The 57,671-nt window shown below is 34.3% G+C and carries 42 protein-coding genes (1 of these 42 running past the window's edge); 21 read left to right on the top strand and 21 right to left on the bottom strand.

From position 1 onward, the window contains the following. On the bottom strand, window positions 1-433 hold the 5' portion of the coding sequence (locus GWR14_RS19285; RefSeq protein ID WP_163410777.1) for an SDR family oxidoreductase. 413 nt of this gene lie to the left of the window's left edge; 433 of the gene's 846 nt are visible here — the first part of the coding sequence; its start codon is at window positions 431-433; the stop codon falls past the left edge of the window. A 247-nt stretch (window positions 434-680) separates the two neighbouring features. Between GWR14_RS19285 and GWR14_RS19280 the strand changes: the two genes are divergently transcribed. Genes GWR14_RS19280 through GWR14_RS19255 form a run of 6 tightly spaced genes read left to right on the top strand, consistent with a single transcriptional unit; the run spans window position 681 to window position 8,994 of the window. Then, window positions 681-1,928, top strand: coding sequence for a hybrid sensor histidine kinase/response regulator (locus GWR14_RS19280; RefSeq protein WP_163410776.1), 1,248 nt, complete (start codon window positions 681-683; stop codon window positions 1,926-1,928). 55 nt (window positions 1,929-1,983) lie between these two features. After that, entirely contained in the window at window positions 1,984-5,481 is a 3,498-nt protein-coding gene (locus GWR14_RS19275) for a response regulator (RefSeq protein WP_246236352.1), read from the top strand. Between the two features lie 15 nt (window positions 5,482-5,496). After that, window positions 5,497-5,862: a response regulator gene (locus GWR14_RS19270; protein ID WP_163410774.1), complete on the top strand. Its 366-nt coding sequence runs from the start codon at window positions 5,497-5,499 to the stop codon at window positions 5,860-5,862. A 7-nt stretch (window positions 5,863-5,869) separates the two neighbouring features. Beyond that, window positions 5,870-6,679, top strand: a complete 810-nt coding sequence (locus GWR14_RS19265) for a CheR family methyltransferase (RefSeq protein WP_163410773.1) — start codon at window positions 5,870-5,872, stop codon at window positions 6,677-6,679. Further along, window positions 6,661-7,245 (top strand): chemotaxis protein CheB, encoded by a 585-nt coding sequence (locus GWR14_RS19260; RefSeq protein ID WP_163410772.1) that lies wholly within the window; start codon window positions 6,661-6,663, stop codon window positions 7,243-7,245. The genes GWR14_RS19265 and GWR14_RS19260 overlap by 19 nt, the downstream gene beginning before the upstream one ends. 51 nt (window positions 7,246-7,296) lie before the next feature. After that, window positions 7,297-8,994 (top strand): carbamoyltransferase family protein, encoded by a 1,698-nt coding sequence (locus GWR14_RS19255; RefSeq protein ID WP_163410771.1) that lies wholly within the window; start codon window positions 7,297-7,299, stop codon window positions 8,992-8,994. A 3-nt stretch (window positions 8,995-8,997) separates the two neighbouring features. Here the strand turns inward: GWR14_RS19255 and GWR14_RS19250 are convergent, their stop codons facing one another. The 7 genes from GWR14_RS19250 to GWR14_RS19220 all read right to left on the bottom strand — a co-directional run bounded on the left by GWR14_RS19250 (window position 8,998) and on the right by GWR14_RS19220 (window position 25,409). Continuing rightward, window positions 8,998-9,687 carry an aspartyl/asparaginyl beta-hydroxylase domain-containing protein gene (locus GWR14_RS19250; protein ID WP_163410770.1) on the bottom strand — a complete coding sequence of 230 codons (690 nt, stop codon included), beginning with the start codon at window positions 9,685-9,687 and terminating at the stop codon, window positions 8,998-9,000. A 3-nt stretch (window positions 9,688-9,690) separates the two neighbouring features. After that, window positions 9,691-10,197, bottom strand: coding sequence for an MBL fold metallo-hydrolase (locus GWR14_RS19245; protein ID WP_163410769.1), 507 nt, complete (start codon window positions 10,195-10,197; stop codon window positions 9,691-9,693). Window positions 10,198-10,439: 242 nt separating this feature from the next. Continuing rightward, window positions 10,440-12,374 (bottom strand): OmpA family protein, encoded by a 1,935-nt coding sequence (locus GWR14_RS19240; RefSeq protein ID WP_163410768.1) that lies wholly within the window; start codon window positions 12,372-12,374, stop codon window positions 10,440-10,442. Window positions 12,375-12,384: 10 nt separating this feature from the next. Continuing rightward, complete coding sequence (locus GWR14_RS19235; RefSeq protein ID WP_163410767.1) at window positions 12,385-13,302, bottom strand: PorP/SprF family type IX secretion system membrane protein; 918 nt, start codon at window positions 13,300-13,302, stop codon at window positions 12,385-12,387. Between the two features lie 148 nt (window positions 13,303-13,450). Beyond that, on the bottom strand, window positions 13,451-17,377 hold the full coding sequence (locus GWR14_RS19230) for a T9SS type B sorting domain-containing protein (RefSeq protein ID WP_163410766.1): 3,927 nt from the start codon (window positions 17,375-17,377) through the stop codon (window positions 13,451-13,453). A gap of 26 nt (window positions 17,378-17,403) precedes the next feature. Then, entirely contained in the window at window positions 17,404-21,060 is a 3,657-nt protein-coding gene (locus GWR14_RS19225; protein ID WP_163410765.1) for a DUF7507 domain-containing protein, read from the bottom strand. A gap of 119 nt (window positions 21,061-21,179) precedes the next feature. Further along, entirely contained in the window at window positions 21,180-25,409 is a 4,230-nt protein-coding gene (locus GWR14_RS19220; protein WP_163410764.1) for a GEVED domain-containing protein, read from the bottom strand. Between the two features lie 170 nt (window positions 25,410-25,579). Here GWR14_RS19220 and GWR14_RS19215 point away from each other — a divergent pair, with 170 nt between their 5' ends. Further along, complete coding sequence (locus GWR14_RS19215) at window positions 25,580-26,569, top strand: helix-turn-helix domain-containing protein (protein WP_163410763.1); 990 nt, start codon at window positions 25,580-25,582, stop codon at window positions 26,567-26,569. 1 nt (window position 26,570) lies between these two features. On the opposite strand, the gene GWR14_RS19210 is transcribed toward GWR14_RS19215, so the two are convergent. Next, window positions 26,571-27,338, bottom strand: coding sequence for a Dph6-related ATP pyrophosphatase (locus tag GWR14_RS19210; RefSeq protein ID WP_163410762.1), 768 nt, complete (start codon window positions 27,336-27,338; stop codon window positions 26,571-26,573). Between the two features lie 61 nt (window positions 27,339-27,399). Here GWR14_RS19210 and GWR14_RS19205 point away from each other — a divergent pair, with 61 nt between their 5' ends. The 3 genes from GWR14_RS19205 to GWR14_RS19195 all read left to right on the top strand — a co-directional run bounded on the left by GWR14_RS19205 (window position 27,400) and on the right by GWR14_RS19195 (window position 31,159). Continuing rightward, window positions 27,400-28,083, top strand: a complete 684-nt coding sequence (locus GWR14_RS19205; protein ID WP_163410761.1) for a transposase — start codon at window positions 27,400-27,402, stop codon at window positions 28,081-28,083. Further along, window positions 28,080-30,140 (top strand): M1 family metallopeptidase, encoded by a 2,061-nt coding sequence (locus GWR14_RS19200; protein ID WP_163410760.1) that lies wholly within the window; start codon window positions 28,080-28,082, stop codon window positions 30,138-30,140. Before GWR14_RS19205 ends, GWR14_RS19200 begins: the two co-directional genes overlap by 4 nt. 119 nt (window positions 30,141-30,259) lie before the next feature. Then, the gene (locus GWR14_RS19195; protein WP_163410759.1) at window positions 30,260-31,159 is read left to right on the top strand and encodes a patatin-like phospholipase family protein; all 900 of its coding nucleotides are present in this window, start codon (window positions 30,260-30,262) and stop codon (window positions 31,157-31,159) included. Window positions 31,160-31,241: 82 nt separating this feature from the next. Here the strand turns inward: GWR14_RS19195 and GWR14_RS19190 are convergent, their stop codons facing one another. Further along, window positions 31,242-31,763, bottom strand: a complete 522-nt coding sequence (locus GWR14_RS19190; protein WP_163410758.1) for a DUF7935 family protein — start codon at window positions 31,761-31,763, stop codon at window positions 31,242-31,244. 124 nt (window positions 31,764-31,887) lie between these two features. Between GWR14_RS19190 and GWR14_RS19185 the strand changes: the two genes are divergently transcribed. Both GWR14_RS19185 and GWR14_RS19180 read left to right on the top strand, forming a co-directional pair. Continuing rightward, a complete protein-coding gene (locus GWR14_RS19185) occupies window positions 31,888-32,655 on the top strand; it encodes a sulfite exporter TauE/SafE family protein (RefSeq protein WP_163410757.1) in 768 nt (255 codons plus the stop codon). Between the two features lie 302 nt (window positions 32,656-32,957). Beyond that, window positions 32,958-35,093, top strand: coding sequence for an InlB B-repeat-containing protein (locus tag GWR14_RS19180; protein ID WP_163410756.1), 2,136 nt, complete (start codon window positions 32,958-32,960; stop codon window positions 35,091-35,093). 130 nt (window positions 35,094-35,223) lie between these two features. Here the strand turns inward: GWR14_RS19180 and GWR14_RS19175 are convergent, their stop codons facing one another. Then, window positions 35,224-37,905, bottom strand: a complete 2,682-nt coding sequence (locus GWR14_RS19175) for a T9SS type A sorting domain-containing protein (protein ID WP_163410755.1) — start codon at window positions 37,903-37,905, stop codon at window positions 35,224-35,226. A gap of 206 nt (window positions 37,906-38,111) precedes the next feature. Here GWR14_RS19175 and GWR14_RS19170 point away from each other — a divergent pair, with 206 nt between their 5' ends. After that, window positions 38,112-40,448 (top strand): ATP-dependent helicase, encoded by a 2,337-nt coding sequence (locus GWR14_RS19170; RefSeq protein ID WP_163410754.1) that lies wholly within the window; start codon window positions 38,112-38,114, stop codon window positions 40,446-40,448. A gap of 85 nt (window positions 40,449-40,533) precedes the next feature. Continuing rightward, window positions 40,534-41,154: an L-threonylcarbamoyladenylate synthase gene (locus GWR14_RS19165; protein ID WP_163410753.1), complete on the top strand. Its 621-nt coding sequence runs from the start codon at window positions 40,534-40,536 to the stop codon at window positions 41,152-41,154. A gap of 158 nt (window positions 41,155-41,312) precedes the next feature. Here GWR14_RS19165 and GWR14_RS19160 read toward each other — a convergent pair whose 3' ends face one another. From GWR14_RS19160 to GWR14_RS19150, 3 genes are read right to left on the bottom strand one after another with little or no spacing between them, the layout of a single operon-like run. Further along, a complete protein-coding gene (locus GWR14_RS19160; RefSeq protein ID WP_163410752.1) occupies window positions 41,313-42,146 on the bottom strand; it encodes an OmpA/MotB family protein in 834 nt (277 codons plus the stop codon). A gap of 34 nt (window positions 42,147-42,180) precedes the next feature. Continuing rightward, window positions 42,181-43,200, bottom strand: coding sequence for a glycosyltransferase family 2 protein (locus tag GWR14_RS19155; RefSeq protein WP_163410751.1), 1,020 nt, complete (start codon window positions 43,198-43,200; stop codon window positions 42,181-42,183). A gap of 19 nt (window positions 43,201-43,219) precedes the next feature. Continuing rightward, entirely contained in the window at window positions 43,220-43,669 is a 450-nt protein-coding gene (locus tag GWR14_RS19150) for a type I restriction enzyme HsdR N-terminal domain-containing protein (protein WP_163410750.1), read from the bottom strand. Between the two features lie 73 nt (window positions 43,670-43,742). On the opposite strand from GWR14_RS19150, the gene holA reads away from it, so the two are divergent. The 3 genes from holA (at window position 43,743) to ettA (ending at window position 46,743) form a co-directional block, all read left to right on the top strand. Then, on the top strand, window positions 43,743-44,747 hold the full coding sequence (gene holA, locus GWR14_RS19145) for a DNA polymerase III subunit delta (protein ID WP_163410749.1): 1,005 nt from the start codon (window positions 43,743-43,745) through the stop codon (window positions 44,745-44,747). 64 nt (window positions 44,748-44,811) lie between these two features. Next, the gene (locus GWR14_RS19140) at window positions 44,812-44,994 is read left to right on the top strand and encodes a CAL67264 family membrane protein (protein WP_163410748.1); all 183 of its coding nucleotides are present in this window, start codon (window positions 44,812-44,814) and stop codon (window positions 44,992-44,994) included. 57 nt (window positions 44,995-45,051) lie between these two features. Next, the gene (ettA, locus tag GWR14_RS19135; RefSeq protein WP_163410747.1) at window positions 45,052-46,743 is read left to right on the top strand and encodes an energy-dependent translational throttle protein EttA; all 1,692 of its coding nucleotides are present in this window, start codon (window positions 45,052-45,054) and stop codon (window positions 46,741-46,743) included. A 192-nt stretch (window positions 46,744-46,935) separates the two neighbouring features. Here ettA and GWR14_RS19130 read toward each other — a convergent pair whose 3' ends face one another. The 7 genes from GWR14_RS19130 to GWR14_RS19100 form a co-directional block, all read right to left on the bottom strand. Then, window positions 46,936-47,349: a thiol-disulfide oxidoreductase DCC family protein gene (locus GWR14_RS19130; RefSeq protein ID WP_163410746.1), complete on the bottom strand. Its 414-nt coding sequence runs from the start codon at window positions 47,347-47,349 to the stop codon at window positions 46,936-46,938. Between the two features lie 131 nt (window positions 47,350-47,480). Continuing rightward, window positions 47,481-48,311, bottom strand: a complete 831-nt coding sequence (ygiD, locus tag GWR14_RS19125; RefSeq protein WP_163410745.1) for a 4,5-DOPA-extradiol-dioxygenase — start codon at window positions 48,309-48,311, stop codon at window positions 47,481-47,483. Window positions 48,312-48,574: 263 nt separating this feature from the next. Further along, a complete protein-coding gene (locus GWR14_RS19120; protein WP_163410744.1) occupies window positions 48,575-49,516 on the bottom strand; it encodes an NADP-dependent oxidoreductase in 942 nt (313 codons plus the stop codon). Between the two features lie 5 nt (window positions 49,517-49,521). Next, window positions 49,522-50,391, bottom strand: coding sequence for a nuclear transport factor 2 family protein (locus GWR14_RS23790; RefSeq protein WP_223150986.1), 870 nt, complete (start codon window positions 50,389-50,391; stop codon window positions 49,522-49,524). A gap of 5 nt (window positions 50,392-50,396) precedes the next feature. Continuing rightward, window positions 50,397-50,711, bottom strand: coding sequence for a MoaF-related domain-containing protein (locus GWR14_RS19110; protein WP_223150985.1), 315 nt, complete (start codon window positions 50,709-50,711; stop codon window positions 50,397-50,399). A gap of 85 nt (window positions 50,712-50,796) precedes the next feature. Next, a complete protein-coding gene (locus GWR14_RS19105; protein WP_163410743.1) occupies window positions 50,797-51,666 on the bottom strand; it encodes an AraC family transcriptional regulator in 870 nt (289 codons plus the stop codon). A gap of 98 nt (window positions 51,667-51,764) precedes the next feature. Further along, window positions 51,765-53,930: an endonuclease MutS2 gene (locus GWR14_RS19100; RefSeq protein WP_163410742.1), complete on the bottom strand. Its 2,166-nt coding sequence runs from the start codon at window positions 53,928-53,930 to the stop codon at window positions 51,765-51,767. 202 nt (window positions 53,931-54,132) lie between these two features. Here GWR14_RS19100 and GWR14_RS19095 point away from each other — a divergent pair, with 202 nt between their 5' ends. The 4 genes from GWR14_RS19095 (at window position 54,133) to GWR14_RS19080 (ending at window position 57,078) form a co-directional block, all read left to right on the top strand. Further along, window positions 54,133-54,798, top strand: a complete 666-nt coding sequence (locus GWR14_RS19095) for a uracil-DNA glycosylase (RefSeq protein ID WP_163410741.1) — start codon at window positions 54,133-54,135, stop codon at window positions 54,796-54,798. A 105-nt stretch (window positions 54,799-54,903) separates the two neighbouring features. After that, window positions 54,904-56,082, top strand: a complete 1,179-nt coding sequence (locus tag GWR14_RS19090; protein WP_163410740.1) for an AIR synthase related protein — start codon at window positions 54,904-54,906, stop codon at window positions 56,080-56,082. 114 nt (window positions 56,083-56,196) lie between these two features. Continuing rightward, a complete protein-coding gene (locus GWR14_RS19085) occupies window positions 56,197-56,553 on the top strand; it encodes a hypothetical protein (protein ID WP_163410739.1) in 357 nt (118 codons plus the stop codon). An 81-nt stretch (window positions 56,554-56,634) separates the two neighbouring features. Next, window positions 56,635-57,078: a hypothetical protein gene (locus tag GWR14_RS19080; RefSeq protein WP_163410738.1), complete on the top strand. Its 444-nt coding sequence runs from the start codon at window positions 56,635-56,637 to the stop codon at window positions 57,076-57,078. The last annotated feature ends 593 nt before the right edge of the window (window positions 57,079-57,671 follow it).

Raw genomic sequence — 57,671 nt, 5'->3', positions numbered from 1 at the left:
TTTTTTGAAGCTGTACGGGCGTAATTTTTTCCAGTTCATTCTGAGGAAACTGAACTGCCGCATTATTTACAATTATATTTAATTTGCTAAACGTTTTGATACATTTTTTTACAGCACTTTTACAAAATTTTTCATCCTTTAAATCACCACTTATTAAAAGGCATTGCTGTCCTTCTTTTTCAATAAGTTCTTTTGTTTTTAATGCATCCTTGTCTTCTTTTAGGTAAACAATCGCAACATTTGCACCTTCTCTTGCAAAATGTATCGCTACGCTTCTGCCAATTCCGCTGTCACCGCCTGTGATAAAAGCTGTTTTACCCAAAAGTTTTCCGCTTCCGGTATAATTTTCTTTAATGATTTGAGGTTCGGGGTTCATTAAATATTCGTTGCCGGGGATGTCCTGTTTTTGTTCCGGAAATGTTGTCTTCTTCATAACTTTTCATTTAAAAAAAAATATAATTAAAAATAGAATTCTCTTGCGGTAGCGTTTGACCTGATAGAATTAAAGATTGTCGCAAAAAGTTAAATTTCACAAGCTCGCATGGGAATTATATAATTTATTTGATCTCAAATAAAAGAAGTGTTAATTTTTTTTTAAATACATTTGAGAGTTTGTAAATCTTTTAATTCAAAAAAGAGTATAAAAAAACTTTAACCATAACGCTTAGCCCCACAAACAAATGATATTAATTGTAGACGATATAAAGGCAAATATAATTGCCTTAAAAAAGATTTTAGAGCTACACAATATCGATGTAGATACTGCTGAATCTGGTGAGGAAGCATTAAAGAAAATTTTACAGACCAATTATTGTCTTATCATCATGGACGTTCAGATGCCCGGACTCGATGGTTTTGAGGTGGTGAAAATTCTTTCGGGTAATAAAAAGACAAAAGATATTCCGGTGATTTTTCTTTCTGCCCTTAATATTGATAAAAAATACATTTTTAAGGGCTATGAAACAGGTGCTGTAGAATATATAACCAAGCCGGTTGATACTGATTTACTGATTTTAAAGGTAAAAACATTCCTTAAAATTTACGAACAGCAGAATCAGCTGAAGGAAATGAAAGACCTGCTTTCGAAAGAAATTAAAATCCGAAAAGAAGCGCAGGAGAATCTGGAGGCTAAAATTTTAGAAAGAACAAAAGAACTGGTACTGAAAAATGAAGAACTGGAACTTAAAAATCACGAGCTGCAGCAATTTTCATGGGTAGTTTCGCATGACCTAAACGAGCCGATCAGAAAGATTCAGATTTTTATTAAAATCATCAAAGATCTATACCTCACCAAAGATGACAAAGCTGTTGACTATGTAAACCGAACAATCAAATCGGCCGAAAGAATGCAGACTTTAATTACAGATTTACTTGCTTATTCAAGATTGTCATCAAAAGTATTGCCTGAGAAAACTGATTTAAATATTGTTTTACAGGAAGTTATATCGGATTTTGATTATTTGATAGAGCGTAAAAATGCAACCATAAAAACTAATGAACTTCCAACAATAGACAGTATTCCGAGTCAGTTGCGTCAGGTTTTTCAAAATCTGATCGGAAATGCACTTAAGTTTTCAAACAATACAGATCATCCCTTGATTGAAATCTCTTCTGAGTTGATTGAAAGGAAAAGTTTTGACGCAAAGTCTTCACCAAATGGAAAGTATTGCCGGATTATTGTAAAAGATAACGGAATCGGTTTTGATGAAGTTTATCTGGATAGGATTTTTGTTATTTTTCAGAGTCTTAACGATCGCCAAAGTTACGAAGGAACCGGGATCGGACTGGCAATCGCAAAAAAAATAATTGAAAAACATAACGGATTGATTACCGCTAAAAGTCAAATTGGTAAAGGGGCAAGCTTTATCATAGTTTTGCCTTTGGAATATCAGGAAACAAATAATACATATGAAGCAAAACAACTTTAAAAGGAATTTATTAATTAGTTCTTTAGTTTCGTTATTGATACTAATGATAAGCTCAATGGCTTCATTTTTAAGTATAAGAAGCCTGTTAAACAGTAATTACTGGGTAAACCATACGCAGGAAGTAATTTATAACCTGAATGAAGGAGTGTCCATAATTACAGATGCCCAAACGAGCATGCGCGGGTATTTAATAACCGGAAGCGAACAATTTCTGGATCAGTACAATGATGCTGAAAAAAGATCGGATGTGATTTTTGAAAAGCTTGATGACCTTACTGTAGACAATCCGTCCCAACAAAAAAACTTAAAAGAATTAGAATCAAGAACTGCTGTTTTTTATAAATATCTGCACAATCAGGTTGTTAAAAAGAGATTAGGCAAGCAAACTGTTACTTTTGACCTGAATGAAGGGAAAAAAATGATGGATGAATTACGTTCTTATTATAAAAATATTGAGAACACGGAACAAATACTTTTAAAAGAACGAAATGAGAATTCACAGCGATATGGCAATTATAGTTTTATTTTAATAATTGCAGCTTTTATAATTGCTTTCGTTATAACAGTTGTTTTCTTATTGCGTATTTTAAAAGATTATAATGAACGTTCATTTCTTCAGGAAGAATTAGAAAAAAAAGACAGAGAAACTGCCGAAAGAATCAATGCAATAAGTACCATTGCCGGTAATATTTCAAGAGGAAATTATGACATTAGGGTCGATGATACCAAATCTGATGCCTTGGGCAGTGTAGGAGAATCACTAAATAGTATGGGGGCTTCCTTAAAATCATCTTTCGATTTATTGTCTCAGAAAGAATGGCTGCAAACCGGAATCGCACAACTAAATAATGTAATGATCGGGGATAAAGAACTCGAAAAATTATCAAAAGACGTTATTGAATTTTTATGCCAGTATACCAAAAGCAGTGCAGGTGTAATCTATGCAATTAACGGAGATGAACTATATGCAATTTCAGGTTACAGCTATCTTCCAAATAAGAACAGAGAACATATTAAAAAAGGGCAGGGATTAATCGGGCAATGTGTGGTTTCAAGAAAAATACTGGAATTAAAATCCTTTTCAGAGAGTGATGTTCAGATTACCTATGCTTTAGGAGAAATAAAACCGAAACATATTGTTGCAGTACCATTAATAGATACTAAAATCGAAGGTGCTTTTGAGTTAGCTAGTGTAAACGAATTTACCGAAATTGATTTGGAATTTCTGCAGACGGTTTCCAATAATATTGCGATTGCTATAAAATCAACCCAAAACAGAAAAAGAGTTTTAGAGCTGTTGGAAGAAACCCAGGCACAATCCGAAGAATTAAAGATTCAGCATAGTGAACTCGAAGCAATGAATGCCGAGTTAGAAACCCAAACCGAAAAATTACAGGCATCTGAAGAAGAACTGAGAGTACAGCAGGAAGAACTGGAACAAACCAACGAAGAATTATCTGAACGCAGTGTTTTACTCGAAGAAAGAAACACTGAAATTCAGAAAAAATCAGAAGCGCTGGAGCTTACCACACGCTACAAATCAGAATTTTTGGCAAATATGTCACATGAATTAAGGACTCCCTTAAACTCTATTTTGTTATTGAGCCGATTATTATCTGAAAATAATAACAAAGGCATGAGTACTGAAGAAATTGAATTTGCAAAAGTGATTCAGAGTTCAGGAAATAGTTTGTTGGGTTTAATCGACGAAATTCTCGATTTATCTAAAATTGAAGCGGGTAAAATGGAACTGGAATTTTTAGATATTTCAACTAAGGAAATAACAGATAATTTATCTAATTTATTTTCGGTAGTTGCAAAAGAGAAAAAAATTGACTTTGAAATAATTGCCAAAGATGCACCGGTAGTTATTAAAACAGATAAAATGCGTTTGGAGCAAATACTTAAAAACTTGATTTCGAATGCCATAAAATTCACAGAAAAAGGGTCAGTAAGTGTAGAAATTAAGATCAATGAAGATGATGACAAAATAATTTGTTTTATTGTAAAAGATACGGGAATCGGAATCCCGTTGGACAAACAGCCTTTGATTTTTGAAGCTTTCCAGCAGGCAGACGGTTCAACCAAAAGAAAATATGGAGGAACAGGTTTAGGTTTATCAATTAGCAGGGAACTGGCAAAATTGCTTAAAGGCGAAATTATTCTGCATAGTAAAGTAAATGAGGGAAGTACTTTTACCTTATGTCTTCCGGTGTATGGTTCTGAGATAAAAAAAGTAACAGTAGAAAAAACACCTCCAATAGAAATTGAACAGGTTGAAACTGCTGAAACCGAAAAGCAAAAAAAGAAATATATCAGCAATATTATTCCCGATGAAATTGAAGATGACCGGAATTCAATTTCACAAAATGATAAAGTAATTTTGATTGTAGAAGACGATATCAATTTTGCCAAATCATTATTGACCTTCAGCAGGAAAAACGGTTATAAAGGAATTGTAGCAGTACGGGGCGATTATGCATTAAATTTTGCGTTGATTTATAAGCCGGTTGGTATTTTGCTGGATATTGAACTTCCGGTTAAAAGTGGCTGGGAAATTTTGGAAGAGCTTAAAGATAATTCACAAACCAAGCATATCCCGGTGCACATCATGTCATCTCATAAACTGAAACAGGAAAGTTTATTAAAAGGAGCCGTTGATTTTCTGGATAAACCGGTAACATTTGAAAAAATTCCGGAAGTTTTTATGCGGATAGAACATATTATCAGCAAAGAATCACAAAAAGTTTTGATTATTGAGGACAATCCTAAACATGCGAAGGCATTAGCTTATTTTTTAGAAACGTATAATATTAATTCTGAAATTAAAAGCGAAGTTGCAGAAGGCTTAAAAGCACTTAATAAAACCGAAGTTGATTGTGTTATTCTGGATATGGGAGTCCCGGATAAGCAGTCTTACGAAATTCTGGATGGCATCAGGAAAAATCCTGGTCTGGAAAATCTTCCTGTGATTGTTTTTACCGGTAAAAGTTTATCCATTAAAGAGGAAATAAAAATTAAAAAATATGCAGATTCAATAATCGTTAAAACGGCACATTCGTATCAGAGAATGCTCGATGAAGTATCACTTTTCCTGCATCTGGTTGAAGAAAACAAAGGACCGGAAGGGAAAAAAGAAAATTACAAAAAACTAAATTTACTCAATAATATTTTGCAGGACAAGACAGTTTTAATTGTGGACGATGATGTTCGTAATATTTATTCGCTGACAAAAGCTTTGGAAGTATTTAAAATGAATGTAATTACGGCATTTGACGGTAAAGAAGCAATAAAAATACTGGAAGAAAACCCAAGTACAGATATTGTTTTACTTGATATGATGATGCCTAATATGGACGGCTATGAAACGGCAGAAAAAATACGAAGCAATCCAAAATTTCTGACTTTACCATTAATTGCCGTTACAGCAAAAGCAATGACAGGAGATCGTGAAAAATGCATCAAAGCGGGAGCTTCAGATTATATTACCAAGCCGGTAGATATTGATCAGCTGCTTTCATTACTGCGCGTGTGGCTGTATGATAAAGTTTAATTTAACAAGGCTGAAATGGACAAAAAACGACTTTTGATTATAGATGACGATTCCAGGAATATTTTTGCTTTGGAAAATACACTGCGTGCCAAATCATTCGATTGTGTATCGTGCTTAAGTGCAGAAGAAGCTTTAAAAATATTAAATGCTGATGCAAATATAGATGGAATTTTAATTGACATGATGATGCCTGAAATGGACGGTTATGAAGCAATTCCGTTAATCAAAAAAATTCCGTTATACAAATCAACTTTTATTATAGCAGTAACGGCTCAGGCAATGACTGGGGATAAGGAAAAATGTTTGGAGGCAGGTGCAGATGATTATATTTCTAAACCAATTGATGTAGATAAATTGCTTGCATTGTTAAGCAAAATTTGAAGTTGTTATGATTGAAGATATTGAATTGGAAACCCTAATCAATGAAGTATATGAATATTATGGTTTTGATTTTGGCAGTTATTCCAGGGCGTCCCTAAAAAGACGTGTCAACAGAATATATCAGTTGGATGGATTTACCTATTTTGAAGAGTTTTTGTCAAAAGTAAGATCTGATTCAGAGTATTATAAACGTATGGTTGACGAAATTACGGTAAATGTTACCGAAATGTTTCGCGATCCTTCTTTTTATACCGTAATCCGAAATCAGATTCTTCCGTTGTTGGGCACCAAACCTTTTATTCGTTTGTGGCACGCAGGCTGTTCTACAGGCGAGGAAGTTTATTCGGTAGCCATTTTACTGAAAGAAGCCGGATTACTGCACAAATCCCTGATTTATGCAACAGATATAAATACAACAGTTTTGGAAACGGCCAAAAAAGGGATTTTTCCATTAAGAATGATGAAAGAGTACTCTGAAAATTACAGGGATTCCGGTGGTAAAGAAGATTTTTCAAACTACTATACAGCCAATTATGGAATTGCAAAATTTAACGAAGAACTGTCAAAAAAAATGGTTTTTTCACAACATAATTTAGTTTCAGATACCTCATTCAATGAATTTGATTTGATTTTTTGCCGAAATGTCCTGATTTATTTTGATAATGATTTGCAAAAAAGAGCAATCAATTTATTTGATGAAAGCCTGTCCGTGTTAGGTTTTTTGGCTTTGGGAACAAAAGAAACCATAAAGTATTCGATATCCCAAAGCAAGTACAAACAAGTGGAGAAAGAAAAAATATGGAGGAAAATCAAATAAATCAGGATTTTAAAGTTGTCATAATTGGCGGTTCTGCCGGAAGTTTAAATGTTCTAATGCAAATTTTACCTCAATTGCCGGTAATCAAAACTTTTGCAGTTGTAATTGTATTGCATCGAAAAAGTACGGATGATCAGACTTTAGAGGAACTTATAAAATTAAAAGTACGCAGCAATGTAAAACCAATTGAGGATAAAGTACCATTTTTACCCGGTTTCATTTATATTGCGCCTTCCAATTATCATTTATTGTTTGAAAAAAATGATGTTTTATCACTCGACACTTCTGAAAAGATAAATTACAGCAGGCCAAGTATCGATGTTTCTTTTGAATCTGCTGCTGAGGTATACAAAAACAGGCTGACAGGAATCTTACTTTCTGGTTCAAATGCTGACGGTACAGAAGGATTAAAATCGGTTAAGAACGAAGGAGGAACCATAATTATCCAGGATCCCGATTCTGCCGAAATGCCTTTCATGCCCAATCATGCCATTCAAAATACAACACCTGATTATGTCTTAAATATTCAGCAAATTCTTCAGTTTATTCTTTCGATTGATAATTAAGTTTAGTTATTTTAGTAGTTTAGAAAAGTAAACTATAAAAATATTGACTTAATGAATTCACCTGTTTATGTTCTTGGTACCGGACTTTCGCACAACGGATCGGCAGTTTTATTAAAAGATGGACGTGTTTGTGTAGGCATCGAAAAAGAAAGGTTAACCCGGATCAAGCATGATGGGGGAAATGATAATCTGGCAATTAAGTATTGTCTGGATGCCGAAGGAATTCAGTTAAAAGATATTTCGCTCGTAGTGCAGTGCGCAAATTTTGATATTCCCGATCGGAATCAATTTAAAGGGAAAAGACTTTTTACAGAAGTACCGGATTTGAAAATAATTGATATTTCACATCATTTGGCTCATGCCTACAGTGCTGTTGGAACCTGTTCTTTTTCTGAATGTGCCGTAATGGTGATTGATGGCTGCGGAAGTCCGCTTGACCAGTTTCTTAAATTACATCCTGAACAAAAACAATATGTAAGTCCTGAAATTCTGAATGAAGTTCAGATGGTTTGCGAAAAAGACAGTTTTTACCATTTTGACGGGCAAAATTTAACTCCTTTAATTAAGGATTTCAGTAAAATGGCTGAAAAATCAGAGAGTTTATTTTCGCTTCCAACAACACAGCATTCTATCGGAGGTTTTTATGCTTCTGTAAGTCATTATGTTTTTGGAGACATGGATGATGTGGGGAAATTAATGGGACTTGCACCATTTGGAAAATCAGGAATCTATGATTTTGAAGCTTTTGAATTTAAATCAGGTAATCTGTTTGTAAATGAAGACTGGAAAAACCAATTTACGAATCCGTCAGAAGGGTATGAGTATTTCAAAAATAATTTTGATTATTATGCGAATGTAGCAAAATGGGCTCAGGAGCAGGTTGAAAAAGCAGTTTTAAAATGCATTCATAACCGACTGGAAAAATTTCCTCATAAAAATTTATGTTATTCCGGCGGGGTTGCGCTTAATGCTGTTGCAAATGCAAAACTTCAGGACAGCAAAATAGTCGAAAATATTTATTTTGAGCCCGCTGCCGCAGATAATGGTCTGGCACTGGGCTGTGCATTTTACGGCTGGCTTGAATATTTGAATATGCCTAAAGTTACGCATGATGGCAGTACTTGTTTCGGTAAAACGTATAGCGATCCTGAGATTGAATCAGCATTTGAAAAGCCTGAATATAAAAAATACAATCTCAAAAAGTTTTCGGATGAAAATGATATGGTAAATTATTGTGCAGAAAAACTAAATCAAGGAAAAACGATTGCATGGTTTCAGTCGGGATCAGAATTTGGTCCGCGTTCTCTGGGCCGAAGAAGCATTTTGGCACATCCAGGAATTGAGGGAATGAAAGACCATATTAATTTGGATATTAAATTCAGGGAAGATTTTCGTCCTTTTGCACCGGCAGTTTTAAAAGAAAAAGTAAATGAATATTTTTTACACGGAAGAAATAGTCCCTACATGATTTTGGTAGACAAAACCAAGCCCGAACATTTAGAAAATCTTAAAAATGTCACACACCGTGACGGATCTGCACGTGTACAGACTGTTGAAGAAAGCTGGAATCCAAAGTTTACAAAGTTGCTTGCTGCATTTTATAAACAAAGCGGAATACCTGTTTTACTCAATACTAGTTTGAATAAAAAAGGAATGCCAATTGTTGAAACTCCCCAAGAAGCACTGTATTTATTTGAAATTACAGCTTTGGATATTTTGGTTATGGAAAACTACGTAATTGAAAAATAATCGTTATTCAAAATCTCTTAAAATATCTTCTAAATTAGGTGGATTCAGGCGTTTTAATTGCGCAATTATAAGTTGTTTTTCTTTTTTAGAAGCTTCTGTGACAGGGCGTACAAATTCATTTTGGCTGGCTTCTTTAAAAAATAAATCATCGGTCCAGTCATTTCGTATTCCGTCAATAACTAAATGAATTCTGTCTTCAGTTCCGCGATTTGCAACTGAATGGGTAAAATTGGCATCAATATACCAACATTCGCCTTCGTTCATAATCAAACGGGTTCCGTCTAAAATAAATTCAACTTCGCTATTTGTAATAATCGGAATATGCAATCTGAAGCAGCCGTCTTCGTATCCCAGACAATTGTCGGTGTGCGGTTTAACTTCGGCGCCAACGTCTAGTTTCAACAATCGGACAGCGGTTTTTTCGAACAAAAAACTATCTAAAATTTCCTGAAAATAAACACAGGATTCCATAATTTCGGTAGGAACCAGTTTTTCATCCCCTATTGGGAGTGCAAAAATAGAATCTGATTTTCCGTTTTGTGACATTAAGGCAATGGAGGTCCATTTTCCGGAATAATCATTTGTGTTGTAATGATTAGTCCATTTTTTATCGATGATTTTACGAACATCCTCTTTAAGTTTTTCAGGATCAAAAAACATCGGAAATTTAATTGAGCGTACTGATTTATCCATAATTTAATCTCTTAGCCATTTTAACATTTTAGGAAAAGCTTCTTTGTTTTCTTTCGTAGCGTTTACTTTACTTAAGGTAAGTCCTGTCCATTCCAGAAAAGGCAATCCTATATAATTTTCACTGGTGAAATTTGAAATCAGCCATTCTGACTCGTTTTTGTAACCATTTGGGTGAAAGACAAATTCAATAGGTAGTTCTAAATGTTTTGCTGCGGCAAAAGACCATAAAATGGCACCCATTTCTTCACCCTGAGAAGGCCAGTCAGCAGCCATTTCATCTGTGCCTACAATATTTCTTTCGGCTGAAGTTGTTACGGCCAGATGCCCGGCTTCATGAAGAATATCTCCGGGATACAATAATTTTTCATAATCAATATAAAGACAGTTTGGTCCTAAACTTAATCCCGGGAGGAATGATGTTTCCAGTTGCTTTTCGACAATATCAATACCTATTTCGCTCAAAAACGACAGTACTTTTTCTAATTCAGCAGTTTGATTTTTTATGATCATGGTCAAAAATTATTATGTAAAAAACCGAAATATAAAAACATTAGCTGTAAAGTTGATGAAAATTCTTTAAAATATGATGGTTGTGTATTATTTAATCCGAAGAAATTTTCGATTTAGAATGTTTTTAGTACACAATAATGAAGATACCTAAAACAATTATGTGTTAAAATAAAAAATGAAGGAAAAGTTAAAAAATACAGTCCCTCCATTTTTATAAATACAGACCATTATAGTCTCAGGTTTTACATTTCGATAATAATAAATTCGCTTCGTCTGTTCATTTGATGTTCTTCTTCAGAGCATTTTACACCATCGGCGCATTTGTTTACCAATTGGGTTTCACCGTATCCTTTACCGGTTAATCGGCTTGTTGAAATACCATTATCGACTAACCATTTTAGGATTGAGTTGGCTCTTTTATCAGATAAAATCTGATTGTATTGATGCGATTGACGGCTGTCTGTATGCGAACGTATATCTAGTTTCATTGTTGGATATTGTTTTAAAACCTCTAATACTTTCTCCAGATCTAATGCAGCCTCTGGGCGAATATCAGCTTTATTCAAATCAAAATAAATCGTTTTGATACCCACATATTTGCCTAAATCATCTCCAATAGTTACTTCGGCTTTAGGACTTTCTAATGCTATTGTCAGGTTTGTGGTTCCGTTTTCTTTTGCAATAACAATGCTTTCTTCTTTAGTCGTAAAGGTTTCTTTTTCGGCCCTGATATGGTAAGCAGTACCACATTCAACAGCAAAAGTAAAATGGCCATTTGCATCAGAATTGGTTGTACTGATTAACTGATTTAGTTTTGAATCATATAAAGTCAATGTACTATTCGATAAAACTTCGCCGGAAGCCAGATTTATTATCGTTCCTTGTAATTCCTGAACGCAGGTTAATTTTTTGGTTTCAGTAAATTTATAAATGTCATCAGAACCAAATCCGCCGTTTTTGTTCGAAGTAAAAAAACCTCTTCTTGATTTTGAATCAATTAAGTAAGCAAAATCATCTTTTGTGGAATTGACATCTGCACCAATGTTTTTAATTTCGGTTATACCGTTAGGAGTTATTTTTCCAACAAAAACATCCAAACCACCCAATCCCGGATGTCCATCAGATGCAAAATAAATTTCGTTCTCATCAGTCACAAACGGGAACGTTTCTTTTCCTTCGGTATTGATTGGCTTTCCTAAATTTTCAGGAGTTCCAAACTCTCCATTCGGCTTAATTGTTACTTTAAAAATATCAGACTGACCAATAGTTCCCGGCATATCAGAGGCAAAATACAATGTTTTTTCGTCGGAACTTAAAGCAGGGTGAGCTGTACTGTAATTATTGCTGGTAAACGGAAGTTCGATAATATTGGTCCATTCATCATTTTCCAGTGTCGCGCGGTATATTTTAATCAAAGTGGTTTTTGATTCGTTTTTGCCCTTTTTTCCGTCGATATAATTGTTTCTTGTAAAATAAACTGTTTTTCCGTCTTTGGTGAAAACAGGTGTTGATTCGTGAAATTTAGAATTAATTCCCCGATTGATTTTTTTAGGTTCACTTAAATTGAAATTTTCATCAAGATCGGCTTCGTATAAATTGGTATACGAATCACCCGTCCATTTGTCTTTTCTTTGTCCAAAAATGCTTTTGTCTCTGGTTGAAGCAAAGACAATTTTGTTTTGATAAAAAGCAGTTCCGTAATCAGAATAGGTGCTGTTTACCGAAGCATTTTCAATTTTGTAACGTCCGGAATTAGCGTTAATTTCTTCGAGATAATTTTTATCCGCCTGATACAATTGGGCTCTCGAATCATTTTTTGATTTCTGATAAAACAAATCCAGTATTTCATTGGCTTTTGCTGTATTTCCGGTTGATTTCAGAGATTGTGCATAGCGATAATAATATTCGGGTTTTATTGCTGTATCCATTGCAAACAATTTACCATACCATTTTACGGCTTTTTCAAAATCAGAATTGAAGTAAAAGGAGTTGCCCAGTTTTTGAAATAAATCTTCAGATTTATAGCCTTTTTCAGCAACATGTTCGTAAATTTTAATTGCATCTACATAAGCGTGCGTATCGTATTTTTTGTCTGCCGAAGCTATCTTTTGCTGTTGTGAATAAGCATTAAACGAAAAAACGCTTAACAGTAAACAGTGAAGTATGTATTTTGTCATGATGGGTATTTTAGAAGAAACGAGGGTTTGTAATGTTGCTATTGCCTTTAAAGAATTCAAAACGTAAAAATATCTCGTGCGATCCTGAATTGAAGTTGTTTAATTTTGAGGTTTCGCGATCGTATGCATAGCCTAAATAAAGTCCGTTTGAGATTTGAAAGCCGGCCAATGCACTTACTGCCGAATCCCAGCGATAGGAAACTCCGGCTGTAAATTTATCGTAGAACATAAAATTGGCAGAAAGATCTACCTGTAGTGGTGCACCCTCAACCATTTTGGTCAATAAAGCAGGTTTGAATCTGATGTATTGATAACGATCCAGATCAAATACATAACCGGCAATCAGGTAGTAATTGATTTTCTCTTTATAAATCGCGACATCATTATCGTTGTATTGATTGGTTTCTATAAAATTAGGCACAGACAAACCGATATATGCCTTATCTGAATGCAGGTAAAGACCAGCTCCAATATTTGGCGAAAAGGTATTATTTGCATTCTGAAATCTTGGATCTCCCTGATCTTTTGGATTCAGTTTATTAATATCGAGATTGAATAAATTGGCTGTTCCTTTGATACCAAAAGAAAGTTTATAATCTGCTGAAGCCTGAATAGAGTAGGAGATATCTGCCGAGAAATTATTTTCATTTGTCGGCCCGATTTTATCGTTGATGAATGAAATTCCAACTCCTAAATTAGTGTCATTTATAGGTGTATTTATAGAAAAACTGCTGGTTTCAGGCGCTCCGTCAAGTCCAACCCATTGCGTACGATATAACCCGAAAATACTCAAAGCTTCTCTAGAACCTGCGTAGGCCGGATTGATGTTGATTGTATTGTACATATATTGCGTAAACTGTGCATCTTGTTGTGCAGTACTGACTAAACCGGCAAGGAGAAGTGCTACTGTCAAAAATTTAATTTTCATGTTTTTATCTTTAATAATTCTTCATTTTGCAATAATTCTCATTCAAACAAAGCATTGCCATTGAATTGCCATTTATATTGAAATTGATATTCTCATTGCTATTGAAATTTGCTATTGCTATTGCCATTGTCATTGAAATTGATTTTTTTTATCGTTTTAATGAAAAATGGGCTCTAAACTCTTTTTCAGTCTGGTTTTCAAAATAATTTACCTTAAACCAATAATCCGAAGCGGGCATTGTATTTCCGTTGTATCTTCCATCCCAGCCAGAATCAGAAGGTTTAATAGAGGTTAAAAGTTTTCCGTATCGGTCAAAAATGTAAATGATTGATTTTTGCTGTTCCCGCAGACTTGTAATATTCCAGGTGTCATTATAACCGTCTCCGTTTGGTGTGAAAAACTTTGGATAATCAATTACGTTTACTTCAACCGTTAAAATTCCGGCACATCCTCCGGCATCTTTTACATGTACCAAATGAGTTCCGGCATTTACATTATAGAAAGTGTTAAATTCCTGTTCGGGGCCATCGTCAAGCCAATAGACAAATTTTCCGCTGCCTGTTGCAGTAGCTACGATTATTGCATTATCCGAAAAATATTCTGAAGTTACAGAAGCTTTTAAACTTTCCGGACCATTAGAAATAACCACATTGGTACTGGCATTTTTTGCAGGACAATTGAAACTATTGGTCACTTCTACAGTATAATTTCCTGGTTGAGTAGCTGTAAAAGAAGAACTTTGTGAAGTTTGTAATTGTCCGTCTTTGTACCATTTAAAGGTATAATCGGCTGTTGAAAGTTCAGTATCTATAACTGCCGGAGCAATTAAGTTTCCGTTTGAGTCGTAACAAATCGTGTATCTTTCCAAAAGCATTATTCCGTTTACAGGAATAATGTTTAATCGCAATTCAGCAACTGCAAAACATCCTGTTGCATTTTCCACTCGAATAAAAATGGATTCTGACTTTGAATTGATAGTATAATTGTTAGGGTTTGAAATGACATTTGAATTATTATCAGCATTGGTTCTGCTTCTAAAATACCCGTAAATTGAGTTTCCGGTTTGTCCATTCAAAAATTCCTGTTCGTAAACGGTGAGATCATAAAAATCCTCCTGACAGATTGTTTTTTGCAGAAGCGAAACAGGTTCAGGTTTTTTTGTAATCTGAATTTGTAAATCGATAAAAATTTTACATCCAATAGCATTTGAAATTTCAGCAATTACGGTTTGTGAATACGGAATTGTAGTTTGAAAATTCTGAGGATTTGCAATTGGAATTTCATTTGCATAATCAGTCGAATTCAAATAGTAAGTTACCTGTAATTGTGTGTCCTGATTTGTGATTTCGGAGTTTTTGGCAGTCAGGTTTACTATTTTTAAACCATCAGCAACAGCGTCATCACATTCCGTAATTGGAGTAGGGGTTTGTACAGCAGGCGGAGTACATTCGGTATCAATATCGGTACAGCTTGTACAAGTTGGGTTTGGATCCGGAATTGTACCCGATACAGCAACAGTATTGGTAAGGTTTCCGCTAAAAGTGTCCGGAATAACAACTGTTACTTTATAACTAATTGTGGTTCCAACGGGGATATTTCCAATAATATCAGTTAGATTGCCACTACCGCTTTTTCCGTTTCCAGTCCAGTTCATTGTAGTAATCCCTGCTGGAATTGGGTCGTTTACCGTAACATTCAAAGCATTACTAGGACCATTATTGGTAATTGTAATATCGTATACGGTAGTGGTTCCGGGAACATAAATGGTTTGATTGTTGGTTTTTGAAACCAACAAATCGGCACTTAAAGTAACCGTTGTAACCGTTGCATCATTGATAGCCGTAGTTTTAGGATTATCTGAAAGTACGGTAATCGTATTTCCTGCATTTTCGCCCGTTACAGTTGCCTGATTGCTTACAAATCCCGCAACACCATCAGCTGAAGTAATGGTATGCGATGCTGAAATAGTAACACTTTCACCGGAATTCAAAGCCGAAATTAAATTGGGAGTTATACTTCCCGCATCGGCATTGGCATCAGAAATTACAATATTAGTGATGCTTGTTTGTCCGCTATTGGTTAATACTAAGTCATAAAGAATAGTTTCGCCAACATTATAATAAACGTCTTTTTGAGCTGTTTTTGTAAGTGTCAAAGCACTTATTTGAGCGATTGCCTGCGCTGTATTATTGCTAAGATCAGTATCTGTATTCGTTCCTGAAATAGTAGCAACATTGATAAAATTTCCAGTATTTAGAATAGTGGCAACAATGGTCAGAGTTTGAGAACTTCCGGCTGTTAAATTACCAATCGTCCAGATTCCGGTGGTGTTATTGTAAGCTCCGATACCTGGAGCCGCACTCACAAATTGATAACCACTCGGAAGTAAGTCTGTAACACGAACATTGGTATCATCATTTGTACTGATATTGGATGCTGTTATTTTAAACGTAGCCTGATTGCCCAAAATAGCACTTACTTCTTTTTCTACTTTTAAATCAGAACATGGAGTTAAAGTTATAAAAACAGGAGCAGAAGGAGCTGTAAGTCCGCAGTCTCTTGTAGCTACTACCGTATAGTTTCCTGTTTTTACGGCATCATAATTTTCAGCAGTAGCTTCGGGAATTGCAATTCCTTCCAGATACCATTGATATGGAGCAAGTCCGGGAGTTGTAGATAAGGTGACCGAACAGGTATTGGTTGAATTTATTTTTGCGGGAGGTTCAGGTGTATCACTAAAAGCAGAGAAAAATCCAGACATTGAGAAACCTTCTCCCTGCTGAATGATACTTGTGGTTAATCTCATGCTGGAAGTTATATTGATTACCGTTGGTTTTCCGATATTCACATCGGTAAAACGAAGCATATAAAAACCTGTATTTCCAATGGGTACACGTGGAGTTCCGGTTAAAGTTTCCAGATTTAATCCGTTTAAAAAAACGGGTTCAGTGGCACTTTCTACTATGGTGTATCCAAAATAAGGAAGGTCTGTATTGTTGTAACTAATGAATTTTCGTGTAATGATATCTTTAGAACCGGCACATCCCCCGATTGGAAGAACGGTTGAAATATCGGTTTCGCAGTCTACAGCTGTTGCAGAATATACTACGACGGGTTTGTCTGCATTGACAAAGGTTGAAGAATACATATTTTGCGCATCTCCGTGATGAATGGTTACATAGCTTCCTGCGTTGGTCAAAACTTGTGTACTGGTTCCAATTTGAGTTCCTGAGGCATCAAAATGTACCATTTGTACAGTAGTATTGGCTTCTGAAGCAATAATGGTACTTTGTTCAGGATCGTTAGCATTTGTTCCCGGAGTTCCGTTACCGCGAACTAACATATAACGTTTTCCAAGCATATTGACCGGAGCAATCTGATCAACGGTAGCGTCTTCTCCATTTCCGTTACAGGCCTGAGGCGTATCTCCATAGCTGCCTACATTGGCAACTATAGGTTTATCTGATGTTAATAAAGAACCCATTGGCGCTACAAAAAGACGACTTTGACCAGCATTCAAAAGTGCTGTCATGGTTCCGTTTAGGTAAATCGCTGTACCATTTTCGATAGCCATTACAGAATAAACAGGAGCATCGTTTGCTAATCCGGTATAACTGCTTCGATAGTAACCCAATCGAAAAGCCAGACCAACTCCTTCGTTTCCAAAACTGACAAGCGAAGCATTTCCTTTAATGTTTGCATTACTTGTTCCTGGGGTGTCTGAGGCGATATTTCTCAGATTTACAGAAACAGGTGAGGTCGCCTCCACAATCAAACCCCGATTTGAAGCAATACTGTTGATTGGGTTTCTGACAAGTGTTGTTGGGTCTCCAGCAAATCGATAAGAAACCGGAGTTGCTGAGGTTAAAGTTAGGGTTGTAATGGCTGTTCCATTGCTTCTTTTCAAATCAACGGTTACTGTTCCCGAAGCAATTGTAGAAATAACAATTTCGTTAGCATTACTCCAATATTGCCAGGGCGACGGCGCAATATAATGTTTAGTTGCATATTGCGCTGTTGCATTGACTCCAAAAAGGAAGGCAGACAGAAGGGGGATTATTATTTTTTTTAGCATTTTTTCTTGTATCTGGACATTTCAAATTATTGGCTTATATAAACCCATCCTGCAGTTGATTTTGCATCTTTGAAATGGATGATATAGTAATAAGTTCCGTCAGGGAGCCTTTCACCTTTGTCGGATTGTCCTTCCCACTGATTGCTGTAATTTTGAAGTTCGTAAACTGCACGCCCAAAACGATTGAAGATTTGTAGGTTTGAAACAGGAGGTAACGCTGTAAGATCAAAGAAATCATTCTTTCCATCTCCGTTTGGTGAAATCACATTCGGAATAGTATCACTGTATTCAGTACAAGCGGGATTTGGAGCTATACACTGCAAATCGGTATCCGTACATTCGGCACAAGCAGGATTAGGGTCTGGAGTATCGCTTGAAACTACAACAGTATTTACTAAATCTCCTTTTAAATCTTCAGGTGCTGTAAGTGTTACAGTATAAATGACAGAGGCTCCGTTTTGTAATTCGTTTATTGTAGAAGTAAGCGCACCATTTCCCGAGTTTCCTAAATTGTCTGTCCATTTCATAACTGAAATTCCAGCTGGCAGTGCATCATTTATAATTACATTTTTAGCTGAATCAGGGCCATTATTTTTAACAGAAATAGTGTATACTACTTCTTTTCCGGGTATATAATAATCCTGATTATCTGTTTTTACGGTAACCAAATCGGCTTTCGGGATATATTCGGTATCAATATCTGTACAAGTTGTACAACCCGGATTAGGGTCTGAGGTATCACTTGAAACTACAACAGTATTTACTAAATCTCCTTTTAAATTTTCAGGTGTTGTAAGCGTTACAGTATAAATGACAGAAGCTCCGTTTTGTAATTCGTTTATTGTAGAAATAAGCGCACCATTTCCCGAGTTTCCTAAATTGTCTGTCCATTTCATAACTGAAATTCCAGTTGGTAATGCATCATTTACAATTACATTTTTAGCTGAATCAGGACCATTATTTTTAACAGAAATAGTGTATACCACTTCTTTTCCGGGTATATAATAATCCTGATTATCTGTTTTTACGGTAACCAAATCGGCTTTGGGGATATATTCGGTATCAATATCTGTACAGGTTGTACAACCCGGATTAGGATCTGGGGTATCACTTGTAACAACTGCTGTATTGGTTAAATTTCCTGTAAAGTTTTGAGGAACATGAACCGTTACTTTAAAAACAGCTGAACTACCATTCTTTAATTCGCTTAAAGCGACATCAAGTTTACCACTTCCTGGGTTTCCTAAATGATCAGTCCAATTCATGATTGAGATTCCCTGCGGAATTTCATCGATAACATTTACATTATAAGCATTTCCGGGGCCATTGTTAGTAACTGTAATTGTATAGGTAACATCAGTATCAACAATATAAGATTCCAGATTGTCTGTTTTTACCGTAACTAAATCTGCTTCAGAAATTACAGACGTGATTGTAGCATCTCTTAAGGCCGTAGTCGATGGATCATCAGAATTTACTTTTAGAAAAATGTCTGTAAAACTTTCTCCAAAAACGGTCGCCTGATTGGTTACTTTTTTAGCTGTAACATCAGCTTTAGTAACTGTATGATTGGCTTTAACAGTAATGCTTTCGCCTGAATTTAAAGTCGCAATAAACGAAGGTGTAATACTTCCTGTATCAGCATTGGCATCTAAAACAGAAATATTGTGCATGGAAACATTTCCGGTATTTTTAAGCACTAAATCGTAAATGATTACATCTCCAATATTATGATAAAGTGGTAATTGTGCTTTTTTTGTTAAACTCATATTCCAGACAGGAGTAACTTCGGCAGTATTATTAGTTAGATTTGAATCAAAATTCGCACCTTCAATTTTGGCAATATTGGTATGATTTCCATTTTCGTTTACAGTCGCTGTTATTTGCAGTGTAACTTCCTGATCGACGCTTAATGCATCAATATTCCAGATTCCGTTTGATTTATTATAAGTTCCGGTAACAGTTGTGGCCGAAACAAACACATATCCGTTAGGGAGAAGATCGGTCACTTTTACACCTGTATTTTGAAATGGGCCATTGTTTTTGGCTTTAATCGTAAAAGTGATATTTCCTGTATTACCAAGATTGGTAATTTCTTTTGTAACACTCAAATCACTGCAGACCTTTACATTTAGCGGTGAGGATTGATTGGTTATACCACAGTCTAAAGTTCCGGTAACAGTATAATTTCCGGAGTTTTTTACAGTGAGAGTCTGTGATGTTTCCCCTGCAATAGCAACTCCGTCTACGTACCATTGATAGGGAGCTAAACCTGACTGTGTAGAAATTACGGTATTGCAGTTTTCACTGGATACAATTTCGGGCTTTGTTATGGTTTCATTAAATGATGAAAAGAATCCTGACATCGTAAAACCATTTCCCTGCTGTACAATACTGACAGTCATTTTTGCATTTGAAGAGATGTTGTAAACTTCAGGACTTCCGACTTCTGTATTTGTAAATCGGATAATATAATAGCCTGTTGTTCCTATTGCAATTCTTTGTTTTCCTGTTAAGGTTTCTAAGTTTGATCCGTTAATAAGTACGGGTTCTGTTGCGTTTGCCAGAACAATGTATCCAAAAGCATCCAGATCATTTCCGTTATATGAAGTAAATTTTTGCGTAACAATTTCGTTAGAACCTGTACAATCTCCTACAGGAATTACAGTTGACATATCTACTTCACATAAATCTGCAGAACCAGAGTAGATAATAACCGATTTATCAGCCTCGACAAAAGAGGAAGAGTATAGAGTTTTAGTATCTCCGTGATGAAAAGTGTATGAACCGCCTTCGGCAGCAATGGTTTGGGTAGAAGTGCCTAATAATACACCTTGCGCATTGTAATTGGTAATTTTAACAACGGTATTAGGTTGCGTAGCAATAATGGTACTCTGTTCAGGATAATTCAATTGAGTTCCAGGGGTTCCGTTTCCTCTAACGATCACATAATTTTTTCCAAGCGACTGATCCGGGATTACCTGAGTAACGATTCCGTCAGAACAGCCTCCTGGAGCATCAGAATAAGCTCCGGCATTCACAACGACCATTTTATTAGAAGTTAAATGTGCTCCTATTTTTGCACTGAATAAAAAACTCTGCCCGGCATTTAGGGTTTTAAATGTAGCATTATCCAGCAAAATATCGGTATTGTCTTCTATGGCTAAAACAGAAAAAACTGGAGCATTTCCTGAAATTCCGGTATAGTCGTTTCTGTAATATCCTAATCTAAAAGAGGTTCCTTTTCCCTTGTCTCCAAAACTTACCAGCGAGGCATTTCCTTTAATAAAATTACCTAAATCATCAGATCCGGTATTTCCTTCGTCTGAAGCAATATTTCTAACGTTTACAGCAATTGGTGAAGAACATTTTACAATTAAACCACGATCGTTGTAAACGGTATTTACTGCATTTCTTGGGGTTGACATCGGAATTCCGTCAAAACGATAAATTGCAGGAAAAGATGAGGTTAAAGCCAGAGTAACGATTTCGGTTCCGTCACTTTTAGAAATCGTTGCATTAACAATTCCGGGAGTAATAGTGGTAATTACAAGTTCGTTGGCGTCACTCCAGTATTGCCAGGGTGATGGCGCAATATAATGTTCGTTTGAATATTGTGCCGTTGTTTTTACCGAGAATAAAAACATCGAAAGTGTAAAAAGAATAACTGCGTATTTTTTCATTGTGAATTAAAATTTGCCTGTTGATGAAAGGCTGTTTAGTATTTAAAAAGCAAACTTCACAGACAAAAAAAGATGTCTGTGAGGCTTACTTATAAAATTCTATAGGTGGGTTTGTGTGCTTATTTTTTAATTATTTTTTGAATAACACTTGTTCCATTTTCAAATAAAACCTGAACGATATACACACCTTGTCCTACATTAGAGAGATCAATTACAGTTGAATTCTCTTTCGAAATTTGTTGTCCAATCATATTGTAAACAACAACTTCTTTGATGGTTTCTGTAGTTTGAATTGTAGCAAAGTCTGAAGTTGGGTTAGGATAAATACTATAAGATGTTTTATCAAAATCACCTGTTCCAAGTTTAGCTTCTACGTTTATGGTATAATCTTCGACTTCTCCTTGCGAATTATAACCACAAGAACCAGAGCCAACCCATCCGGCAACTGCTTTAAAACGCATTCTGGTTTGTCCTAAAACAGCATTTGCAGGAACAGTTGTTTTAAATTGTAAAGTAGAAGCTTCTTCACTTTGTGAAACATATACCATTTCGCTATCATCAAAATTGAAATCCTGATTCCAGTCAATCCAAACAGACAGAAAAGTGTATATTGCCATCGAACCGGTAAAATGAAGATTGAAAGTTATTTCACTACCTACAGATGCCCTTAGTATTTTATCAGTATGGTCGCTGTATCCGTTAAGATTATTGCTCCCTGTACAACCTGAAGTTATGTTGTTTAAATCGGTTGTTCCTCCTGAGGTTGCAACACTTATGATAGACAAATTTTCACATCCATTAATAAAGTAAGCATCACAATATCCTGTTTGCTGACCTGAAATAGTGATTTCTATTTCTGCAAAAACTGTGGTGTCAGTTTTAAGCGCGGCTTTAACCGTTACAGTTCCATTTGCAGTAGCGGTAACTTTACCATTGGTATCAATTGTAGCAAAAGAATCCCCTTCTTCGATGGTCCAGTTTACATCTGTAGAAGCAATTGTTTGATTGTTTAAAGCAGCTGCTAATTCGAGAGTACCATCTTTTACAGTGATTTTTGGAGAAGCACTATTTGTTGCAGCCAGTGTTAAGACATCAGCAGCCGGCATTGGTTTTTGAGCAGTGATTGCTAAAATTGACATTCTGATTTGCGAAGCATATTCAGCACTTGCATCTCCGGCAAAACTAAAGTTTACACTATTAATTGTTTTGGTTTGATTGGATGCTGAAATATCCAGAACAACTTCATATAATTTCGGATTTGTACTGTCTCCTTCTAAGTTATTGTTGGTTGTATTGACACGTCCAATTCCCTGAATGGCATAATTTGCACCATTATACCAGTCTGAAACAGACAAATTATTTATTACTTGTGTAGTTCCGTCGCTAAAATTAATTGTAGCTGTAAAATTCAGGTTAGTTGAACCTCCGCCGGCAGCAGCAGTTAAAACATAAAGTTTTCCTGTGTTTGAAGTTTTAAAAGCTAAAGTTCCACTATTTGCAGCCCCGTTTCCAACATGAGAAGGCGTTAAGAAAAGTGCATTCGAACCCGAATAATTTGCCAGTTGATATACAATTCCGGAAGTATTGGCACTGTTGATTTTTCCATCAGCAGGTAATCCATAACTTGGCACTGCATTAGAAGCTGTTGCTTTAAAATCTAAAGAAACCAATGCCCTTGTATTTGCCTGATCAAATCCAACAGTTGTTGATGCAGAAGCATTTCCTACTCCGTTTGCAATAATATCATGATTGAAACCTGAAGTAATAGCAACAGGACCTTCTACAGTAGTGTTGTCCGGAGCTTCACAAATACTTACTGCTAATATTGCAGTAGTAGTTGCATTGTTTGATGGAGGAGTTTGCGTAAATTTTAATGAAGTAATTGTTTTTTGATGATTTGCTACATCTAAAACAAGTTCATTTTGGTAAATTCCGGTTTGAGATAAACCATCAAATTGATTTAAAGGGGCCCAGCTTGCACCGCGGGAAATTCTTCCAAGGCCAGTGATTACTTTATTAGAAAGTGAACCAGTCTGCCACCAATCTGTAGCATTAATTGTAAAAGTTTGTGTAGTGTTGTCGTCAAAATTTGCAGTAACTGTAACCGTATTATCTCCTTCAGCAGCTACAGAGGCAATATAAATTTTTTCTGCCTTTTTAGGAGTTGATAAAGTTAAAGTTCCTGTATTTGTAAGACTGTTTCTTAATACTAAAGCATTATTTGAAGCATAATCTGCAAATTGAAAATCAAGTCCCTGAGTAGAAGCGCTGGTAAGAGTTCCGTTTACCGGAAGTCCTCCGCCAAAAGCAGTCGCGCTTGCACCAGAACTATGCGGATTTACGGGAACAAAGTTTTTAGCATAAAATACATTGGCAGCATCAATAATTGCAGTAGTTTTTGTGTCTGCATTTCCGCCAGTTCCTTCCGCAACTACATCGGCATTAAAACCGGTAAGTGTTAAAGTGGAAAAAGTACATGTTGAAGCAGGTGTTTGGTTTGAAATTACAATTGTAATTTCGGCATATAAAGCAGGGTTTTCAACAGAAGTTACTTTTACAGTTACAGATCCGTCTGCTTTTGCAGTAATTAATCCGCTTGAAGAAACGCTTGCAAAATCAGCTCCCGAACTGATGCTCCAGGTCACATTTTGAGTAGCCTCTGCTGGCAAAACTTTTTTAACTAATTGTAAAGTACCTCCCAAAGTTGTAATTTTTGGAGTTTCGTTGTTTAAAACAGCCACTGTAACTTCCGTTGCAAAAACCTGGTCTTTGTGTACGATAATTGTATAATCTTCTGCCTGACCATATCCGGTAGTATTACAGGAACCCGGAATAGATTGGTTGGTAGTAGAATAATATTTTTTAACAATTCTCATTCTTGTATTTCCAGTCAAAGCATCTGTTGGTACAATAATGTTGCCTGTTAGAGTAGAAACAGAACCATTTCCCTGGATATATCCTAAGTAGTATGTTTCGCCGGCATCTAAGAAAGAACCGTTATGATTCCAGTCAAAGTAAGCAACAATATGGTTAGCAAAATTATTAACCGTATTAGTATCGTTATTACCGGAAACAGAAATAGGGTAGGTGCCACCAAGATCTACATTTCCAAAAACGGTTGTAAAATCTTCATAAGCTGGAGTCGAACTGCCAATTGTTTCTGTACTCGGGTTTGTAATTCCTGCAAAAGTAACTTGTGTAATTGGCTCTGTATTTTGAGGGAATTTAACCTCACAGTATTTTGCAATTGTTTCAATATCATATTTCTTTACAACAGTTTTGCCAACACCACTATCGCTGAAAGACAAAATTAAATCCTCATTTTTATCAATTAGTAAGGAGTTGTAGGTTGCTTGTCCGGTTGAAACGTATCCGCCAATTTTTACCCAGGCTTCATTATTGAATCCGTAAGTATAGTTTTTTAGGTAATTATCATTCTCCCAATTACTGCAAACTACATAAGGTGTTCCGGAAGAAGTAACAGCAAGACTAATATGCTGAACTCTTCCGTCAGAAAAGTTTTCAGCACCTAAAGTTTCCCATGCAGTACCGCTGTATTTTTTTACATTTAATTTTTGACCGCTGGAACTTCCAGAAACATAAGCTAAGTAAAGATTATTATTAGCATCAATGGCTAAGGAAGAATTGTAATTTTCACTGTTTGAGGCTGTAGCAATATTTATAACGTTTCCTACTGGCAGCCAGGCTTGAGTAGATGGAGCATCTAAATCATTTTCATAAACATGAACATATCCATTATTATTGAAAGAGACATAGATTTTGTTATTTGTACCTACTTTCATATTAAGAAAACCAACTGCAGCAGTTCCAAAACCAGTTGTTCCCAATTGTTCCCAGACTCCATTTACATATCTTTTAACGGTACCGTTTGCTGTTTCATAGCCAGCATAAAGAATTCCGGAATTGTCAATTGCTAGTGCTTGCTGTGTGACTGAAGTGGATACCGGACTCGGTAAAGTTGTCCATGCGGTACCATCAAATTTTTTAACGATCATTCCGCCATCCCGATATGAATAAAATACGTTTTGTGCATCCTTTACTACCAAAGCATTGAAAGTTGCATATTGTGTAGTTATTCCGGGAGAGCCTCCAAGATAAGTCCAGCTTGTTCCGTCAAATTTTTGCACAGAACCTTTTGTTACGCTGACATCGTAATAGGAAACATAAAAATTCCCGTCAGAATCTTTAACCAATTTGTTAAAACTGCTTCCCGCTGCAGATATTCCTGTTGTTGAACCAACATCTTCCCAAACCTGTGCAAATACTACACTGGGTAAGAATACCGCTAAAATTATGGAGTGTAATAAATATAAGTAATTTTTTTTCATCATAAAGCCATTTGTAAAACGATCTGTAAATATTTAAAAGTTAATAAATCAATATTATTTGTATTTAGTCTAAATAATAATAATATTTGTAGCAAATATCTCTAATAAATTCAGCCGGGAATTATTACAGACGGATTAAAATTTATTACAAACGGATTAATTGAAAACTTATGAGCACTTTTGAATTAGATGAAGCCAGTATTGATGAAGTAATTTTTATAGATTTATTACATGATAATAAGGATATTACGGATGATTTTTGGCAGATTTCAAATGAAATTGGAGAAGCATCTTTCAAGAAGATTATTTTTAAAAATATTCATTTATGCTTTGGAGAATTTAAATTGAACCGAAACAAAAACCTAAAATTTAAATTTTCGTGTCCTGTCATAAAAATGTATTTTAACCTTAGCGGATCTTCAATTATTGAGGATTGTGAGAGCGGGAATGTTGTAAAATTTAATACTAAGCAGCATAACCTAAATTATTATCCCCAAAGTGGATATTCAATGAATTTTGAAGAACAGGATACTAAACATTCTTCCTTTCATATTATTTTCTCGGAAAAACATTTTAGCAAAATTTTAAATTCTCATTATCCTGTTTTAGATACATTTTGGAAGGGAGTAAAAAAGGAACAATATTCGGTACTCAATTCTGAAAATATGACTATGACTCCCGAAATGAATAGCATCCTGAATGAATTGATTAGCTGTAAAAGAAAAGGGATTCTTAAAACACTTTTTACAGAGGCAAAAATTTTGAAGTTATTAATGTTACAATTAGAACAATTTGAATCCATACAATTAAATGCCAAAGATTTAAGCATAAAAGATTATGATATTGAAAAAATTCATTTGGCCAAGTCAATTTTAGAAGAAAACATATCAATATCTCTTTCATTAGTTGAACTTTCACATCGCGCAGGGCTAAATGATTATAAACTTAAAAAAGGATTTAAAGAAATTTTTGGAACTACTGTTTTTGCTTATTTGTTCGAACTCCGAATGATTGAAGCGAAAAGGCTTCTTATCGAAAATGATAAATCACTCTCCGAAATATCTCTTTTGTGCGGTTATAAATTTGTACAGAATTTTACTAATGCTTTTAAGGTGAAATTTGGAAGTACTCCGAATGAATTTAGAAGTACTTATTTATAAATTATTTGGGAATTAAGTCAATATACCAGAATCCGTAATCAAAAGTATCTGATACATTTGTATCGCAGGCTGTATTGCTGGATTCTGTTTTTGGTTTTTCATATTTGCGATATACGGTTTCACCAATTTCGAAATTAATAACCTCTGAGAAAATTGGGCCATCAAAAGTAAAAGTATGAAATTCACCGTTCTCACCACAAACATCCACATTTTCAGGTAAATCATTAATAAAATCCTGATCGATAATACGACCAACAAAACTCTTATCGAGGTAACGTTCATTTACACAAACTACAATCGTCTTAAATCCTAAACGGATGAATTCCTGAATCAAATCAGAAGTTGGGATTTTCCAGATTGGAAAAACAGCTTCAAAACCTATTTCAGTTAATTTGTCTTCACGGTATTTTCGTAAATCTTCCAAAAAAATATCTCCAAAAACAGAATGTGTAATACCTTCTTTTTTCAATTTGGATAATGTTTCAGTCATGACATTTTCATACACTTCCATGGTTGGCATTTCCGGAATCTGCATTATTTTTAAAGGTAAACCGATACTTTTGGCTTGAGATTCGAGTAATTCTGTACGTACACCGTGCATTGAAATTCGTTCATATTGCTGATTAACGCTAGTTAGTAAACATTCAATTTCATAATCAGGATTCTGAAGGATTTTATATAAAGCCAGAGCTGAATCTTTTCCGCTGCTCCAGTTAAATAATGCTTTTTTTGGTATTGACACGTTCTTGTAATTTTCTAATGTAAACATACAAATTTCATTCGATTTGTTGATGAAACCTTTGTAACTTTGATGTTTTACAAAACAAAAAATGGCATTATTTAAAAATAAATTTAAGGTTGATTCAAATAGATTGAAAGACTGGGATTATTCCAACGAAGCAGTTTATTTTATTACAATTGCCACTAAAAACAGAGAATCTATTTTTGGCTCTGTCGAAGAAGGAAAAATGATTTTAAATAGCAATGGAGAAATTGTTGAAAATGAACTTTTAAAATCAATTAAAATTCGTAAAAATTGGTTTTTCCATAATTGGGTAGTAATGCCAAATCATATCCATTTATTGATTGAAATTCAAAATAAAAATCCTGATTCTAATGTAGAGACGCACAATGTAGAGATGCACAGCAGTGCATCTCCCTCGCAATGCGAAATTTCTATAAAAAATGAATTATCCCAAACGCATATCGTAGAGACGCACAGCAGTGCGTCTAACCCCGGCACATCGGCAAACGTTGTGAAGACGCACTGCTGTGCGTCTCTACCAGGTACCTCAGAACCAAAATTATCCCGAAAACCCGATTCAATTTCATCATTCGTAGCCATTTTTAAATCGGTCACCACAAAACAAATAAATGGAACTGAGACTATTTGGCAATCAAATTATCATGACCATATTGTTAGAAATTACAAACGATTTGAGATAATTTATGATTACATTAAAAATAATCCACAATCTTGGGATACGGATTCTATAAATTCAAATTTTCAATGAAATACATCTTATTATTTTTTACCACTTTCGTTTTTGCACAACAAATCCAATTTGTCGATTTTAAATCGGTTTCAGGTCAATTAAAACTGAATCCCAATGAAAAATTGGTTTCCGGTTCGGTTGAATTTCAATTTGAGGTTCTAAAATCGCTTGATACCATTAAGATTGATGCCAAAAACATGGAATTTTCTCAGGTAAAAATCAATCAAAAAGAAGCAATTTTTATTAATACAGGGAAACAACTGCAACTCATAGGTCATTTTCAGGAAGGAGAGAATCAATTAACCTTTGAATATGCTGTAAAACCAAAACAAGCTTTGTATTTTGTAGATATTGAGAATGCTGAGGTACAAATCTGGACGCAGGGGCAGGGAAGGTATACTAGTAATTGGTTCCCGAGTTTTGATGATGTGAATGAGAAATTGATTTTTAACCTCGGAATTACGTATGACAAAAATTATCAGGTTGTTTCAAACGGAATTTTAAAAGAAAAACAAGAAGAAAACAATCAGTTTCACTGGCAATACCAGATGGAAAAGCCGATGAGTTCATATCTATTGATGCTTGCGATTGGGAAATTTGATAAAAAAGAATTTAAATCAAAATCTAAAATTCTGTTAGAATATTATTTAGAGCCTAAAGATGCAGATCGTTTTGAACCGACTTATCGTTATTCAAAACGCATTTTTGACTTTTTAGAGAAAGAAATAGGAGTGAAATATCCATGGAAAAGCAACAGACAGATTCCGGTTCGGGACTTTTTGTATGCCGGAATGGAGAATACGACCACAACGCTTTTTGCAACCCGCCACGTAGTTGATTCGATTGGTTTTACAGATCGAAATTATACCAATGTTGATGCACATGAGCTGGCCCATCATTGGTTTGGAGATTTAATTACAGCCGAAAGCAGTACACACCACTGGCTTCAGGAGGGCTTTGCAACGTATTATGCTTTATTGGCCGAAAAAGAAATTTATGGTGAAGACTATTTTTATTCGAAGTTATACGATACGGCACAACAGCTCAAATTTGCTTCCAGAACAGATGCAATTCCGGTTTTGAATGCCAAAGCCAGCTCACTGACTTTTTATGAAAAAGGAGCCTGGGCATTATTTGTTTTGCATGAATCAATTGGTGATAAGGCGTTTAAAAAAGCGATAAAAAGTTACTTGAAAAAGTATGCTTATAAAACGGTAAATACGCAGGATTTCTTTAACGAAATTAAAAAAGTATCCGATTTTGATTTGGATAAATTTCAGAAAACATGGCTGGAAACATCAGCTTTTGACACACCAACAGCGAATGCCTTATTGAGTAAAAACAAAGCAATTCAGGAACGTTTAGAAATTGATAAGCTTAAAAAAACATCTTTGGCAGAAAAGCAGGATTACTTTCTAAAAGTTTTAAATTCGGATGCATACCAGGCTGTAAAAGTATCTGTTATAGATCAAATTGAAGCTGAAAAATATGAAGCTAAAAAAGCACTTTTAACAGCCGCTTTGCAAACGAATAATATAAAAGTTCGCCAGGCTGTAGCCGAAAATTTATCGAAAATCCCGGAAGATTTTAGGATCCCATACGAAACATTATTAGATGACAAGTCTTATCAGACACAGGAAGTTGCTCTTTATTTTTTGTGGAGGAATTTCCCTGAACACAGAACAGAATATCTTGATAAAACTAAAATGTGGATTGGTTTCAACGATTACAATCTTCGTACATTGTGGCTTTCTTTGGCGCTGTCTACAACAAATTACAGTAATGATCCAGAAGCTTTAATTTCAGAATTAATTGCTTTTTCTTCAACAAAATATGATGCTACTACCAGACAAAATGCTTTAGAAAAACTAATTGCGTTTAAAATTATTAACGATCAGGTGCTGAGTAATTTAGTGAATGCTACAACGCATCATATGTGGCAATTTTCGAAATTCGGAAGAGAAACCATTCGATTGTTATTAAAAAATTCTGAAATGCGTGCTTCGTTTGAAAGAATTTTGCCTAATTTGACCCCCGATGAACAATTTCAGTTAAATCGTTTATTGAAAGAATAAAAAATAGATGCAAGAACCAAAAGACGGATAGCAAACATTTTAAGAATTTATAGAAATCTTTTTTCTTCAGTCTTTTTTCTTTCATCTAAAGAAACAAAAACAAAACCTACAATTAATTTATGAGAGCATTGGTTATTTCCGGTGGCGGTAGTAAAGGCGCATTTGCCGGCGGTGTTGCACAATATTTATTAGAAGTAAAAAAACATCAGTACGATTTATACCTCGGGACTTCAACCGGAAGTTTATTGATTCCGCATCTCGCACTCGGAAATATTGAACAGATTCATTCAATTTATACCAATGTGAACATGTCTAAAATATTTAATATTTGCCCTTTTGTGGTCAAAGTTAAAGATGGAGTAGATATTGTGACCATTAATCACTTTAATGTAATTCGCCAGTTTTTTAAAGGAAAAAGAACGTTTGGGGAAAGTAAAGGATTGAAGAAATACATTAGAAGTAATTTCTCTTTATCTGATTTCAATCAGTTGAAGAAACTAAAAAAAGATGTAGTCATTACAGTAACCAATTTCACGAAAAACGAAGCTGAATATAAGTCTATAAAAGAGTGTACTTACGAAGAGTTTTGTGACTGGTCCTGGATTTCGAGTAACTATGTGCCTTTTATGAGTCTTGTTGAAAAAAACAACTGTGAATATGGCGATGGCGGATTTTCAAGCCTGGTTCCTATTCGTGAAGCAATCAATAGAGGAGCAACAGAAATTGACGTAATTGTTCTGGAAACAGAAGTTAATATGGAAAAAACGGTTATTGGCAAAAACCCATTTTCTTTGATGATTGATTTGTTTAGAATTGCCCTCGATCAGGTTGAAAAACATGATATTGCCATAGGAAAACTAATAGCAAATAATAAGAATGTAAAACTTAATTTATATTACACTCCAACAAAACTGACCAACAATGCCTTGATTTTTAATAAAGAGGTCATGAAAACGTGGTGGGAACAAGGATATGAATATGCTCAGAATAAGTCTGAGATTATGAGCGATAATAGATAGATTTTAGTTATTTAGTTCCTTGTACTTATGAATTAGTTTTTAAAGCTAGTCACTAATTACCAGGAACTAAATGGCTAAAATATTACCAAAGCTCAGCAACCTCATTTTTGATAAATCCCAAAGCTGCATTACTAGGAGATTGTTTTTCTAATAAATCATTCAAAATCACTTCACGCAATTTATCTGCGCTGTCTACACGTTCACTCATGGCTGCTTTACGTATCATTTGTATAGTTGCATTTTTTGCAGTTGTAATGATTGTCCAGCACTCATCAGACATATAAATTTGTTGTGTTAGATTGTGCTCAAATTCCTGTTCAATTTGTTCAATTACAAAATTTTCGTAATCGTGTTTTTGTTGTGAAATAGGACTAATACGAATTAATAATTTCGTCAGGTTAATTCGCTCCAAAAATAAAGTCATACGCTCGTACGCCTGCAAACGTATTGGGAAAGATTGTTTTTGATATTCCTTATTTAGTAAAAAAGCACGTTTTTTATCATTGTTTTTAATGTGCAGCTCAAAAAAACGATAAGCCACAACTCCGGTAACTAATGCTGGTAAAGTATAACTCGCAAGTTCTATTATTTTGTTGAAATCCATTTCAGTAATTTTTAGGCAAAAATATACTTTTTGAGGAGAAATACACTTTAAATTTTTAGTAATAAAACAAAATGGAAGCCGTACTTTTGCAACTTGTTTTTTAAACAGCTCAAACACAACTTTGATGGATTCTTATATTATACTTTTTCTTTGCCTGGCGGCATTTGCTGCCGGATTTATTGATGCGATTGTTGGCGGGGGAGGATTGATTCAAACCCCAATGGGATTGATTTTATTACCAAATCTGCCTGTTTCTACTGTCGTTGGAACATTGAAGATTCCGGCCTTTAGCGGAACTGCTTTTGCGGCTTTTCAATATCTTAAAAATGTAATTATCCAGTGGAGATTATTATTGATTATGATGTGCCTGGCTGTTCCTTCAGCATTTTTGGGTTCGACAATCTTAACTCTTGTGAGTAACGATTTTATGAAACCGCTTTTACTAATAGTTTTGTCTTTACTTTTTGTGTATACGTATGCGAAGAAAAACTTTGGACAGCATGTGGCTAAAAACCATTCACCAACTGTTCAGATTATATATGCTGTTGTAATTAGCATTATTATTGGTTTTTATGACGGATTTATAGGTCCCGGAACCGGCAGTTTTTTTGTAGTAGCTTTTATAGCCTTACTAGGATTTGATTTTTTACATGCTTCTGCAAATGCAAAAATGGTAAATCTGGCGACCAACTTTGGATCTATTTGTTTGTTCATGATAAAAGGAAAAATTATTTGGAGTATTGCAATTCCGATGGCTGTCAGCAATGGAATAGGAGGCTGGCTTGGCGCAAAACTTGCTATCAACAAAGGGAATGGCTTCATAAGGATTTTCTTTTTAGTTGTCGTAATCGGAACTCTCATCCGATTTGCTTATGATGTTTTTTATAAATAGTAGTGATATTAAGTTTTTTAAAAACTCCCTTATTTTGTTATCGATTACATTGATTAATGTAAAGTGTGTTTTTTACACTAATTACAAATAAAGTATTTATGTATAGTGTAATTTTCAAGCATAAATATTGTTTTTTTTGTGATTTTTTTAACTTTTAACTTATTTATTGATAATAATACCATATATTTGTGTAATCGATTACATTTTTGTATTGACAGATTTTAGCTTCAGGAAAACTTTTTGAAGTGTAATAATTTGAGAAAAATAAGAATTACATCAACTATTATAAGGGTTTTATTAAAATGAAGAAAAAGTTAATTTATCAGTTTTTTACAATTTTGCTTTTTCCTCTTTGGATAAATGCTCAAATTTATGTTTCCCCGGCAGGAAAAGAAACTAATTCGGGGGCTATTGATAATCCCACCATACTTCAAAAAGCAATCAAAATTATAACTCCAGGGCAGACGATATATATGCGGGGTGGAATTTATTCAATAACTTCAACTATTTTTATTACAAGAGAAAATAGCGGCACTGCAGGAAAGCTAAAAAGGATAGAAGCTTATACTGATGAAACTCCAATTCTTGATTTTTCGGCACAAAGGGAAATCAATGAAAACAAAGGAATTGTATTAGATGGTTTTTATTGGTATTTCAAAGGAATTACAATTAGAAAAGCAGGAGATAATGGTATATTGCTTTCGGGCAATAATAACACTATTAATAATTGTATTTTCGAAAAAAACAGAGATAGCGGGCTACAGATCAGTCGATATTATGCTGCTTATACATTAATCAGTCAATGGCCTTCCAATAATTTAATTCTGAACTGCGAATCTTTTGATAATAAGGATTCATTAGCAGAAAATGCTGATGGCTTTGCTGCAAAACTGACTTGTGGTAAGGGAAATGTTTTTCGTGGCTGTATTTCTCACAATAACAGTGATGATGGCTGGGATTTGTATACCAAAAGAAAAACTGGACCTATCGGAGCAATTTTATTCGAAAATTGTGTGGCTTACAACAACGGTACGCTTACGAACGGAACAACTACAGCAACCGGAGATAAAAACGGTTTTAAATTAGGTGGCGAAGGTATTCCGGTAAATCATATTCTGCGACGCTGTATTGCGTTTGGTAATGGTCAGCATGGATTTACTGATAATAATAATCTAGGGGCTATTGAGATGACGAATAATACTTCTTACAACAATAAAAGTAATGGCTTTGGTTTTCGTGAAGGAGGAAAGCACCAATTTAGAAACAACATCTCATATAAATCATTTAAAGATAAAAATTTTGGTAAAGATGTTGAAAATTCAAATGTGTGGTGGATAAAAGAAAGTACAAATGGAAGGACTCCGGCACTTGTAATCAGCGATGATGATTTTGTTTCCTTAACAGTTCCTGCTGTTCTTAAAAATGAAGACGGAAGTCCAAATTTAGGAGATTTTTTAGCATTGAAATCTACAAGTGATTTTATAGATGCGGGTGTGCAAAATGTCGGAATTGAATTCAACGGATCTGCACCGGATCTGGGAGCAAGAGAATTGGGATCTCAACAAAAAACAGATTTTGTATTGAAAACTGTAGCAAAACCAATTGCAGGAGGAAGCATAACCGTTAGTCCTGTTAAAGTAACTTATGATGCCGGTGATGTTGTAACCTTAACGGGGGTACCATCTTCAAATTATATATTTAAATCCTGGAGTGATGGCTCAACTACTGCAACGACTACTGTAAAAATGGATGCCAATAAAACCATTACAGCTAATTTTAAAAGTACGATACCGGCTGCTTATGTTTTAACAACCGTGGCTAATCCAACAGAAGGTGGAACAATTACTGTAAATCCAAATAAAACCACTTATACAGAGGGTGAAATAGTTACACTTACTGCGGTTCCTTCAGCAGGAAATGAATTAAAAGCATGGAATTCTGGAGAAACTACCGAAAAAATAACTGTTGCAATGACAGCAGATATGGGAATTACAGCAACTTTTGGAGAAAAACTCACAGGGAATCATACTTTACGAATTGAAGAAGCTACACCGGGGTTTTGCGCTTATGATGGAATTATAGCAATTAACTCAAGTGCTGCCAACAGAAAAGTAACCAACATTACTGATGCTTCAGGCAGTGGAATAAATTATACAGTGAAAGTACCAACTTCAGGACTTTATACGATCGTATTTCGATATGTACACAGAGGTAAAACTACATCTGCAAAAGTGAAAGTAAACGCAGCTGATACGATTGATGTGGCTTTCCCTATAACATCCAGTACAACCAAATTTGCGACTACTGAGCCGATAACCATTAAATTAAATAAAGGTATAAATGTCATCAGATTAGAAACCATTGATGCTTTGGCCTTTGCAAACATAGACTGGATGGAAATTACCGGAGAAGCTCCGGTGGCAGAATCTTGTTACTAATATAAAACGCACGCTCTTACTTACATTTTTCAAATAGACTTATATTATTAAGGTACTAAGTAACTAAAGTTTTAGAAAAAAAGCATTAGTTACTTAGTTATTAAAAACCTTTCCCTACTGGTAAACTATATTAATTCTTGATTGTTTTGATTGTTACATTTTTATTACCTGAAAATATTTTTACCAGATACAATCCTGAACTTAATGAAGTAAAATCAATTTTTATGTTGTTATTGTTGTAGGAGTTTCTAAATTGAAGTTGTCCTGACAAATTATAAACCTCTACTTTACTTATTTCTTCGCTATTGGATATGGTGTAAAAATCCTTAACAGGATTTGGATAAGTTATTAAATAAGGAAAAAGATTATTGTCTTTCACTCCTAAGGTTTTAGAATAGACTGTAACGGGCAGTCTGTAACTACTTTCAATACCATTAATAGATTGAGATGCGTAATATGTCATTCCGTCGACTAATACTGTCTCTGGAGACAGAAAATTTTCTGAAGAATTTGTACCTTTTTTTGTTATTTTATTATTTATACCACAGTTAGTCTGGATATTATACCATTTTAGGTCTGTTCCGTTAACTTTAAGATCTTTAAGTGTCTGCCCACCTTCAAAAGATTGATAAATTTCACCTTCAGGATTAGGAGTCGAAACTGTATTTGATGTCTTATAACGAGCTAAACCACTTTTGTTAACATCTTCAATTTTGTCAAAATATCCGTAAAAAAGTAAATCTTCACAATTTTGAATTTCAAAGCCATTAGAAGTTTTGTATATCATTGTGTTAAGTAATTTTCCTTCTGAACTAAGAGTTAATTTTGTAGTTGTATCTGTTGAATAAGTAGAGAAAAATAAAAAGATATTTCCATTTTCATAATAATTGAAATTATTATACTGGTTTGAAGATGTTTTAGCTACTGAATATGGAACAAACGTTTTATCAATGGAACCATCTGTATTTAATCTTGTTAGTTTATCATTCATGATAGCGATTAATTTACCATCACTTAATTCTTTTATATTATATAAAGGAGAAAAGCCTGATTTAAAAGAGAGATCTTTTGAACCGTCTTCGTTAAACTTTATTACAGGCTCAAATGGATTATTATCATTTTCTTTCATAAAGGTGACCAGAAATTTTTTGTCTGCCAAGACAGTTATCTCTAAAGGTATATGATAGAAAATGCAATTAAAAGAAGTATCAATAGAGCCATTAGAATTAAGTCGAGTCATTCTAGAAAGAGTTCCTCCCCCACCTAAAAGTAAAATTTTTCCATTTTCTAAAAGTTTGATTCTTCTAATATTGCTTTCAGGATCATAAAAGATAAAGCTCTTATCTAAACTTCCATCATTATTTAATCGAATTAAATTCCGTGATATATTATTTACAGATACACCACGACTGCTTTTTAGTAATATTTTTCCATTATTTTGATGTAGAATAGTATAATTATTATCTAAATTTCGATTTTCTGCGTATATTCCTATACTGGGGTCTAACTTAAAGGTTGGGTCATATTCACCATTTTGATTTACCCGGCATATATTTTTTACAACATTATCACTATAAGTTGTAAAATCTCCAATTAATAATATTTTTTGATCTAATAATACTTTTGATACAAATTCATATTGATTATTATAATCCCATTCATCAAAAGATAGATTTGGTCCGGAATGTGGATTGAAAGTTAGATCTATACTACCGTTATTATTTATTCTATGAATTTCTGCTCTTGTTATTCCCTGACTATCTTTAAAATCACCACTAATAATCATTTTTTCTCCCTGAAAAAATAACTCTCCTTTATTAATTAAAGATACAGTATTAGAATATTTAAATGTATTATCAATTGTTCCATCAGTATTTAAACGAATTAATTTCTTGTTGTCAACGATAATAATAATTTTATTGTCTTTTTGTAAATAAACTTTTTGTATTCTTGAATCTTGGTTAATAATTATTGGTTTAAATCCGGTATCTCTTGTACCATTAGAATTTAATCTTACGATGTTGTAAGAGATGATTCTGCTGTTCTCCACAAAATTACAGCCTACTGCAATTACTTTTCCGTCAGTCTGTACAGCGATATCTTTGATTGTACTATTATTTGCGGTTTCAAAGCCATTAGTCACAAATTTTCGCACAGGATCTATGGTTGCAATCACTTTAAAGGTTGGATCAATTTTTCCATCAGCCAGATATCGAGAGATAGTAGTATTACGATTAGTAACATATTTTCCATCGCTTTGTATGATTAATTTATTACCTCCGGATTGTAATTTAAAAGTTTCATCAATACTTCCGTTCGCATTTAAACGCACACAGCTTCCCGTGAAAACATTATTTACTTCTTGAAAACCACCATGAATAATAGCTTTTCCATCACCCTGATAAATTATATCCTTTATCTGTGAGATAGAAGTAACATTCTTTAAGATTGTAATTGGAAAGAAAGAATTAGTTGTTCCGTCTGGATTAAATGCTTTCAATTTTCCATCGCGATCAAGTGTCATAAAGGCACCATCTGATTTAGGAAATATTCGAATTTCTCTCGTTGTATAAGAATCAGTCGAATTAAAAGCTTGGTCAAGGCTTCCGTCTGGATTTAGCAATATTACTTTGTAAGTGTAAGAATTCTCAAAAACACTCAGTATTTTGTTATTTTGGAGTAAAACAGCATCTGTTCCGATATTTTGTTGATATTTTCCGCCATCTTTGATATTAAAGGTATTATCCAGTTCAGGGGTCTGGGCTAATATTTTAAAACTTAAAAGAAAGAATAAAAAGTATTTTTTTTTCATAAATCGTTTTTATAAATTTCTTCAAAAGTAGTTTTTTATTCCAATGAATCTTACTTTTTTTTAATTCTTTTTTTGAAATAATCTAGTGATAGTTTTTTCAAAAAAAAACATATTCTAGAAGTTGGATTTGTAGTTTTAAAGTTGACTCTGCTCGTTAGTTTATTCATTCATAAATTCTTATTTTTGCCTAAAAGGAGAACAATTTCATGCAAAATTATATTGACCAGCTCAACGAAGCTCAACGAGAACCCGTTTTACAAAAGGACGGGCCAATGATTATTATTGCTGGTGCCGGTTCGGGAAAAACCCGTGTTTTGACAATCAGGATTGCTTATTTGATGTATCAGGGAATTGATTCATTCAACATACTATCGCTTACATTTACCAACAAGGCTGCCCGTGAAATGAAACACAGGATTTCAGCAATCGTGGGAGCGAGTGAAGCGAAGAATTTATGGATGGGAACTTTTCACTCTGTTTTTGCACGTATTCTTCGTTCAGAATCAGAGCATTTAGGATATCCGTCAAACTTTACAATTTATGATTCTCAGGATTCTGCCAGACTTATTTCATCCATTATAAAAGAAATGCAGCTGGATCGTGATATTTATAAACCAAAACAGATTTTAGGAAGAATTTCGACTTATAAAAACAGTTTGATTACGGTAAAAGCCTATTTCAATAACCCGGAACTAATGGAAGCGGATGCGATGGCAAAAAAGCCTCGTTTAGGTGAAATTTATCAGCAATATGTAGAACGCTGTTTCAAAGCCGGAGCAATGGATTTTGATGATTTATTGTTGAAAACCAATGAATTATTGACTCGTTTTCCAGAGGTGTTAGCTAAATATCAGGATCGTTTTCGTTATATTCTGGTTGATGAGTACCAAGATACAAATCACTCTCAATATTTAATTGTAAGGGCTTTATCAGACAGGTTTCAGAATATTTGTGTCGTTGGTGATGATGCGCAGAGTATTTATGCTTTCCGCGGGGCGAATATCAATAACATCCTGAATTTTCAAAAAGATTATGAAGGCGTAAAAATGTTCCGTTTAGAGCAAAATTACCGTTCGACCCGAAATATTGTGGAAGCTGCAAATACAGTTATGGAGCACAACAAAACTAAACTGGATAAAGTAGTCTGGACAGCGAATGAATTTGGACCAAGAATTAAGGTTCACAGGAGTCTAACCGACGCTGAAGAAGGACGTTTTGTTGCGAGTACGATTTTTGAACAAAAAATGCAGAATCAATTGCATAACGGAGCTTTTGCGATTTTATATCGTACGAATGCGCAATCACGTGCAATGGAAGATGCTTTGAGAAAACGCGATATTCCATATAGAATTTATGGGGGATTATCATTTTATCAGCGTAAAGAAATAAAAGACGTTTTGTGTTATTTACGTTTGGTTTTAAATCCGAAAGATGAAGAAGCTTTAATCCGTGTAATCAATTATCCCGCACGTGGAATTGGGGATACAACCATTGAAAAACTAACAATCGCAGCCAACCACTACAAACGTTCTATTTGGGAAGTAATGGTAAATATCGACAAAATCGATTTGAAACTGAATGCCGGCACGAAAAACAAACTGAAAGATTTTGTAACGATGATTCAGAGTTTTCAGGTTATAAATGAAAATCAGGACGCTTTTTATATTACAGACCATGTTGCCAAAAAAACGGGTTTGGTTCAGGAACTGAAAAAAGACGCTACACCTGAAGGAATGGCAAAAATTCAGAATATAGAAGAACTTTTAAACGGTATTAAAGATTTTACTGAAGGACAGAGAGAAATTGACGGGGCAAGAGGAGCACTTTCAGAATTCATGGAAGATGTAGCTTTAGCAACCGATCTGGATAAGGATACATCTGATGAAGATCGTGTCGCTTTGATGACGATCCACCTTGCTAAAGGATTGGAATTTCCTCATGTTTTCGTTGTTGGTATGGAAGAAGATTTGTTTCCTAGTGCAATGAGTATGAGCACCAGAAGTGAACTGGAAGAAGAGCGCCGATTGTTTTATGTAGCACTCACACGTGCTGAGCATCAGGCGTATTTGACCTACGCACAGTCACGTTATCGTTGGGGAAAACTGACAGATAGTGAACCTTCTCGTTTTATAGAAGAAATTGACGGTCAATATTTAGAATATTTAACACCTTCAGAAAGTAATTACCGCTACAAATCACCAATTGACGGTGATATTTTTGGAGATGTAGATAAATCTAAACTGCGATTATCAAAACCTGTAGGCGGAACTCCACCCAAACATATTACTGATAATAGTCCAAAACCGGATTTGAATATCAGAAAACTAAAACCAGTTGCAGGAACGGATCCAAATGCAGGTGCTCCAAATTTATTTGATAACAAGTTAACTATAGGAAATGTAGTAATGCACGAACGATTTGGAAAAGGACAAGTAATAAATTTAGAGGGTGTTGGAGCTGATAAAAAAGCCGAAATAAAATTTGAAGTAGGCGGAATTAAGAAATTGTTGTTAAGATTTGCTAAATTAGATGTGGTGGGATAAATAAAATTTCAGGTTGAAGTTTTCAAGTTGTTGAAGCGTAGAACTTGAAATCTGAAACAAATAAAAACTTGAAACCAAAACAAAAATGGCCGAATTTATAAAAATATATCCGGATAAACCTAGTGAAGCTGCAATCGCCAAAGTGGTAAAAGTGCTTCAGAATGGAGGTTTGGTAATTTATCCAACAGATACTGTTTACGGTTTAGGTTGTGATATAACCAATTCGAGAGCATTAGAAAAAATTGCTAAAATCAAAGGAGTTAAACTTGAAAAGGCAAACTTCTCGTTTATTTGTCATGATTTAAGCAATTTGTCTGATTATGTACGTCAGATTGATACTGCGACTTTTAAAATTTTAAAAAGATCATTACCAGGAGCTTATACTTTTATTTTGCCTGGAAATAATAATCTGCCAAAAGAATTTAAAAAGAAAACTACCGTAGGTATCCGTGTTCCCGATAACAATATCATATTGGAAATTGTTCGGCAGTTAGGAAACCCTGTCGTATCGACTTCTATTCGTGATGAGGATGATGTAATTGAATATACCACAGATCCGGAACTGATTTTTGAAAAATGGCAAAATCTGGTAGATATGGTTATAGATGGTGGATATGGTGATAATGTAGGCTCTACAATTATAGATTTATCAGAACATGAGCCGGTTGTAATAAGAGAAGGAAAGGGAGATATTAATGTTTTGTAAAAAAAAACTTAAAGTATAAATTTTTGAAGAAATTATTAGTAACTTTATTACTAGTTAAATTTAGTTAGTTAATTAAAAATAGTGTTATCCTTTTCAAGGGTATTAAAAAAAGCAGGCCAAATGACCTGCTTTTTTGTATAATTTAGCTATGAAACTGATTATTTTGCCTGTTTTTTCATTTCTTTTTCAATCATATCATAGAACTGATCGATTTTCGGCATAACAACAATACGGGTTCTTCTGTTTTTTGCTTTGTTTTCTGCAGTATCATTTGGTACAAGAGGAACATATGAACTTCTACCGGCAGCAATCAATTTAGCAGGGTTAACACCAAGATCGTTTGATAATACGCGAACAATTGAAGTAGAACGTTTAACACTTAAATCCCAGTTGTCTAAGATAACTCCATTACTTTTATATGGTACATTATCGGTGTGACCCTCAACCATACATTCGAAATCAGGTTTGTCGTTTACAACTTTTGCAACTTTAGCTAAAACAGCTTTCGCTTGGTCGCTTACATCATAGCTTCCGCTTTTAAATAATAATTTGTCAGCAATAGAAATAAATACAACTCCTTTTTCTACATTGATTTCAATATCCGGATCATTGATGCCGACAGCTCCTTTTAAACTTGTAACTAAAGCTAAAGTTACACTGTCTTTTTTAGTAAGAGCATCCTGAAGTCTTGAAATTTTAAGATCTTTTTCTTTTAAACTCTCTAATGATTTTTCAAGATTTTCTGCTCCTTTTGTTGTCAAAACAGTTAAATCTTTAGAACTATTGATAAGATCTTGATTATGTGCTTTATAACTTTCGGCTGTAGCGGCTAATCCTGCTTTTTCTTCAAGGCAAGAGTTTAATTTTACAGTACAAGAATTTAATAAATCTTGAATCTCTTTGTTCTTAGCTTCTAATGCTGCGTATTGTTTTTTTGATACACATGATGTGAAAGCCATTAGTACTGATAGTGCAATTACTATTTTTCTCATAAATGTTAAATTTAATTAGACGTTGATTACAAATTTAGTTTTTAATATTTTGATTATTGTTAAAGATTTCTTTAAAAACAACCAATTTCTTTATATAATACAAGAAAACGATGCTTTTTAGAGCGTAGTATTTTTGTATTTGAAAATCTTTTCTCTTTTTTAAATAACTCAGGGACATACAATAAAATGAAAAATGTGCATGTAAAATAGCCCAGGTATGTTTGAATTTTCCTTGTGTTAAAAATCGGATTCCGGCAATACCGTCAAGAATCATTCTGAAAAAAATGATAAAGAATAATCCTCTTTTTGGAAGGTTTTTTACCAGCATCAGAAGCGAATTTCTAAAATTCAAATAAGTTTTTTTGGGATTACCCTGCTCTAAAGTTGCCCCTCCTACATGATAAACAATAGATTTCGGATTATATTTAATTATGTGTCCTTCATTTAAAGCACGCCAGCATAAATCAATCTCTTCCTGATGCGCAAAAAAAGATTCATCGAATCCCTGAAGATCATCATAAACTTCTTTTCTGATAAAGAAACAAGCGCCTGAGGCCCAGAATATTTCGCACGAATCGTCATATTGTCCATGATCTTTTTCTATTGTATCAAAAATGCGGCCACGGCAAAAAGGAAAACCAAATTTGTCTATAAAACCTCCTGCAGCACCAGCATACTCAAAGTATTCTTTGTTCTTGAAATCAAGAATTTTAGGTTGAATAATTGCGGTTTGTTTTTCTACATCAAAAGTTTCGATGATAGGCTTAAGCCAGTTTTCTGTTACTTCGATATCCGAGTTAACAAGGGCGTAAATCTCTGAATTTACTTCTTTTAAAGCATCATTGTAGCCTTTGGCAAAACCATGATTTCCAGTGTTTTTTATGATTTTTATAGTTGGAAAATTCTGCTTTACAAAATTTACAGAATGATCAGTTGAAGCATTATCGGCTACATATATAGTGGCTTCTTCAGAAAACTGAATAACTGATGGCAAAAATTGCTCTAATAATTTTACTCCGTTCCAATTTAAAATGACAACTGCAATTTTATCCAAAAGTATTTTTTATAATTTATTAAACTTCTTTGTAATTCGGTAATGATTTTAAAAACTCATATTTCTCGTTTTCAAAATCCATCTGACAATAATAATGATGCAGACCATTTGTGACTTTCAAAAACCGTGCCTGCATTGTCATGTTATAACGGGCAATCTGATCAAAAGTTGCCTGAGATATCTTGACTTCGGGGGCTTTACATTCTACTAAAATATGTATTGTACCATCAGGATTAAAAACCACAATATCGTATCGCTTTCGTAATCCATTGACGGTTAAAACTTTCTCTACATTTATGAGTGATTTTGGGTATTTTTTTTCATTCATTAAATAATGAACAACATGCTGGCGGACCCATTCTTCAGGGGTAAGAATTATAAATTTTTTTCTGATTTCATCAAAAATGGACACTTTATTTTCGCTATTTTTGAATCGAAAATTATAGATTGGAAAATTTAATCGCTGCATAAAGCAAAAATATAAAATAGTTTTTTGTTTCAGGTTAAACTTGAAACTTTAAAACCTGAAGCAAAATATTTGAATGGACGAAGTTGTAAAAATTGTTAATGATATAAAAGCAGGAAATATAAAACCAATTTATTTTTTAATGGGTGAAGAACCTTATTATATAGATAAGCTATCGGAATATATTGAGCAGAATGTTTTAGCAGAAGAAGAGAAAGGCTTTAATCAGACAGTTTTGTACGGAAGAGATGTTTCTGTAGAAGATATCGTTTCAACAGCTAAGCGTTATCCGATGATGGCAGACCGCCAGGTTGTTATTGTAAAAGAAGCGCAGGATTTATCAAGAACTATTGATAAAATTGAATCTTATGTCAATAATCCAATGGAAACAACAGTTTTGGTTTTTTGTTATAAATACAAAACACTTGATAAACGAAAAAAAGTGACTAAATTATTAGCACAAAACGGAATCGTTTATGAAAGTAAAAAATTATACGAAAATCAGGTTGGAGACTGGATTAAGCGTGTTTTGGCAGGAAAAAAATATACAATTGACCCAAAAGCAAATGCAATGCTGGTAGAGTTTTTAGGAACAGATTTGAGTAAAATCAATAATGAATTAGAAAAACTTCAAATCATTTTACCTCAGGGTACTATGATTACCCCTCAGCACATTGAGGAAAATATTGGCTTCAGTAAAGATTATAATGTTTTCGAACTTCGAAAAGCAATTGGGGAACGAAATCAGCTAAAAGCCTATAAAATTGCTGAAAATTTTGCTCATAATCCAAAAGAATATCCTTTAGTAATGACAACCGGATTAGTCTTCGGTTTTTTTGTCCAGCTATTGAAATACCACGGATTAAAAGATAAAAATCCAAAAAATGTAGCAGCAGCTATTGGTGTAAATCCTTATTTTCTTAAGGAATATGATTTGGCTATAAAGAATTATCCAATGCGAAAAGTGAGTCAGATTGTAGGAGTTTTAAGAGATGTTGATGTAAAAAGTAAAGGTGTTGGTGCCAATGCTTTACCTCAATCTGATTTGTTAAAAGAAATGCTGTATAAAATTTTTAATTAAGCCGTGAAAATTCACGATATTTGCATTTCTAAAAATAATACCACTTTAAATTAATTACACAATTATGGGAATGAATAAAAATACCGTTTTAGGATGGGCTACTTTTATAATGGTACTTATGGGATTGTTGCTTATAGGTCTTGGAATTTTTAGATACAGTGATGTGTCTGGCTGGGGCTTTGGGGCAGTGGGTGTAGGTTTTTTTGCTAATGCCTGGGTTTTTAATGCTTTGAAAGGTAGAGTTTAACAAAATTCAATATCAATTTTAATTTCAATAAATAACAATAAACAAAAAACATAAAAAATGTCAGACGATAAGAAAGTAATTTTCTCAATGCAGAAATTGAGCAAAACCTATCAGGGAGCAGACAAACCGGTACTTAAAAATATTTATTTGAGTTTTTTCTATGGAGCTAAAATTGGTATTTTAGGTCTTAACGGTTCTGGAAAATCTTCTCTTTTGAAAATTATTGCAGGAGTTGATAAAAACTATCAGGGAGATGTAGTTTTTCAGCCAGGTTACAAAGTAGGTTATTTGGAGCAAGAGCCAATTTTAGACGATTCAAAAACCGTTATCGAAATTGTTCGTGAAGGAGCTGCTGAAACAATGGCAGTTTTAGACGAATACAACAAAATCAACGATTTATTTGGTCTTGAAGAAAACTATTCTGATCCGGATAAAATGGATAAATTGATGGAGCGTCAGGCAGCTTTACAAGACAAAATTGATGCTCTGGGTGCATGGGAAATTGATACCAAATTAGAAATCGCTATGGATGCTTTGCGTACTCCGGATGGTGATACGCCAATCAAAAATCTTTCAGGTGGAGAGCGTCGTCGTGTAGCTTTATGTCGTTTGTTATTGCAGCAGCCGGATGTGTTGCTTCTGGATGAGCCTACCAACCACCTTGATGCTGAATCTGTACTTTGGTTAGAGCAGCATTTAGCACAATATTCAGGAACTGTAATTGCGGTAACACACGACCGTTATTTCTTAGATAATGTAGCGGGTTGGATTTTGGAATTGGACAGAGGAGAGGGGATTCCTTGGAAAGGAAATTATTCTTCTTGGTTGGATCAAAAATCAAAACGTTTAGAGCAGGAAGAAAAAGTAGCTTCAAAACGCAGAAAAACATTAGAGCGTGAGTTAGACTGGGTTCGTCAGGGAGCAAAAGGTCGTCAAACCAAACAAAAAGCACGTTTGCAGAACTACGATAAATTGTTGAATGAAGACCAAAAACAATTGGATGAAAAATTAGAGATTTATATTCCAAATGGTCCAAGATTAGGGACGAATGTTATCGAAGCAAAAAATGTTGCGAAAGCTTTTGGAGATAAATTATTGTACGATAACCTGAACTTTACTTTACCACAGGCTGGAATAGTTGGAATTATTGGGCCAAACGGTGCTGGTAAATCGACTATTTTTAAAATGATCATGGGCGAGCAGGCCACTGATAGTGGTGAATTTTCTGTTGGTGACACTGTAAAAATCGCTTACGTAGATCAGTCACACGCTAATATTGATCCAAATAAATCTATTTGGGAAAACTTTGCCGATGGTCAGGAATTAATTATGATGGGAGGAAAACAGGTTAATTCAAGAGCTTATTTATCACGTTTCAACTTTGGAGGTGGCGAACAAAACAAAAAAGTTTCAATGCTTTCAGGTGGAGAGCGTAACCGTTTGCATTTGGCTATGACTCTGAAAGAAGAAGGAAATGTACTTTTACTGGATGAGCCAACCAATGATTTGGACGTAAACACACTTCGTGCTCTTGAAGAAGGTTTAGAGAATTTTGCTGGTTGTGCAGTAGTAATTTCTCACGACAGATGGTTCTTAGATCGTATTTGTACACACATTTTAGCTTTCGAAGGTGATTCTGAAGTATATTTCTTCGAAGGAAGTTTTACAGAATATGAGGAAAACAAAAAGAAACGTTTAGGTGGTGATTTAACTCCTAAACGTATTAAATACAGAAAATTGATTAGATAATTTTCTAAGATAAATTCCAATTTTTAAAATCCCAAATCCCAAATTGTAAAAGATTTGAAATTTGGGATTTTTTGTTTTTTGTGATTTCGACGTAAGGAGAAATCACACTAGAAATTCGGCAAAGATTTGAAAAACTTTTTCCTCAAAATGACAAGTTTTGAAATTGGAATTTGGAATTTCAGTTTTGGAATTTCATAAAAACTTAGCTTTCAATTCAGGTGTCGGAATCATACAACTCTCTTTTTTACCGTACCATTTGTAACGATTTTTAGCAATATAATCGTAAATATAATTTCGAATTTTTTCCGGTAAAATTTTAAAAATTGAAATTACACTGTAAATCCCGTCTAATTCTTCTGCAATTTCAATAGCTGCAGATGATTTGTAATAATAGGCAACTCCGGGATTATATAAAATGATACTGTCAATTTTGGTTTGATCAACACCAATATAACTGCAAATTTCTTTCCCCAAATCAGATTGCAGGGCTGCAAAACGAAAAATATCTTTTTTATCGTGTCTGATAATGAATTGAACCGCTCCGTTGCATAAATTGCAAACACCGTCGAAGAGGATTATTTTTTTGTTTTGAGGAAGGTTCTGCATTCTTTTTGTTATTGTAAGGAACGATACAATCAAGTTCCTAAATTCTGTAACATTTAATTATCAATGGCAATTTAAAAAAAAATGTCTGAAACATAATCAAAAACTTCTTGGCGTATTTAAATCATATTTCCCTATGATATTTTTATGCTGGTCATACTTAAACTTCCCGCAACCAGTTTGTCGTTGAATAAAGTAAGGGATTCATTTTTTTCTTGTAAGCCTAGGGTATAAATCAACGGTAAATAGTGATCTGGTATGGGTATGGCTAATTGTATTGCTTTGGTTTGGTTTTCGTAATCTATCAAAGGTTTATAATTTCCATCTATTAAATGTTCGTTTATGGTTGCTCTTGCTTCGATAGCCCAATCATAACCATAATTATCCTTGTCAAAATTAGGAAAATCTACTAATCTTAAATTATGGATAATATTACCGCTTCCAATTATCAAGATCCCTTTATGTCGTAAAGAATTTAGTTTTTGCGCCAGTTCATAATGAAACTGTGCCGGTTTGGTATAGTCAATACTCAATTGAACAACTGGAATATTTGCCTCAGGATACAAATGTTTTATCACACTCCATGCACCATGGTCAAGTCCCCATTTTTCATCTAATTCAACAATTTCAGGCAAGAGTAATTCTTTGGTTTCTTTTGCTAATATCGGATTTCCTTTTGCAGGATATTGTACATCAAACAATTCTTGCGGAAACCCTCCAAAATCATGAATAGTTTTTGGCATTTCCATAGCTGTTACTTTTGTTCCTTTAGTAAACCAATGTGCCGATATACAAAGTATTGCATTAGGTTTAGGTAAAGTTTTAGCTGTATTTCTAAAGCCCTCTACAAATTGGTTTTCCTCAATGGCATTCATTGGACTTCCGTGACCGAGAAATAAAACAGGCATTTTCTCTGTATTAGGAAATGACTGCGATGTCTTGTATAGTTCGTTTAAATTTGTCATCTTGTAAAGAATTGGTGTTATCCCTAATATATTTATAAATTCTCTCCGGTTCATTCTTATAAATCTAAAATGCGGACAAGTTTTTCTTGTCCGCATTATTTTCTAAATACATTTTTTGGCAAAAAAATTATGACAAGAAATTCTTCACAACAGTAGCCAATTGTCCTATAGCTCCTGTTATTGCAATTTTCATTTTTTTAATTTATTACGTTGATTAATTTATTTTTTCTATTTACATAGATAGGTTCGATACTTTGAACCGATTATTGCACACTAATTGCTATTTTCCCAACAGTTCTTCCTGTTTCCTGCTGTTTATGTGCATCTGGCATTTGTTCAAAACTGAAATTGTGGGATATATGTGGCTTTACAGTTTTATTTTGAAGCAAACCCGCGATGGCGTTGATGTGAGCATTATTTGGCTCTACTAAATGAAAAGAAACATCAATATTCTTACTGTTGGCCTTTTCTGTAATGTTATCGTCAATACCGTGAAGTATTGTGATTAGCTTGCCTTCATTTTTTATAAGCGGAAGAGACCTAAGGATATTATCTGCTCCAAGTGTATCCAATACAAAATCAACTTCCTTGATTTTCTCTTCTAGATTATTTCCTTTGTAATCAACATATTCATCCGCTCCTAATCCTAAAACAAAATCACGATTAGCAGGTGACGCGGTACCGATTACATAAGCTCCCAACGATTTCGCCATCTGAACAGCAAAATGGCCAACTCCTCCAGCGGCGGCGTGGATAAGTACCCTATCATTAGGTTTTATGCTGCCTTTAACGATGATGGTTTGATAAGCTGTTAATGCTGCCAACGTGGAAACTGCCGCTTGCTCAAAGGAAACATTCTTGGGTTTTACAGCCAATTCATTTGCAGGAGCGGATACATATTCTGCATAGGTTTTTCCCAAATCCGGAAAACCTATCATTCCGAAAACACCATCTCCAACCTTTAAATTCTTTACTTCATTACCAACACTTACCACTTCTCCAGAAACATCCCAGCCAAGAATTACGGCAGAGGAAAGATCAAGCTCACGAAAATAACCGCCACTTCTCAATTTTGTATCTGCGGGATTAATACTAATAGCTTTTACTTTTATTAAAACTTCGGTTGGTAAAATGTTTGGGGATGGAAGCTCTGCAATATGCAAAGCTTCACTATTTCCAACTTTATTAAGAACAATTGCCTTCATTGCATTTATTTTTTGATCGTTTGCATTGAATGACCACTTTTCGTTTGGTTATCCGGAACAAACTCCTGCATAACATCCCAGTGTTCAACGACTTTTCCGTTTTCAATTCTAAAAATATCTACTGCTACCAAAGGTTTTGGTCCCCAACCTTCATAATATCCGTGTATCATAACTTTATCGCCATCGGCAACAGCAATTCCAGGAACATATTTAAACCCCTGTGGAATATTAGATGCAAATCCTCTCAAGACATCTAAGCCATTTGGCATTGTCGGATTGTGTTGAATCATATCGGTTCCCCAATATTTCTCAGTTAATTTTGCATCTTTTTTAATGAATAAATCATTGAGATAATCCTGAACCAATTTTCTGTTATCGTTTTTATCTGCCTTTGGCTGAGAGATAGGGAACATTGTGTTTCCGTTTACCGCTTTTTCGGCTTTAACTTCTGTTTGCATTACGTCCCAATGTTCTTTCAATTTTCCATTTTCAACTCTGAAAATATCAACAATAATTAATGGTTCCGGAGCAAGGCCTGTGTAACGGCCGTGTATCATTACATAATTATCGTTTGCAATAACCAACCCGCTTTCGTATTTGAAATTGGCAGGCAAGCCTTTAATCATCGGGATCAGATCTTCTTTTCCATCGGCAATAGTTGGGTTGTGTTGAATGTATCCATCTGCCCAATATCTATCCAATGCAGTAACATCTCTTTTTACGAATAATTCGTTCATTGCAGTTTGTACCAATGTTTTATTGTCCATTTTCTTTACTTTTTTTGATTGATTTATTTTACCGCTTTTTTGTTGTGCGTAAGTTGATGATAGCCCAAAGCTTAATGCTATCAGTGTACCTAAAACTATTTTTTTCATTGTTATTATTTTTGAGTAAGAGTTCCTTTTAAATTGTAAAAACTTAAATCGGGGTAAGTAATGTTTGTGTAAACGATGTTTGTTTCAAAATCTTCGATGTGCGTAATGGTTGTACCTGCTTTTTCCTTCCAAATGGTCATGTATACATTTGGACGAATTTCTGTCATCGTAATTTGCACCGTTTCGCTGTAACCAATTGTTTCGCCTTTTAGTGAAATAAAAGTTAACTGAGTTTCGCTTTCAAAATGAAGTTCGAAAAGATAATCACCGAAATCGGCGTTGAATTTGTTGCCTATTATTTGTATTCTATTTGCTTCCATAATTTATTTGGTTTAAAATTATAGTGCAAAATTAGATCAGGCAAGCTGTGAAGTTGTGAAGAAAAAAATCCTTTTGATGAAGATTTTACGCCAACGAATATTTTTCTCTGAATTCAATGGGCGTTGTGGAAGTATGTTTTTTGAAATACTGAATGAAATAAGTAGGTTCTTCAAAGCCTAAAAGAAAACCGATTTCTTTGACACTGTCAGATGTGTTTGCCAGAAGCCTTTTTGCTTCAAGCATAATTCTGTCATCAATTACTTCTTTAGCAGTTTTTCCCAATATTTTTTTAGTAGCCAGATTAAGTCTTTTTTCGGTTAAGCCAATTTCTTGGGTGTAAAAATTAACACTCCTTTTTTTTGTAAAATAATTTTCAAGCTGGTTTTTAAAAATAATGATGTGATCTAAATCAATATTGTTTGAAGTGCTAATTTTATTGTTTTTGATTTCCCTTTCGGATACAAGCAAGAAGTTTTGCAGTAGATTTTTTAAAATCATTTTTTGCGAAACATCTTTAAGATTCTTTAATTCTGCCAACATCAAATTGAAAGTTGTAGTAAAGAATTTTATTTTATCATCATCTTGAACAAGTGATATTTCACTCAAATTATTAAATAAAAAAGTGCTTTTTAAAAATTTCGTATCTTGTTCTGTTTCAGAAAAAAAAGTATCTGTAAACAAAATCGCCTTTCCTTTTATATTTGAATTTTCGTCAAACTGCTGCACAATATCTTTATGAAAAAAAAGAATAGTATTAGGCTGCAACTCAATCTTATTAAAATCTATAAAATGACAACCGGTTCCTTCTTCTACAAAAACAATTACATAAAATCCAACACGGTGAGGGGTAGTGATGATTTTTTCAGAAGCTTTATATAATTCAGCAATATCAACTAGCTCAACTTCTTGAGAAAGTTCAGGTTTGAAGATGTATTTATTTATGATAGGTTTCAATGTTAAAAAGTATGATGAATATTTTTAAAAATCTTAAATAAATTACCTATTTGTATATAACTTCCTTTTAGTGTGATTGCTTCGTTCCTCGCAATGACTTATTTTTTCACCGCTTCAACCAATTCCAATTCATCCAGACTTACTTTTGAAGTAAAAATACCATAATTTACTGTTGCTTTATTTTTTTCGATTAAATCGATACTTCCTACAGATCTGCCGTCAAGCATTCGCACACGATCACCTACTTTTAAAATTGGTTTTGGTTTTTCTATAACTGGTTTAAGTTTCTTTTCTTTTTTCTCTTTTCGGATTTCCTCAACTTTTACCTGTACTTCAGCAATAATTTCTTTTTGTTTTTCAACTTTTGCTTTGGTTTCTTTTGGAGTTGCTTTTTTACGTTTTGAATTTTCAATCTCAACAATTTTTAGAAATTCACCAATGAGTTCCTTTTTGTTTTTATTGTTGAAATATTTCTCGGCAATATCATCAATTTTTTGTCCAATGTAAATTATTTTTTGGTTGCTGTCGTACAATTCCTGATAACTTTCCAGTTTTTGCTGGATTTTGGTGTTGATGTTTTCCATCTTTTTACTTTCCTCACGCGCTCTGGTTTCTTCTTCTTTTAAATTTAAAGAAGTTTTCTCCAGTTTTGACCTTTCCTTCTGAAGCGTTGCAATAGTTTTATCAAAACGAACTTTACCTACTTCAATTTTCTTTTTCGCACGATTGATTAATCCAAACGGAATACCATTCTTTTGTGCCACCTCAAAAGTAAACGAACTTCCGGCCTGACCCAAAGCCAGTTTATACATGGGTTCCAATGACTTTTCATCAAACATCATATTGGCATTGGTTGCATATGGTAATTCGTTAGCCAGAATTTTTAAATTAGAATAATGCGTTGTAATAATTCCGAAAGCCTCACGATGATAAAACTCTTCAAGGAAAATTTCTGCCAGAGCCCCACCCAGTTCAGGATCAGAACCTGTACCGAACTCATCAATTAAAAACATGGTCTTATGATTACATTTCTTCAAAAAGTAATTCATGTTTTTTAATCTGTAGCTGTAAGTACTTAAATGATTTTCAATTGACTGATTATCTCCAATATCAGTTAAGATTCTGTCAAATAAGAATGTTTCACTTCTTTCATGAACCGGAATCAAAATTCCGGATTGCAGCATTAATTGTAGTAAGCCAACCGTTTTCAGGGAAATTGTTTTTCCTCCCGCATTTGGACCTGAAATTACAATAATTCTGTTTTCTTGTTTCAGTTCGATAGTCTGCGGATGTGTAACTTCTTTTTTTTGTTTGTTGTTCAGATACAAAATAGGATGATACGCTTCTCTGAAAAACAATCTGCGCTCTTCGGTGATTGCAGGTAGAATTCCGTTGATTCTGTTAGCGTATTTTGCTTTTCCGGCAACCACATCAATATCACTTAAAAAATCCTGATATTCAATTAATAAAGGAAGATAAGGACGAATGACATTCGATAAATTCTTTAAAATTCTCGTAATTTCTTCTTTCTCTTCGTATTCTAAATTAGCTAATTCTCGTGAATATTTTAATGTAGCTTCAGGTTCGATATAAGCAATACTTCCGGTTTTAGAGCTTCCTAAAATAGAACCTTTTACTTTACGGCGGTACATGGCTAAAACCGCTAAAACTCTACGGTTTTGTACAAAACTCTCCTTTATATCATCTAAATACCCTAAACCATTGTATTGGGTTAAAGCGACACCAAAACTTTGATTTACTTTGCCACGAACCAAGTTCATGTTCTGACGAATTCCGGCAAGAGCAGGAGAAGCGTTGTCTTTAATTTCTCCATATTTGTCTACAATGGCATCAATAGCAGTTATGATATCTTTGGTCAGTTCTACACGAGACGCTCTTGCATTTAAGTTTGGATAATAATCATCAAACTTTCGTAAGAAATTCAATAAGACATTTGTCGTTGCAGAAAGATTGGCAATTTTTCTAAAGCTTCCCACTTCCAGAAAACTGTCTTCAATTGCCAAAAACTTAATTTCATGCGTGATGGCGTCAAATCCGTGATTTGGAATGGCGTTGTTATTTTCAAAAGACGAAACATATTCTGAGGTCTGCATCAGAGCCTGCATCAAAGTTTCTTTGTCTCTAAATGGTTTTATCTGTAAAGCTTTTTCTTTTCCAATATCGGTATTGCACCCATCTGAAATGGTTTCGAGGACGGTTGGAAATTGTAAGTCTTGTAATGTTTTTTCGGTAATACTGATCATTTAATTTCTTTAAGAAAGTGAAAGCAAAAGTACGAAAACATTAGTGAATTTTGAATTATGAATTATAAGTTATACTATTTAACTCATTCTTTCTGTTTTCTATTTATATTTTTAACTTTCAACTTTCAACTTTTGACTTTCAACTTTTTTTATGGTAAATATGATTTCAATAAAAAAATGCTGAAATTCGCATAAAAAAATTATGGACGTTAAAATACATGATTCCTGGAAGCCGGTTTTAAATGAAGAATTCGAAAAACCGTATTTCAATGAGTTAATTGAATTTGTAAAATCTGAATACACTACAGCGGTTTGTTATCCAAAAGGGAGTCAGATATTTTCGGCTTTCGATCATTGTCATTTCGATCAGGTAAAAGTCGTAATTATTGGCCAGGATCCTTATCACGGTCCAAATCAGGCAAATGGATTGTGTTTTTCTGTAAATGATGGAATTCCGTTTCCGCCTTCCTTATATAATATTTTCAAAGAAATAGAAACAGATTTAGGTAAACCGCTTCCTAAAACAGGTAATTTAGAGCGTTGGGCAGATCAGGGAGTTTTTCTTTTAAACGCAACTTTAACCGTTCGTCAATCTGAAGCCGGTAGTCATCAGGGAAAAGGCTGGGAGAAATTTACGGATGCCGTTATCAAACAAATTTCTGCTGAAAAAGAAAATGTCGTTTTCCTGCTTTGGGGAGGTTTTGCTCAGAAAAAAGCAGCTTTGATTGACGCTTCAAAACATCATATTTTAAAATCAGGACACCCTTCGCCTTTAAGTGCTAATAGAGGGTTTTGGTTTGGAAACAAACATTTTAGTCAGACAAATACTTTCTTGAAAACAAAGGGATTAAAAGAAATTGAATGGTAGTATTTTAAGTTAGGTTGGATTTTTTTGTCAATCAAACTTACGAATCAATCAAAGAATTAAAAAAAGGGATTATCTTTGCACCACATTCAACACAAACTAAGTTTCATGAGTTCAGATTCTAGCAAAAGGTACGCACAAAGAGGTGTTTCGGCATCAAAAGAAGACGTACACAACGCCATAAAAAATATTGATAAAGGTTTATTTCCACAGGCTTTCTGTAAAATTGTCCCTGATTATTTAACTCAGGACGAAGAACACTGTCTGATTATGCATGCCGACGGAGCCGGTACAAAATCGTCTCTGGCTTATATGTATTGGAAAGAAACCGGAGATATTTCAGTTTGGAAAGGAATCGCTCAGGATGCTTTGATTATGAATATTGATGATCTATTATGTGTTGGTGCAACCGATAATATTCTGCTTTCATCCACTATCGGAAGAAATAAGAACCTAATTCCAGCCGAAGTAATCTCAGCAATTATCAACGGAACAGAAGAATTAATCAACGAATTAAAATCTTTCGGAGTAACCATTCACTCAACAGGAGGAGAAACAGCTGATGTTGGGGATGTGGTTCGTACCATTATTGTAGACTCGACTGTTACAGCCCGTATGAAACGCTCCGATGTTGTAGATAATGCTAACATCCAGGCAGGCGATGTAATTGTTGGTTTGGCTTCTTTTGGTCAGGCAACTTATGAAAAAAGCTATAACGGTGGAATGGGAAGCAACGGATTAACATCTGCACGTCACGATGTTTTCGGGAAATATTTAGCTGAAAAATACCCTGAAAGTTTTGACGCAGCCGTTCCTGAAGAATTAATTTATTCAGGGCAGGTTAATTTGACTGATGCTGTAGAAAACAGTCCGATAAACGCAGGGCAGTTGGTGCTTTCGCCAACCAGAACGTATGCACCAATCATCAAGAAAATTTTAGATACTTATACACCAGACGATATTCACGGAATGGTGCATTGCAGTGGAGGAGCACAGACTAAAATTTTACATTTCGTTCAAAATTTGCATATTATAAAAGACAATTTATTTCCGGTTCCGCCATTGTTCAAACTGATTCAGGAACAATCAAAAACAGATTGGAAAGAAATGTATCAGGTTTTCAACTGTGGTCACCGTATGGAACTTTATGTGCCGGAAAATATTGCTCAGGATATTATTGCGATTTCAAAATCATTCAATGTTGATGCGCAAATAGTAGGAAGAGTAGAAGTTGCTGATGCTAAAAAACTGACCATCATCAGCGAATACGGAACTTTCGAATATTAAAATATATAACTATTAGCTTTTTCAGGAGCTAATCCCGCTATTCGCTGTATCTTTTGTGGCGAACCCCGCCACAAAAGGATGCCGCTGCTATCGGGGCTAAAACACGACCTCGTTATGTATGAACTGCTTTTTTGGAGATATTTAGACGAAATTTACCTGAACAATCAGGAAGTTTATGAAGCTTTACTTGAAAACCAGGAAGTTGAAGGTCTTGAAAATCTTCCTGTACAGGTAATTCTCAACCGAATTGGTTCAGTTTTCTCACAATGGGAAAAAGTGGATGAAAACAGTTGGAAAAATAACGCAGGGAAAGGTGCTTTTCAAATTATCACTACACCACAAAGCATTAAAATAGATTGTTACGGAACCGAAGGCAAAACTATGAACAAATTGGTAGATTTATTAGAAGAGTTCAAGTGTCCTTTATATGATCCACAAGTTCCGGAACGATACGATGAAATGAGTGAGTAGCTTTTTTTCTTCAATATAAAGTTTCGAAATATAGAGTAAAAAAGTGCCTCGAAATTTATACTTTAAAATTAATTGTTAGATATGAAAATAAATCTAAAATCAGGAATTGATAAATTGCTTTTCGGAATGAAGCAAAATGATGTGACAGCTGCTTTAGGAAAACCGGATAAAAATTATAAGGATGAAGATGATAATATGATTTTTGTCTACAATGCGCAAAAAATAAGATTGACTTTCTATCAGGAAGAGGATTTGAAATTAGGATATGTTGTTGCCTCTAGTACTGATTTAGAGGTTTTCGGATTTAAACTAATAGGAAGAAAAATTACAGATGTAAAAAAAGACCTTGCAACGAAAGGAATTACAAAATACAATCAGGAAACTTTTGATACTTTCGAAAACTATTTCAACGAAGAAAATTGGTTTATTCTACAAACCGAATTCGAAGAAGTTGTAAAATTTGAAATAGGTGCCATCATTAATAATAAAGATGAGTTTGATTGGAAGTTCCCAGTTAAGAAATAACCTTTAGAAAATAGGAAAAGAAAAGCCGATAAGTTTTAATCTTGTCGGTTTTTTAGTTTGAAGTATATATAAGTATGTTTTTCTTTGAATCTTTGCTCCTGTAACTTTCGAAAGTCTGTAGTTTTTTTTATAGAATACATATTATAGTATATCATATGTGTTTGATTAGAGTTTTGAATTTTGAGAGATCAGGAGCTATTTCCCGCTATCGGCTACAATCTTTTGGGGCCGTACCCTTGTCTAAAAATGATTTTCGCTTCTATGGGGGCTATGGATTTGCGTTTTCAAAAGAATTTTTGAGCAGGAAAGGGATTTAAAATGCTGAAAAATCCTCTAAAAAGCTTGGTAAAGGATAAAAACTCTTCAAAAAGGATAAAGAGAAAATGGTAAAAACTGCCAAAAATCCGATGCTATTCAGAAAAAACTTACTATAAATAGAAAAAAACTCAAAATGTAAATAAGCTGTTATGAGTTAGTTAAGAAAAAGATTTAAAAAAAGGATAAAAAACTCATTAGAAAAGCTTGCGAAAGCGAATAAAGGTTGTACTTTTGCACCCGCAACAGCGAAGGCGTTCATCGAAATACTGACAGGT

It is taken from the genome of Flavobacterium ajazii (assembly GCF_010614725.1).
In the GTDB taxonomy this organism is placed as follows: domain Bacteria; phylum Bacteroidota; class Bacteroidia; order Flavobacteriales; family Flavobacteriaceae; genus Flavobacterium; species Flavobacterium ajazii.
Note: the sequence above shows the minus strand (reverse complement) of the source record. Positions and strands in the feature narration are given on the sequence as shown.

Excerpts from the sequence above, each read along its gene's own strand:
- GWR14_RS19280 (WP_163410776.1), top strand. The coding sequence starts at position 681 with ATGATATTAATTGTAGACGATATAAAGGCAAATATAATTGCCTTAAAA.
- GWR14_RS19275 (WP_246236352.1), top strand. The coding sequence starts at position 1,984 with ATGGCTTCATTTTTAAGTATAAGAAGCCTGTTAAACAGTAATTACTGG.
- GWR14_RS19270 (WP_163410774.1), top strand. The coding sequence starts at position 5,497 with ATGGACAAAAAACGACTTTTGATTATAGATGACGATTCCAGGAATATT.
- GWR14_RS19265 (WP_163410773.1), top strand. The coding sequence starts at position 5,870 with ATGATTGAAGATATTGAATTGGAAACCCTAATCAATGAAGTATATGAA.
- GWR14_RS19260 (WP_163410772.1), top strand. The coding sequence starts at position 6,661 with ATGGAGGAAAATCAAATAAATCAGGATTTTAAAGTTGTCATAATTGGC.
- GWR14_RS19255 (WP_163410771.1), top strand. The coding sequence starts at position 7,297 with ATGAATTCACCTGTTTATGTTCTTGGTACCGGACTTTCGCACAACGGA.
- GWR14_RS19250 (WP_163410770.1), bottom strand. The coding sequence starts at position 9,687 with ATGGATAAATCAGTACGCTCAATTAAATTTCCGATGTTTTTTGATCCT.
- GWR14_RS19245 (WP_163410769.1), bottom strand. The coding sequence starts at position 10,197 with ATGATCATAAAAAATCAAACTGCTGAATTAGAAAAAGTACTGTCGTTT.
- GWR14_RS19240 (WP_163410768.1), bottom strand. The coding sequence starts at position 12,374 with ATGACAAAATACATACTTCACTGTTTACTGTTAAGCGTTTTTTCGTTT.
- GWR14_RS19235 (WP_163410767.1), bottom strand. The coding sequence starts at position 13,302 with ATGAAAATTAAATTTTTGACAGTAGCACTTCTCCTTGCCGGTTTAGTC.
- GWR14_RS19230 (WP_163410766.1), bottom strand. The coding sequence starts at position 17,377 with ATGCTAAAAAAAATAATAATCCCCCTTCTGTCTGCCTTCCTTTTTGGA.
- GWR14_RS19225 (WP_163410765.1), bottom strand. The coding sequence starts at position 21,060 with ATGAAAAAATACGCAGTTATTCTTTTTACACTTTCGATGTTTTTATTC.
- GWR14_RS19220 (WP_163410764.1), bottom strand. The coding sequence starts at position 25,409 with ATGAAAAAAAATTACTTATATTTATTACACTCCATAATTTTAGCGGTA.
- GWR14_RS19215 (WP_163410763.1), top strand. The coding sequence starts at position 25,580 with ATGAGCACTTTTGAATTAGATGAAGCCAGTATTGATGAAGTAATTTTT.
- GWR14_RS19210 (WP_163410762.1), bottom strand. The coding sequence starts at position 27,338 with ATGTTTACATTAGAAAATTACAAGAACGTGTCAATACCAAAAAAAGCA.
- GWR14_RS19205 (WP_163410761.1), top strand. The coding sequence starts at position 27,400 with ATGGCATTATTTAAAAATAAATTTAAGGTTGATTCAAATAGATTGAAA.
- GWR14_RS19200 (WP_163410760.1), top strand. The coding sequence starts at position 28,080 with ATGAAATACATCTTATTATTTTTTACCACTTTCGTTTTTGCACAACAA.
- GWR14_RS19195 (WP_163410759.1), top strand. The coding sequence starts at position 30,260 with ATGAGAGCATTGGTTATTTCCGGTGGCGGTAGTAAAGGCGCATTTGCC.
- GWR14_RS19190 (WP_163410758.1), bottom strand. The coding sequence starts at position 31,763 with ATGGATTTCAACAAAATAATAGAACTTGCGAGTTATACTTTACCAGCA.
- GWR14_RS19185 (WP_163410757.1), top strand. The coding sequence starts at position 31,888 with ATGGATTCTTATATTATACTTTTTCTTTGCCTGGCGGCATTTGCTGCC.
- GWR14_RS19180 (WP_163410756.1), top strand. The coding sequence starts at position 32,958 with ATGAAGAAAAAGTTAATTTATCAGTTTTTTACAATTTTGCTTTTTCCT.
- GWR14_RS19175 (WP_163410755.1), bottom strand. The coding sequence starts at position 37,905 with ATGAAAAAAAAATACTTTTTATTCTTTCTTTTAAGTTTTAAAATATTA.
- GWR14_RS19170 (WP_163410754.1), top strand. The coding sequence starts at position 38,112 with ATGCAAAATTATATTGACCAGCTCAACGAAGCTCAACGAGAACCCGTT.
- GWR14_RS19165 (WP_163410753.1), top strand. The coding sequence starts at position 40,534 with ATGGCCGAATTTATAAAAATATATCCGGATAAACCTAGTGAAGCTGCA.
- GWR14_RS19160 (WP_163410752.1), bottom strand. The coding sequence starts at position 42,146 with ATGAGAAAAATAGTAATTGCACTATCAGTACTAATGGCTTTCACATCA.
- GWR14_RS19150 (WP_163410750.1), bottom strand. The coding sequence starts at position 43,669 with ATGCAGCGATTAAATTTTCCAATCTATAATTTTCGATTCAAAAATAGC.
- holA (WP_163410749.1), top strand. The coding sequence starts at position 43,743 with ATGGACGAAGTTGTAAAAATTGTTAATGATATAAAAGCAGGAAATATA.
- GWR14_RS19140 (WP_163410748.1), top strand. The coding sequence starts at position 44,812 with ATGGGAATGAATAAAAATACCGTTTTAGGATGGGCTACTTTTATAATG.
- ettA (WP_163410747.1), top strand. The coding sequence starts at position 45,052 with ATGTCAGACGATAAGAAAGTAATTTTCTCAATGCAGAAATTGAGCAAA.
- GWR14_RS19130 (WP_163410746.1), bottom strand. The coding sequence starts at position 47,349 with ATGCAGAACCTTCCTCAAAACAAAAAAATAATCCTCTTCGACGGTGTT.
- ygiD (WP_163410745.1), bottom strand. The coding sequence starts at position 48,311 with ATGACAAATTTAAACGAACTATACAAGACATCGCAGTCATTTCCTAAT.
- GWR14_RS19120 (WP_163410744.1), bottom strand. The coding sequence starts at position 49,516 with ATGAAGGCAATTGTTCTTAATAAAGTTGGAAATAGTGAAGCTTTGCAT.
- GWR14_RS23790 (WP_223150986.1), bottom strand. The coding sequence starts at position 50,391 with ATGAAAAAAATAGTTTTAGGTACACTGATAGCATTAAGCTTTGGGCTA.
- GWR14_RS19110 (WP_223150985.1), bottom strand. The coding sequence starts at position 50,711 with ATGGAAGCAAATAGAATACAAATAATAGGCAACAAATTCAACGCCGAT.
- GWR14_RS19100 (WP_163410742.1), bottom strand. The coding sequence starts at position 53,930 with ATGATCAGTATTACCGAAAAAACATTACAAGACTTACAATTTCCAACC.
- GWR14_RS19095 (WP_163410741.1), top strand. The coding sequence starts at position 54,133 with ATGGACGTTAAAATACATGATTCCTGGAAGCCGGTTTTAAATGAAGAA.
- GWR14_RS19090 (WP_163410740.1), top strand. The coding sequence starts at position 54,904 with ATGAGTTCAGATTCTAGCAAAAGGTACGCACAAAGAGGTGTTTCGGCA.
- GWR14_RS19085 (WP_163410739.1), top strand. The coding sequence starts at position 56,197 with ATGTATGAACTGCTTTTTTGGAGATATTTAGACGAAATTTACCTGAAC.
- GWR14_RS19080 (WP_163410738.1), top strand. The coding sequence starts at position 56,635 with ATGAAAATAAATCTAAAATCAGGAATTGATAAATTGCTTTTCGGAATG.